General features: G+C 42.8%; 38 protein-coding genes and 6 pseudogenes (2 of these 44 cut by a window edge). 32 read left to right on the forward strand and 12 right to left on the reverse strand.

Annotated elements, in window-relative coordinates; genetic code table 11:
- The 10 genes and pseudogenes from OCW38_RS22650 to OCW38_RS22695 form a co-directional block, all read left to right on the forward strand.
- Positions 1-989: the 3' portion of an AraC family transcriptional regulator gene (locus OCW38_RS22650; RefSeq protein WP_046209670.1), read on the forward strand. The gene continues 109 nt to the left of window position 1, outside the view; 989 of the gene's 1,098 nt are visible here — the last part of the coding sequence; its start codon lies beyond the left edge, outside the window; its stop codon occupies positions 987-989.
- A gap of 205 nt (positions 990-1,194) precedes the next feature.
- Positions 1,195-2,805: an endo-1,4-beta-xylanase gene (locus tag OCW38_RS22655; protein WP_261896638.1), complete on the forward strand. Its 1,611-nt coding sequence runs from the start codon at positions 1,195-1,197 to the stop codon at positions 2,803-2,805.
- Positions 2,806-2,965: 160 nt separating this feature from the next.
- The gene (locus tag OCW38_RS22660; RefSeq protein ID WP_046209671.1) at positions 2,966-4,252 is read left to right on the forward strand and encodes a carbohydrate porin; all 1,287 of its coding nucleotides are present in this window, start codon (positions 2,966-2,968) and stop codon (positions 4,250-4,252) included.
- 230 nt (positions 4,253-4,482) lie between these two features.
- Entirely contained in the window at positions 4,483-5,529 is a 1,047-nt protein-coding gene (locus OCW38_RS22665) for an ABC transporter ATP-binding protein (protein WP_046209672.1), read from the forward strand.
- 13 nt (positions 5,530-5,542) lie between these two features.
- Positions 5,543-6,796, forward strand: a complete 1,254-nt coding sequence (locus OCW38_RS22670) for an extracellular solute-binding protein (RefSeq protein WP_046209673.1) — start codon at positions 5,543-5,545, stop codon at positions 6,794-6,796.
- Between the two features lie 61 nt (positions 6,797-6,857).
- Positions 6,858-7,835, forward strand: a complete 978-nt coding sequence (locus tag OCW38_RS22675) for a carbohydrate ABC transporter permease (protein WP_046209674.1) — start codon at positions 6,858-6,860, stop codon at positions 7,833-7,835.
- 62 nt (positions 7,836-7,897) lie between these two features.
- Positions 7,898-8,665, forward strand: a complete 768-nt coding sequence (locus tag OCW38_RS22680; protein WP_231576292.1) for a carbohydrate ABC transporter permease — start codon at positions 7,898-7,900, stop codon at positions 8,663-8,665.
- A 75-nt stretch (positions 8,666-8,740) separates the two neighbouring features.
- Positions 8,741-11,026, forward strand: a complete 2,286-nt coding sequence (locus OCW38_RS22685) for an endo-1,4-beta-xylanase (protein ID WP_052714406.1) — start codon at positions 8,741-8,743, stop codon at positions 11,024-11,026.
- Between the two features lie 323 nt (positions 11,027-11,349).
- A pseudogene (locus OCW38_RS22690) lies at positions 11,350-11,436 on the forward strand (methyl-accepting chemotaxis protein); the annotation flags it as partial.
- A 222-nt stretch (positions 11,437-11,658) separates the two neighbouring features.
- The gene (locus tag OCW38_RS22695; RefSeq protein WP_261896559.1) at positions 11,659-12,813 is read left to right on the forward strand and encodes a glycoside hydrolase family 5 protein; all 1,155 of its coding nucleotides are present in this window, start codon (positions 11,659-11,661) and stop codon (positions 12,811-12,813) included.
- A 246-nt stretch (positions 12,814-13,059) separates the two neighbouring features.
- Here OCW38_RS22695 and OCW38_RS22700 read toward each other — a convergent pair whose 3' ends face one another.
- The 3 genes from OCW38_RS22700 to xylA form a co-directional block, all read right to left on the reverse strand.
- Entirely contained in the window at positions 13,060-14,112 is a 1,053-nt protein-coding gene (locus OCW38_RS22700; protein WP_046209676.1) for a glycoside hydrolase family 43 protein, read from the reverse strand.
- A 261-nt stretch (positions 14,113-14,373) separates the two neighbouring features.
- The gene (locus tag OCW38_RS22705; RefSeq protein ID WP_046209677.1) at positions 14,374-15,996 is read right to left on the reverse strand and encodes a glycoside hydrolase family 43 protein; all 1,623 of its coding nucleotides are present in this window, start codon (positions 15,994-15,996) and stop codon (positions 14,374-14,376) included.
- Positions 15,997-16,082: 86 nt separating this feature from the next.
- On the reverse strand, positions 16,083-17,402 hold the full coding sequence (xylA, locus tag OCW38_RS22710) for a xylose isomerase (RefSeq protein ID WP_261896563.1): 1,320 nt from the start codon (positions 17,400-17,402) through the stop codon (positions 16,083-16,085).
- A gap of 342 nt (positions 17,403-17,744) precedes the next feature.
- Here xylA and OCW38_RS22715 point away from each other — a divergent pair, with 342 nt between their 5' ends.
- The 6 genes from OCW38_RS22715 to OCW38_RS22740 all read left to right on the forward strand — a co-directional run bounded on the left by OCW38_RS22715 (position 17,745) and on the right by OCW38_RS22740 (position 27,213).
- Positions 17,745-19,133 carry a glycoside-pentoside-hexuronide (GPH):cation symporter gene (locus OCW38_RS22715; protein ID WP_046209654.1) on the forward strand — a complete coding sequence of 463 codons (1,389 nt, stop codon included), beginning with the start codon at positions 17,745-17,747 and terminating at the stop codon, positions 19,131-19,133.
- A 151-nt stretch (positions 19,134-19,284) separates the two neighbouring features.
- The gene (locus OCW38_RS22720; protein WP_046209655.1) at positions 19,285-20,385 is read left to right on the forward strand and encodes a substrate-binding domain-containing protein; all 1,101 of its coding nucleotides are present in this window, start codon (positions 19,285-19,287) and stop codon (positions 20,383-20,385) included.
- A gap of 123 nt (positions 20,386-20,508) precedes the next feature.
- Positions 20,509-22,872, forward strand: coding sequence for a glycoside hydrolase family 3 N-terminal domain-containing protein (locus OCW38_RS22725; RefSeq protein WP_046209656.1), 2,364 nt, complete (start codon positions 20,509-20,511; stop codon positions 22,870-22,872).
- A gap of 575 nt (positions 22,873-23,447) precedes the next feature.
- Positions 23,448-24,443, forward strand: coding sequence for a D-xylose ABC transporter substrate-binding protein (xylF, locus tag OCW38_RS22730; protein ID WP_261896566.1), 996 nt, complete (start codon positions 23,448-23,450; stop codon positions 24,441-24,443).
- A gap of 63 nt (positions 24,444-24,506) precedes the next feature.
- A complete protein-coding gene (locus OCW38_RS22735) occupies positions 24,507-26,036 on the forward strand; it encodes a xylose ABC transporter ATP-binding protein (protein ID WP_046209658.1) in 1,530 nt (509 codons plus the stop codon).
- A gap of 4 nt (positions 26,037-26,040) precedes the next feature.
- Positions 26,041-27,213 carry a sugar ABC transporter permease gene (locus OCW38_RS22740; RefSeq protein WP_046209659.1) on the forward strand — a complete coding sequence of 391 codons (1,173 nt, stop codon included), beginning with the start codon at positions 26,041-26,043 and terminating at the stop codon, positions 27,211-27,213.
- A 147-nt stretch (positions 27,214-27,360) separates the two neighbouring features.
- Here the strand turns inward: OCW38_RS22740 and OCW38_RS22745 are convergent, their stop codons facing one another.
- Positions 27,361-28,578: a XylR family transcriptional regulator gene (locus OCW38_RS22745; protein ID WP_146493422.1), complete on the reverse strand. Its 1,218-nt coding sequence runs from the start codon at positions 28,576-28,578 to the stop codon at positions 27,361-27,363.
- Positions 28,579-28,812: 234 nt separating this feature from the next.
- On the opposite strand from OCW38_RS22745, the gene xylB reads away from it, so the two are divergent.
- The 3 genes and pseudogenes from xylB (at position 28,813) to OCW38_RS22760 (ending at position 32,229) form a co-directional block, all read left to right on the forward strand.
- Positions 28,813-30,264 carry a xylulokinase gene (xylB, locus tag OCW38_RS22750; protein ID WP_046209661.1) on the forward strand — a complete coding sequence of 484 codons (1,452 nt, stop codon included), beginning with the start codon at positions 28,813-28,815 and terminating at the stop codon, positions 30,262-30,264.
- 79 nt (positions 30,265-30,343) lie between these two features.
- Positions 30,344-31,136 (forward strand): annotated as a pseudogene (locus OCW38_RS22755) (IS5 family transposase).
- Between the two features lie 91 nt (positions 31,137-31,227).
- Entirely contained in the window at positions 31,228-32,229 is a 1,002-nt protein-coding gene (locus OCW38_RS22760; RefSeq protein WP_052714404.1) for a Gfo/Idh/MocA family protein, read from the forward strand.
- Positions 32,230-32,549: 320 nt separating this feature from the next.
- Here the strand turns inward: OCW38_RS22760 and OCW38_RS22765 are convergent, their stop codons facing one another.
- Positions 32,550-33,236 (reverse strand): Shedu immune nuclease family protein, encoded by a 687-nt coding sequence (locus OCW38_RS22765; protein WP_197080433.1) that lies wholly within the window; start codon positions 33,234-33,236, stop codon positions 32,550-32,552.
- A gap of 1,093 nt (positions 33,237-34,329) precedes the next feature.
- On the opposite strand from OCW38_RS22765, the gene ltrA reads away from it, so the two are divergent.
- The gene (gene ltrA, locus OCW38_RS22770; RefSeq protein ID WP_146493342.1) at positions 34,330-35,802 is read left to right on the forward strand and encodes a group II intron reverse transcriptase/maturase; all 1,473 of its coding nucleotides are present in this window, start codon (positions 34,330-34,332) and stop codon (positions 35,800-35,802) included.
- Positions 35,803-36,264: 462 nt separating this feature from the next.
- Positions 36,265-37,176, forward strand: a complete 912-nt coding sequence (locus tag OCW38_RS22775; RefSeq protein ID WP_046209699.1) for an alpha/beta fold hydrolase — start codon at positions 36,265-36,267, stop codon at positions 37,174-37,176.
- Here OCW38_RS22775 and OCW38_RS22780 read toward each other — a convergent pair.
- Positions 37,154-38,197, reverse strand: a complete 1,044-nt coding sequence (locus OCW38_RS22780; protein ID WP_046209700.1) for an AraC family transcriptional regulator — start codon at positions 38,195-38,197, stop codon at positions 37,154-37,156. The genes OCW38_RS22775 and OCW38_RS22780 overlap by 23 nt on opposite strands.
- A 601-nt stretch (positions 38,198-38,798) precedes the next feature.
- Between OCW38_RS22780 and OCW38_RS22785 the strand changes: the two genes are divergently transcribed.
- The gene (locus tag OCW38_RS22785) at positions 38,799-39,035 is read left to right on the forward strand and encodes a hypothetical protein (protein WP_156155704.1); all 237 of its coding nucleotides are present in this window, start codon (positions 38,799-38,801) and stop codon (positions 39,033-39,035) included.
- Between the two features lie 257 nt (positions 39,036-39,292).
- On the opposite strand, the gene OCW38_RS22790 is transcribed toward OCW38_RS22785, so the two are convergent.
- Together OCW38_RS22790 and OCW38_RS22795 are read right to left on the reverse strand one after the other, a co-directional pair.
- Positions 39,293-40,827, reverse strand: a protein-coding gene (locus tag OCW38_RS22790; RefSeq protein WP_391852436.1) for an IS3 family transposase whose coding sequence is annotated in 2 segments (ribosomal slippage) — positions 39,293-40,374 and positions 40,374-40,827 — 1,536 coding nt in all. Because the reading frame shifts where the segments join, the coding sequence is not laid out codon by codon here.
- A gap of 106 nt (positions 40,828-40,933) precedes the next feature.
- A pseudogene (locus tag OCW38_RS22795) lies at positions 40,934-41,951 on the reverse strand (IS110 family RNA-guided transposase).
- A gap of 369 nt (positions 41,952-42,320) precedes the next feature.
- On the opposite strand from OCW38_RS22795, the gene OCW38_RS22800 reads away from it, so the two are divergent.
- The 7 genes and pseudogenes from OCW38_RS22800 (at position 42,321) to OCW38_RS22830 (ending at position 49,779) form a co-directional block, all read left to right on the forward strand.
- A complete protein-coding gene (locus OCW38_RS22800) occupies positions 42,321-43,019 on the forward strand; it encodes a hypothetical protein (protein WP_046209697.1) in 699 nt (232 codons plus the stop codon).
- Positions 43,020-43,121: 102 nt separating this feature from the next.
- Positions 43,122-44,299, forward strand: a protein-coding gene (locus OCW38_RS22805; protein ID WP_261896576.1) for an IS3 family transposase whose coding sequence is annotated in 2 segments (ribosomal slippage) — positions 43,122-43,380 and positions 43,380-44,299 — 1,179 coding nt in all. Because the reading frame shifts where the segments join, the coding sequence is not laid out codon by codon here.
- 265 nt (positions 44,300-44,564) lie between these two features.
- Positions 44,565-45,590, forward strand: coding sequence for a sensor histidine kinase (locus tag OCW38_RS22810; protein ID WP_261896645.1), 1,026 nt, complete (start codon positions 44,565-44,567; stop codon positions 45,588-45,590).
- Positions 45,590-46,288 (forward strand): response regulator, encoded by a 699-nt coding sequence (locus OCW38_RS22815; RefSeq protein ID WP_046209540.1) that lies wholly within the window; start codon positions 45,590-45,592, stop codon positions 46,286-46,288. Before OCW38_RS22810 ends, OCW38_RS22815 begins: the two co-directional genes overlap by 1 nt.
- Positions 46,281-47,746 (forward strand): annotated as a pseudogene (locus tag OCW38_RS22820) (TrkH family potassium uptake protein). The gene OCW38_RS22815 and the pseudogene OCW38_RS22820 overlap by 8 nt, the downstream one beginning before the upstream one ends.
- A 13-nt stretch (positions 47,747-47,759) precedes the next feature.
- Complete coding sequence (locus OCW38_RS22825) at positions 47,760-48,413, forward strand: potassium channel family protein (protein ID WP_046209541.1); 654 nt, start codon at positions 47,760-47,762, stop codon at positions 48,411-48,413.
- Between the two features lies 1 nt (position 48,414).
- Positions 48,415-49,779: a TrkH family potassium uptake protein gene (locus OCW38_RS22830; protein WP_046209542.1), complete on the forward strand. Its 1,365-nt coding sequence runs from the start codon at positions 48,415-48,417 to the stop codon at positions 49,777-49,779.
- A gap of 600 nt (positions 49,780-50,379) precedes the next feature.
- On the opposite strand, the gene OCW38_RS22835 is transcribed toward OCW38_RS22830, so the two are convergent.
- Complete coding sequence (locus OCW38_RS22835; RefSeq protein ID WP_186731579.1) at positions 50,380-50,523, reverse strand: hypothetical protein; 144 nt, start codon at positions 50,521-50,523, stop codon at positions 50,380-50,382.
- A gap of 217 nt (positions 50,524-50,740) precedes the next feature.
- A pseudogene (locus tag OCW38_RS22840) lies at positions 50,741-51,042 on the reverse strand (type II toxin-antitoxin system RelE/ParE family toxin).
- 213 nt (positions 51,043-51,255) lie between these two features.
- Here OCW38_RS22840 and OCW38_RS22845 point away from each other — a divergent pair.
- Complete coding sequence (locus tag OCW38_RS22845; protein WP_046209545.1) at positions 51,256-52,401, forward strand: tyrosine-type recombinase/integrase; 1,146 nt, start codon at positions 51,256-51,258, stop codon at positions 52,399-52,401.
- A 72-nt stretch (positions 52,402-52,473) separates the two neighbouring features.
- On the opposite strand, the gene OCW38_RS22850 is transcribed toward OCW38_RS22845, so the two are convergent.
- Both OCW38_RS22850 and OCW38_RS22855 read right to left on the reverse strand, forming a co-directional pair.
- Positions 52,474-54,237, reverse strand: a complete 1,764-nt coding sequence (locus OCW38_RS22850; protein ID WP_261896583.1) for a sensor domain-containing protein — start codon at positions 54,235-54,237, stop codon at positions 52,474-52,476.
- Between the two features lie 14 nt (positions 54,238-54,251).
- Entirely contained in the window at positions 54,252-55,310 is a 1,059-nt protein-coding gene (locus tag OCW38_RS22855; protein WP_261896585.1) for an ABC transporter substrate-binding protein, read from the reverse strand.
- A 420-nt stretch (positions 55,311-55,730) separates the two neighbouring features.
- Here OCW38_RS22855 and OCW38_RS22860 point away from each other — a divergent pair.
- Both OCW38_RS22860 and OCW38_RS22865 read left to right on the forward strand, forming a co-directional pair.
- Positions 55,731-56,875 (forward strand): annotated as a pseudogene (locus tag OCW38_RS22860) (IS3 family transposase).
- A 346-nt stretch (positions 56,876-57,221) separates the two neighbouring features.
- Positions 57,222-57,671: the 5' portion of a hypothetical protein gene (locus OCW38_RS22865; RefSeq protein ID WP_261896587.1), read on the forward strand. The gene runs 309 nt beyond the window's last position; only the first 450 of its 759 coding nucleotides appear in the window; the start codon lies at positions 57,222-57,224; its stop codon lies beyond the right edge, outside the window.

The raw sequence follows: 57,671 nt of genomic DNA on the forward strand, positions 1-57,671 counted from the left end.
TTAGTTCTGAAGAGCACATTGATAAGTTGAAAGAAGATTGCTGGGATTACATCATTGCTGATGGGGATAAGTTGGTTGATACCCCTTCAGTGATGAGAGTGGCGCGCAAAGGGTTAATTTATTCGAGCTACCAACTCGATTCCATACCTGCCGGCATTTCTACGTTAGTGGTTGATAATCAGCAAATTGCGATTACCGCACTAGGTAAGTTCACCGAGCTTGGCATTCAACGTGTTGGCTTTTACAGCAACGAATTTGACCGTCAATACAAGTGGAGTAAAGAAAGGGAACAAGGCTTTAAAGCGACCGCAGACAAGATCGGCCTAGAAATGTGCCTTGTCGACCCACCTCATTTGGTGGTTAGTAATGAAAAAGTAGGGGTGTTGTGCAGCACAGATCGCTCGGCGAGAACATTAATACAAGCGCTTACTGACGAAAAAATCATGGTGCCAAAGCAAGTTAACGTGATTGGTGTCGATTGTGATCCTATTGAAAGTGAAATTTCTCCTGTCGCAATTACTTCTGTCGATATCAGCCCTTTTGATATTGGTAAGCAAGCTGTATCACTGGTGCTTAAAGAAGAGAAAGCTCAGGCGTATTTTTACACACCAAGCCAATTAGTGGAAAAGGCATCTTGTAGCAGTGAAGACTTATCTGACGGAATAGTGAGTCGTGCCAGTTTTTATATTTACAATAATTACCACAATAGTATTAAGGTTTCTGATGTGGCTAACTATTGTCGTGTTTCAAGGAAAACGCTAGACAGTCGATTTTTTAATGCAAAGAATATAACCGTCCATCAATATATTCATGAAAGACGCTTAGAAAAATGTATGCGATTATTATCTGAAACCGATGAAAGTATTGAAGATATAGCATTGCAATGTGGTTACCCGCACCAAAGTTATTTGTATCAAGTTTTTAAGAAACACTTGTCTTGTACCCCGCTAGATTTTCGGAAGAAGGAGAATTCGCGTTATCATATTTAATATACGCATTCCAATATCTGATTTTATGTGAGCTCGATAATATTATTGAGTTTTTTTGTGTCTAATGAATAGTTTGCTTTATATCACAATTAATAATTCCATGGAAAATACCTAACTCTATTTACAACATTTGGTAAAGAACTCCAAGCTGGTTTATCTCATAGTGTTGCTGTACTCATACAACACTAATAAAAGGTTAAAACCAATGAAATGGAATTCATTTTTGCTAATAGCGGGCGTCGCTATCGCTTTACCCGGCTGCTTGTCTGAATCTGGGTCTGAAGTTGAGACAGGCTCTCCAGAATTACCTTCAACAGAAGTTGCCAGTTTGTTCCAACTGTCTGAAGGGTATCCAATTGGCGTAGCGCTTCCAGCTGGTGACGCTCAAAACTCAGTGTTCATTAGAAGCGACTTACAAAGTGTTGTAGGTCAGCATTTTAACCAAATAACCGCTGAAAACATTATGAAACCCAGTTACTTGCAACCAGAGCAAGGAACGTTCTTTTTTGATGATGCGGACCTATTGGTTGCATTTGGCCAAGAAATTGGAGCAGGGATCCACGGCCACACGTTAGTCTGGCATCAGCAGTTACCTGAGTGGATGAAAAGCTGTACAACCAATTGCGCCTCGGTGATGGCCGATCATATTACTCAAGTTACCAGTCATTTTGCGGGAAAAGTAGACAGTTGGGACGTAGTCAACGAAGCATTTCATGAAGATGGAACGTATCGAAATGCCGGCGATCAAGGAAGTGTTTGGTTTGCGAATATTGGTAAAGATTATATCGCACAGGCATTTACCGCTGCTGACCTAGCAGATAGCAGTGCCGATTTGTACTACAACGATTACAACATAGAACGTAATGACGCTAAGTTAACCGCGGTGCTTACAATGGTTACCGAGCTGGAAAACGCTAATGTACCCATTGACGGTATTGGGTTTCAGATGCACGTTGGGCTCGATGACCCAAGTATCGAAACGATCTCTGCGTCTTTAACTAAAGCTGCACAAACAGGCCTAAAAGTAAAAATAACGGAACTCGACGTGCGCTTGAACCGGAACGGTGATTTCTCGCATTTATCGCTTGAACTCGCAGATAAACAAAAGAATCGTTTCGAAAATATCGTCACTCAATACTTAGCTATTGTTCCGAAAGAGCAACGTGGTGGGATCTCCGTTTGGGGCGCCTCTGATGCCGACAGTTGGATTATTGATTTATATGGTAATGCCGATTGGCCGTTACTTTTTGACTCGAAACTCGTGGCAAAACCTGCCCTACAAGGCTTTGCTAATGGCTTGATATCCGCAGCCGAACCCGAAGTGCCATCATTGTTTAAAGACAGTTTTGAAGATGGCGTGTACTGGTATGAAGACGGTTCGACAACCGTTGTTGGTGCATACACTCATAATGCCGCCGATAAAACGATGAATGTTGATGTGGACTGGTTAGCCGATGGCGATGAGTATGTTATTGCCACTACGTTCACTGACAACGAAACAATTGATTTCTCCACTGCTAAAACTCTGTCTTTTGATGTTTACGTACCAAGTGAATATGGAACTGATGGGCACTTAGCGATTCAGCCTTTCATCATGGATGGCGCTTATACGCCTGCGTATATTGGATGGCAGTTCGACTATCAATTGGATGAATGGTCGACGATTACTATTCCCAATATTTCACCAGACTTTGCTTTTGGTTACAGCGGAAATCCTGACTTCACCAATATAGACCGTATCGGGCTGCAGTTCATTGCTAACGGTGCTGTTCTCCCTCAAAAAACGATTCAAATCGATAATGTGATTATCCGATAACAGCTGAATATCGCAGCTATTACCTGAAACCGGGAATATGTAAAGCCTAAATATACAGAGCCTGCGGCGTGAAGTCTCAGGTTCCAATATCGCTAACTTTAAATTTGAGTGGGTATCCACTCGGAATAACTATACCAACAATAAATAAAGGACCAATAATATGGAACAGTTGAAACTCTTACCTCTTGCTGCTGCAGTGGCTACCACAATGATGGCGCTACCCGCTATGGCTAACGATGCAGACATTGAAGCGTTAACAAAACGCATTCAAGAACTTGAAGCAAAAGTGGTAAAAATTGACTACGTGGATGACCAACAACCTTCGGTGTTAACGCCAGAAACGAAAGCTCCTGTCGGTGTGGTTTTTTCTGGTTACGCTCGTTACGGCGCGCATTATACCGATGGCGACCGACGTTATGTTGAGGTCGGCACCACTGGCCGTTCATTGGGTCGTTTAGGTAACGAAGGGAATGGCGGAGAATTTCAGTTAGGACGCATCTTTGAAACGAATAATGGCCCAATTTGGAATGTGGGAGTCATGGTTGATCACTGGGCAAATGATCAGTGGGGATCGCCTGGTGGTGTTGATTTGAAGAAAGCTTTTGCTGGTGTGACAAATGTATTTGAAAGTCAGCCTGAAATGTATTTTTGGGGTGGTCGAGATTTCCACCAAAGACCACAACAGGGCATCAATGATTACTTCTGGATGTCGCACGATGGTCAAGGTGGTGGTTTCAAAAACTATAACTTTGGTGGCGCAAAACTCGACTTTGCAGTGATCACAAAAGTTGATTTCGGTGACGGTGGTTCGTTAGGCAATGATTCAGGGCGCTACGCGTTTACCAGTAAATTGCACAGCATTGATGCAGGTGTGGGTACTCTCGATTTTTATGCTAACTACGGTTTTGCCTCTGATGAAGCCGGAAATGAATTAAAAAATGAAACATCGTGGCAAGTTGGCGCGCAATTAGGGCTCGGCGAATCAAACCAAGTGATCGTTCGTTACTCTGATGGTGCTGATGATTCTTCCTTTGATCTTGCGGGTGATGTACAGGCGCTCTACATGAGCTTTGAAGGCAGCTACAACTATGGCAACCCATGGTCTGTTGATTATCTTATCTCATATAAAGACGTAGTGGGTAAGGATGCCGCGGCGTTAAATGGCAAAGGTGAGCGCAGTGAATATGCCGCAATTGTTCGACCAATGTATAGCTGGAACGAAGTTCACTCAACATGGTTTGAAGCGGGTTATGCAATGGAAGACCGTGAAAATGATGACGAAGTGAAAGGTTGGAAAGTCACAGCGTCGCAAAACATTTCCATGGGTGGCATGCCGTGGAGCCGTCCAATGCTTCGATTGTACGCGACCGTTGGCGATGTAGAAGACACAGACAATATTAAATACGACACACTGAGCCTAGGCGCAATGTTTGAAGCGTGGTGGTAAATAATAGTAAAAATTCAACAAATTAATAAATTTCAAGCTGTTCAATTCAAAATTTAATAAAAGAAATTGGCCATTTTTCATATATGTGAGCAATGGCTAGTTCTTATCTTAAAGTCCACGAAACAAGAAATAGAGTAAATTAGAAAACAAAAAATATAATTGTTCCAACTGGTGTTTTTACACACTATTTAAACAAGCGGTTTAACTAGATAAATAATTAGGTGATGTAAATGGCATCAGTAACTTTTAAGAATTTGATTAAGAACTATGGAGAAACTCAAGTCGTTAAAGATATTGACTTAGAGGTTAATCATGGGGAATTTATCGTATTACTTGGGCCTTCTGGCTGTGGTAAATCTACAACGTTAAGAATGCTCGCAGGGCTAGAAGAAATATCAGGCGGCGAGATTTATATTGACGATCTTATGGTGAATGAGCTTCACCCTATAGAACGAAATATAGCCATGGTATTTCAAAGCTACGCATTATACCCACACATGACGGTTGGCGAAAATATCGGTTTCAGTTTAGAAAACATGAAAATTGATAGAGCCACACGTAAAGAAATGGTGGCTGATGTTGCTAAGGTTCTTGAACTAACTCCGCTTCTAGATCGTAAGCCGAAAGAACTTTCTGGTGGCCAAAGACAACGTGTCGCAATGGGGCGAGCCATGGTTCGCACACCAGAAGTGTTTTTGTTTGATGAGCCTTTATCAAACCTAGACGCAAAACTTCGTGGCCAAATGCGCAAAGAGATTCGCGCGCTGCATGAAAAAGTTAAAACCACCGTCATTTACGTTACGCATGACCAAGTTGAAGCCATGACTCTGGCTGACCGAATTGTGATTTTGAACAATGGCATTATCGAACAAGTTGGTACGCCGAAGGAAATCTTCGAGCAGCCTAAATCCCAATTTGTTGCACGTTTCATTGGTAGCCCGGAAATCAACGTATTTGATACCAATACCACCGAAATCAACTTGAGCTTACCTGATGTCGACCTTTCTGCAGATATCGAGTCCATTGGTATTCGACCACAAGATTTTTCTCTTTATCAAGATGAGATCGAACCTGAGTTTTGTCGTTCATTAAACGTTACGGTGATTGGCTCTGAAGTTCTGGGTTCAGTTATTCACCTTGATTGTTTGTTTAACGGCAAAAAAGTGGTGGTTGAAACTCATTACGTAGAAGAACTCATTGAAGGCGACATGACGATCTACTTCGATAAACGTAAAGCACATTATTTCGATAACAACAAAATTACCACTCTACAATAACAAAGGACTGAACATGAAGAAGTCGAACATCAACTTTTTATCATTATCTATTGCGACATTGCTTGCGTCCAATGCCTATGCAGCACCGACCGAAATTACGGTAGCTTCGTTCCCTAATTTTAATCAAGTCGCTGAAGTGGCGATTCCAAAATTTGAAGCGAAATATCCAGACATTAAAATAAACCTAGTCACATTGGCGTATGGCGATCACCACAACGCAATGACAACGGCTTTGGCAACGGGTGCAAACTTACCAGATGTCATGGGTATCGAATATGCTTACATCGGTCGTTTTGTAGAATCTGGTGGCCTAGAAGATTTAAATGCGCCGCAGTACAACGCCGCTAAATTTACAGAGCAGCTTGTGCCTTATTCTGTGTCGCAAGCGACGAGTTCAAAAGGCATGTTGTCGGGCATTCCTGCCGACATCGGCCCAGGTGCGACTTTCTATCGTGCTGACATTTTGGAAGCCGCAGGTGTAACAGAAGAAGAACTGTTAAAAGATTGGGACTCGTTTATTCAAGCGGGTGTCAAAATCAAAGAGAAAACGGGCAACTACATGCTCGCTAACGCTGTCGATATCACGGATATCTATATTCGTTCAAATCTAAAGGATGGCGATGGTATCTACTTTGATAAAGACCATAACGTACTCGTGAATTCTCCTCGTTTTAAAGAAGCGTTCCGTTTAGCGAAAAAAGCCCGCGATGCTGGGATTGACGCTGAAATTGGTGCTTGGTCTAACGAATGGACAGAAGGTCTGCGTCGCGGAACTATTTCCGTTCAATTGATGGGTGCATGGCTAGGTGGGCATTTACAAGATTGGATTGCTCCAGAAGCAAAAGGTAAGTGGAGAACCTCTCAGCTTCCGAATGGTTCTTACGCAAGTTGGGGCGGCTCATTCTACAGCATCCCTAAAAAAGCTGAGCACAAAGAAGAAGCATGGAAATTTATCGAGTTCATGGCGACAAGCCCTGAAATTCAAAAACTTGGCTTTACTGAAATCAACGCTTTCCCTGCGTTAGTCGCAACACATACCGACCCGTTCTTTGACGAAGAAGTGGCTTACTTGGGTGACCAGAAAGCACGCTTGATTTGGCGTGAAGCGGCGTCTCACATTCCTGCGGTTACGGTTGACCGTTACGACGAAGTGGCGCGTCAAGTTGTGAACGATTCGCTAGAAAAAGTGCTTGAGAACGATGCTGATATCGACGAAGTACTGGCCAATGCAGAGAAACAAATTAAACGTCGCGCTCGTCGTCGTTAATGCAGTAATGAGTTAGGGCAATCGCCCTAACTCGAATGATTTTCAAGTCGGGATGAGATATATGAGTTCTTCATTAGCTACCAATTTAACGGCAACGCAAAAGGGAAACTTTTGGTTGCGTAAGGGCAATAAAATCGCCCCTTACTTATTTGTGAGTCCATTCTTCGTGATATTCGGAGTTTTCGGACTGTTTCCATTAATTTTTTCACTCTATCTTTCATTTCACTACTGGGAGCCAGCGGCTGGCTTAGCTGCGATGGAGTGGGTTGGGATAGAAAACTATGTTTTCGCACTGGAAGATGAATGGTTCCAGAAGTCGATCTACAACACCGTTGTGATCGCTCTGAAATCCGGCATTCCTCAACACGCAGTCGCATTGCCACTCGCGTACTTTATTCACACCAGCTTTAGCAAAATGCGTAACACAGTAATTGGTGTGTATTTTGTGCCATACATTACTTCGACGGTTGCGATTTCTCTGGTTTTCACCACTTTGTTTTCTCGTGACTTTGGTATGGTTAACCAAATTTTGACCTCGCTAGGCAACTTCTCAATTGCGGATATCAAAGTGTTCTCGTGGATCTTCCCAACGGAGAATATTGACTGGAGCAAACCCGCGTATACCAAAGACATGATTTCCTTCGTCGTATTCTGGCGATTCGTGGGTTGGAACACCGTGCTTTACTTATCGGCGCTACAAACCATTCCAAAAGATATTTACGAAGCGGCCACTATCGATGGGGCGAGCCGTTATCAACAATTCTGGAACATCACGCTACCAATGCTAAAACCAATGGCGTTCTTCGCTGTGACATTAACTATTATCGGTAACCTGCAGTTATTTGAAGAACCGTTCATTATCACTGGTGGTACTGGTGGTATCGACCAAGCAGGTAAAACAGCGGCAATGCACATGTATATTACTGCATTCGTAGAAAGTGACTTTGGTACTGCATCTGCAATTTCATGGATTCTATTTATGCTGATAGCCGGTTTGACGCTCGTGAATAACAAACTTCTAGGTGGTAACAACCAATGATCATGAAAATAGAAAAAGACAGGCTCATTGCCTACATTATTGTCGCCTTAGGAGCATTAATAATGCTCGCGCCATTTTACTTCATGTTTATTTTTTCATCGCATTCGAATACCGGTATCTTGTCGGTGCCACCGCCCATCTTTTTTGGTGAGTATTTGGTTGAGAACTTCAATACCTTGTTGGAATTTCTACCGTACTTTTGGCACAACTTAGGCTTGAGTTTGTATGTTGCGGTTATCGTAACAGCGTTGAACCTACTGTTTTGTTCGTTGGCAGGTTACGCGTTTGCGATGTTCGATTTTAAATTCAAGAATGCTATGTTTGTTGGCATTATGGCGACCATGTTGCTACCGCCATTTTTAGGCATGATTCCAACCGCGATGATCATGTCTACCATTGGCTGGATGAACGATCCTAAAGCTCTGATCGTCCCAGCGGCGTGTGGTGCGATGGGTATCTTTATGATGCGTCAGTTTATTTCGAGCTCAATTCCTAAAGAGTTAGTCGAAGCCGCTCGCATGGATGGTTGTGGTGAATTTAAGATTTACTACCGAGTGATTGTGCCGTTGATTAAGCCAGCATTTGGAACATTGGGTTTGATTACGTTCATCGGAACGTGGAACAACTTCATGGGCCCATTGGTTGTTATGAACGACATGAAAATGTTCACGGTTCCACTGGCGTTACGAGCGCTTCAAGGAACGGGTCAAGTGCCATGGGGCGCGGTGTCTATAGGAGCTGCGATTGCGGTTCTGCCGCTATTGTTCTTGTTCATCATGGCTTCTCGACGCCTAATTGACGGACTCACAGCCGGTGCGGTTAAAGGATAAGTACCATCAGCGTGATGCCCGCTTTATCGAATTGATGAGCGGGCATCGCGCTATAAATTATAAGGATAATTGCTAATGAAGAAGACATTTTTACCGGTGCTGTTACCGACGCTATTTGCTGCCACGTTGTTTGGGTGCAGTAACAATGCCAATAATTCTATATCTGCTAATGAATCTAAATCAGCCAACACAGCAGCTGAAGCAACCCAATCTCGTTCCGAGTTATCACTCAAAGCGTTGGCTGATCAAATCAACCTCGCAGTGGGAACAGCATTTGAAACTCGTCATTTAAACGACCCCATGTTTCGAGACACGGTGATTCGTGAGTATTCTCAAATCACCCCAGAAAACGAAATGAAGTTCAGCTATGTACAACCGCAACGCGGTCAATTTGATTTCTCTAAAGCCGACGAACTGGTTGAATTTGCATTAGAAAATAATATGGCTGTTAAAGGACACGCGTTAGTTTGGCATATCCAAAACCCTAAGTGGTTAGAAGATACGAAATGGACAAAAGAAGAGCTGACTCAGGTACTAGAAAACCACGTTAAAACAGTCGTCGGCCATTACAAAGGTAAAGTCGCCTACTGGGATGTGGTGAACGAAGCGTTTGATGACACTGGTGGCTTTCGCGATACGTTATGGTATCGAACTTTAGGTGAAGACTACATAGAGTTGGCATTTAGATTCGCTCATGAAGCGGATCCTGATGCATTGCTTTTCTACAATGATTACTCAACGGAAGGAATGAACGCCAAATCAAACGCCGTTTACCGTCACGTAGAAAAATTGCTTGAGAAAGGTGTGCCAATCCATGGTATCGGCACGCAACTGCACTTAACGGGTGATAATGCGCTCAGTGATGCGTCTATTGCCCGCAATATTGAACGTATCTCGGAGTTAGGTTTAGATACGCACTTTACCGAAATTGATGTACGTATTCGTGATGGGCAAGACAACTTCGCATTGCAAGACCAAGCGAATCGTTACGAAAAGCTCATGAAGCTCGCGGCGTATTACCCTGAGGTTGATATGTTCACAATGTGGGGGGTCACGGATAAGTATTCGTGGGTTCCTAGTTGGTTTAATGGTTACGGGCGTGCACTAATATTTGATGAAAATTATCAGCCTAAGCCTGCATATTACGCGATCCAAGGCGTCTTGGTTGATGCGGTAACGGGTAACTTTAGTTATGAGCCAGTAACCGATATGAGCAATATGCAACGTTACGTTCAACCGTTTAACGCTAAAGCACTAACGTCTGATCAATTTAATGCCGAAGAAGTGGTGTTTTACCCATTTGGGTACAATCAGCTTGGCGGACGCAATCAAACACTGCCACAACGTGATGTTATTGATGGTAAGTGGGCGGTGGGGTATCACAATAATGCGATCATCGGCCAAGTTCGCCGTGAAGACAGCAGTACCGTAACGAACAATGTTCAGTTGCATGAAAATGACAACGTGGAAGTGTTTGTTCGCATTGGTGAGCAATTCTGGCAATTCCGTTCTGTCGTGGGTCAAGACTTTGCTCCACTCGAGTTCCCGGGCAAAGCGACGGGCGCATGGAATGCTGACGGCACTGTTTTCGACTTCAACATTTCATTTTCAAACTATCAAGATTTAGTGGGCGAAACCTTAGGCTTTAATATCGCGTTGTCGGATAACGACAGTAAAGATAGCTCAGGAAGCCGACATGCTCAGTTGTATCCTCTCACGGGCACTAACATTGGTTGGCAAGGTGAAGAGTTTGGTGAATTGTTTATGAATGGTCAAAATGCTGTGCTGTCTACAGTGCCGGTTTCAACTCCACCAGCTTTTAAAGCGTCTAAGTTGACAAGCAAACCAAGCGGTGCTGATGATGCAGTATGGCAACAAGGTTATCAGTATTCATTTGCGTTTAACCAGTTGAACCAGCGTGATATGTCTGTAGCTAAAGGCGACAATTTTGCCGGAACTTGGACGGTAGGTTATCACCAAAACTGGCTATATGGGGTGGTTAATCGAGTGGATGACATTACCGTGACGTCAATGGAACAAACCTACGAAAATGATAACGTTGAAGTATTTTTGCAGCGTGGCGATAAAGGCTTTACCCAGTTCCGAACTGTCGTAGGGCAAGATTTTGAGGATGTGGGCTACCAAGGTGAATACAATGCACAATGGAATGCAGATGGTACTCAACTGTTCTTTGCGATTGAGCTTGAAGCACCGATGAAATCTGGAGAGGGTGTAATGTGGAACATAGCACTTTCAGATAACGATGGTGATGAAGAGGGGCGTAAATATCAATTGTATCCAGTGCCAGGAAGCAACATTGCTTACCTTGGTGAGGAGCTTACAAAACTCATTGCAGATTAAGCTCTGCTAACAAAGGGTGACGCACAGCGTCACCCTTTTTCGTTGCTGTTAATTTGCCGACTTAGCTTATCAACTTAACGAATCGATTTAGGTGGCTGTTCTAGTTTACCGACTAACGTTGTCGACTTGGCTTATCGGTTATAGCTGACGATTTTAAACCTACTGATTTTAAAAAATGATCATCAACTCATAAAAGAGCAAGGTAACCATGAGCTCACGTCTAACCTACCATGGTTAATGGATGCGTTAAGCCAACTAGATACAGAAGTGCAGCTTAATAAGGCGTTATTTGTAATTGATAAAGCGTCGCACAGTCGCGCGTTATTTGCAGTATTTTAGACGTGATCACCGTCATTACAGGGCAAGCCAACTTGTTGGCATTGAACGCGGCGATTGAAGCGGCGCGTGCTAGGACGTCGCGAAAGATCAAACCGACATTATTGCCGAGTTTCGTCATTAACCCCTTGTGTGATAGGCACCTCGCTTGCACATATAAACCATGAATTCTCGTGTCATGAAAGCATGATTGAATTCTTATTTATTCAAAATTATCAGTGTGCTGTGATAACTGCCACAAAGGAATAAAGGGCGGTGTGCTCCACTGGTAACAGAATAGTAATGGAGTAAGAACAGTGAAAATACGCAGCTTAATATCGTTGAGTGCAGTATTGGTAGAATTGTTATTCAATTCTGGGTGTGGTTCTTCAAGTGGAAGCTCTGAAGAAGCGCACGTGGTATTAAATGAAGCGTACTACAGCGACTTGTATGATTGGAATGAGACGAATGGATTAGCGCACAGCTTTTTAGGTCGTGGCATCAATATGGGAAACTACTTAGAGTCGCCTAATTACGAAGGTGAGTGGAATGCAAATCGACTGATTCAACCGAGTGACTTTGATAACATTCACAATGCAGGTTTTGCGAGTGTGAGAGTGCCAATTCGTTGGAGTGCGCATGCAATGGAAGGTGCACCTTATACGATAGAGCCAGTATTTTTAGCGCGAGTACAGCAAGTGGTTGATGAAGCTATTCAACAAGGGTTAAGAGTTATCATCAATACTCACCATTACGAAGAGCTGTTCTACAACCAAGGTGAATTTGAACTGCACCTAGCGCGTTTAAAAGCAATTTGGGCGCAATTAGCCGACCAATTTCCTCTTAGCCGTTACCCGCAAGATCAACTGGTGTTTGAGCTGTTGAATGAACCTCATGAAGTGGTTGGTGTTGATGAATGGAATATTCTGATTGATGACTTAGTCAGCGTGCTTTGGACTGATAAGGCGAGAGAGCAGAATAACGGCCTCGAACAACGTAAAATTATGGTAGGTACAGCCGATTGGGGAGGGCCATTTAAGTTGCCTGATTTGAATTTACCGGCTGCATGTAATGCCAGTAATACTATTATTACGGTTCATTTCTACGAACCCTTTAAGTTCACTCATCAAGGCGCCGATTGGACAGAAGGAGCCAGTGACTGGATAGGAACTCGATGGTTAGGCAGTGATGCTGAGCAACAAACCTTGTTTATGTACCTTGATGCTGTCGCGCAATGGAACGATCAACCAGGGCGTGAGTTCGAAGTGAATATTGGTGAATTTGGCGTATACAGCCAGTTTTCTAAAGCGGAAGATCAACGCGCTTGGACAGCGTTTATCGCGAGAGAATCAGAAAAACGTGGTTTTAGTTGGCACTACTGGGAATACAGTGCAGGATTTGGAGCATACGATGCGGAAGCAATGCAATGGCGCACGTCGCTCATTGAAGGATTGATTCCAACCGATCGTTAGTCATTGTGTTTTATCGATATCTTGATGAACAAAAGCGCCGAGTATAAGGAGATTTCTCTTAATACCCGGCGTTGTTTTATGTGTAGCTTATGTTGTGTGCGTTAACGCTGCATGACTTAACTGAACTTTCGTTGAAGGTACTCAAGTTAAAGGTACGTTCTCTACAAGTGCTTAGGTTAATTGAACTAGCGTTAACTGTAATCGCGGCAACTGTACTTATTCGCAAACCACTTATAAATAAGCCCGTTAGTCGAAGTAGGGTTTGATGGTTTGAATGGAACCATCGGCATTGTGTGTTAATTCGGTCATTTTTATACTACGTAAGTGAGTTTGCCCACCAGACAGTGAACTGTCGTGGTAAAACAAGAACCACTTTCCTTGGTATTGTGCAATGGAGTGATGAGTCGTCCAGCCCAATACGGGTTCTAAGATCACGCCTTGGTAGATAAAAGGGCCATATGGAGATTGGCTTGTGGCATACACGATATTGTGCGTATCGCCAGTCGAATACGAGAAGTAATAAGTACCTTCATGTTTATGTAACCACGGCCCTTCAAAATAACGGCGGTCAATATCACCAGCAGTGAGCAGTTTTCCGTGTTCATCTAAAATTTGAATTTCTTGAGCAGGCTCGGCTAAATTGAGCATGTCTTCACTCAGTTTAGCGACCAAAGGTAACAATGCTGGCTCATCGTCTGCTGGGTAAATCTCTTCACCGTATTCGCCATTTCGCCAGTTTTGTAACTGACCACCCCATAAGCCACCAAAATACATGTAGTACTGTTGGTCATCATCTGCGAACACGGCAGGGTCAATACTAAATGATCCATCAATGTGTGTGTCTTGTGGTTCAAATGGGCCTTCAGGACGATTGCTTACGGCAACGCCAATATGAAAGATGCCGTCGTAATTTTTGGCAGGAAAATACAGATAGTACTTGCCATCTTTTTCTGCGGCATCAGGTGCCCACATTTGACGTTCCGCCCATTTTACATCGTTAACGTCGAGTGCATTGCCATGATCGGTGGTTTTGCCAAACGGGCGATCAAGTGAAATAACATGGTAGTCACGCATGTCAAAATGGTCGCCATCATCATTTAATGGCTGTCCGGTCTCAACATCATGAGACGGGTAGATATAAATCTTGCCGTCAAATACATGAGCAGAAGGATCGGCAGTATACATGTGGGTGACGAGTGGTGAAGAAATAGGGTTAAGTTGGCTTGCGCGTTCTAAATCGCGAGCGGTGACAGCTTCAGCGTCACTCAATGGCGTAGCTTCAATGGTAGTTTCAGTCATGATGTTTACTCACTAAGTTTATAATTTAGTTAACGAATGTTTAAACCAGTATATCGGAGCTAACTCGCCACAAAATGGCGTTTATTTTCACGCGAATTACGTTTTTTCACTATTGTGATAAGCACTAGATCTCCGGTTTGACACCCAAATTACACGCTTATTGATATCGGGTTTGGCACTCAAAAAAGTGAGTGCTAAAGGGGGTAGTAATAGAAAATAAGTTGATGTAAGTCGGTGATTACTGGCTTTTGGAATGAATGTCTATAAAGGTTCTGTGTTTTCGCGGTACTCAAAGTAATCGAAGTCGGCGTGTTTGCCTTGCCCGGTAATATCGGCAGCGTAAAGAGCCGCGAATGTTCCCGTAAATCGGAAGATATCAGGGCCACCCTCATCTGACAGTGGTGTGCTGTTCAGTGCTGGGCCGATGTTGTGCCATGTGTCACCATTGAGTGAATAGCTAAACTGATACCACTGTTTATTAAGAGTGAGCCTCATCCATACAACGGAAGCATCGCCGATGGTCACTTCTGAGCCATATTCTTCATACTGATCGTTAATATTACCCACGATTTTCAACACACGTTGACCGCTGTTATTCGCGGTCATCTTCAAGAAATAGTGACCGTTTCGGGCGTAATAGGCGCACAATCCTGCCATTTCGTAGGGAGTGTTTGGAGCAAACTCCATTTTGGTTTCGGCGCTAGCATAGAAGGATTGGAATCGACGGGCGATCAAGCTCTGTTCATAACGAGAGCTAAGATAATGGCGACCCTTTAAACGTAGGTATCCAGGACGTTCAGTTAACGAACCCCATTGTTCGGTGAAAGGTTCGCGCAAGGTTTGATATTCAAGCCTTAAAGTGCTGTCATCAAATTCATCTCTTGCGTCTAACACTGGCCAAGGACAAGCAGCAAGATCGGGTGCTTGCACTTGAACCGCTGGGGTTTTCCCAGTAGACACGTAAGGCCATCCATTGTGCCAATGTGCTTTTTGAATTGCACTTTCTCGGCCAAGAATACAAAAGTTGTTGTCATATTTAGGAATGAACTGGTATCCCTCAGGGTTGGGTATACCGCGACCACACAGGTGCGTTAAATACCATTCACCTTGTTGTGTTTCTACTAAAAACCCATGGCCAGCTCGGCTAAGTTCTGCTTGCTCTTGAAAGCGGCTAGTGAGAATAGGGTTTTCGGGGTGGATTTCATAAGGCCCCAAAAGATTATTTGAACGGCAAACGGTGACAGCGTGATCGCGAGACGTACCGCCTTCAGCCGTGATCAAGTAGTAGTAACCTTCTTTTTTGAGCATCTGCGGGCCTTCAGTGCAACCTAACTGAGTTCCTTTGAAGATGTTCTGTGGCTTGCCAATTAGCGTGTTTTTGGCTGGGTCAAATTGCTGCATAACGATACCGCCGAAAAAGTTCTCGTTGGCACGTCCGTCCCATACCATATTCAGCATGTATTTCTTACCGTCATCATCGTGGAACATTGATGGATCAAAACCGTAGTTGCCAATTGATACAGGTTCGCTCCAAGGGCCTTCAATATTTTCTGCGGTAACAACAAAGCTTGGTGTTGCCATCCAGTTACCACCACGACACGAATGAACGTTGGAAAAGCAGACCCAAAATTTTCCATCTGAATAAGACAGTGCCGGGGCATAAACGCCTTCTGAATTATCCATTCCTTTCATATCTAATTGAGATGAACGAGTGAGCACGTGACCAATTAGCCGCCAATTCACCAAATCTTTAGAATGGTGGATTTGTATGCCGGGAAACCATTCGAAGGTAGAAGTAGCGATGTAATAATCATCGCCTACACGAACAATAGATGGGTCAGGGTTAAAGCCTTTTAGTACGGGGTTTTGAATGGTCAGTGTCATGATGATCTCGTTATCGTAGATATAAAAAAGTCCAAGTGATACTCCCCCTGAGAACACTTGGACTTGGTCTAAACAACGCCCAACAATTACTTGTAGATGAAGCCGTTGACAATATTTTCTAGATGTTCTTGTTGGCCAGATGCTTTAACCGGAGAAATGTTGCTGTCTACAGTATGCTTAGCTAGCGTTTCAAGGTTAAGGTCACCGTTTAGGATCTTCTTACCTAGGTCTTCGTTCCAACCCGCATAACGTTGAGCAATTTTCTTAGACAACACATCGTTTTCAATCATGTCGGCAGCGCGCTCTAAAGACAGTGCCATGGTGTCCATGCCGCCAATGTGGCCGTGGAACAAGTCTTCGCCATCAATAGAAGGGCGACGAACGCGAGCATCAAAGTTGAAGCCACCTGTGGTGAAACCACCTGCTTTAAGAATTTCGTACATCACTAACGTGTTTTCTTCCACGCTGTTCGGGAATTGGTCGGTATCCCAACCCAGTTGAGGGTCGCCACGGTTGGCATCAATAGAACCAAACAAGCCTAAAGACGTTGCGGTCGCAACTTCATGATGGAAACTGTGACCCGCAAGCGTGGCATGGTTCGCTTCAATGTTCACCTTGATTTCGTTCTCTAGGCCGAACTGTTTCAAGAAACCGTAAACCGTTGCGGTATCGTAATCGTATTGATGTTTGGTTGGCTCTTGTGGTTTAGGTTCAATTAAAATCGCACCCTTAAAGCCAATCTTATGTTTATGCTCAACCACCATCTGCATTAGGCGGCCTAACTGCTCGCGTTCTTGGCGTAAGTCCGTGTTTAGTAGAGTTTCGTAGCCTTCACGACCACCCCATAAAACGTAGTTTTCGCCACCCAGGCGCTGAGTTGCGCCCATCGCGTTGAAAATTTGTGTTGCCGCGTAAGCGAATACTTTCGGATCAGGGTTAGTTCCCGCACCCGACATATAACGTGGGTTGGAGAAAGCGTTCGCCGTACCCCAAAGCAGTTTAAGGCCGGTTTCCGATTGCTTTTGTTCAAGCACATCGACCATTGCTTGGAAGTTGTTCACGTATTCCTTGATGGAGTTGCCTTCTGGTGCCACATCGGTGTCGTGGAAGCAGTAATAAGGAACATCGAGTTTAGAGAAGAAGTCGAACGCGGTATCGGCTTTCATTTTGGCCATTTCCATGGCGTCGCCATTTTTGTGCCAAGGGCGGTCGAACGTGCCAGCACCGAAAACATCAGAGCCCGGCCAGCAGAAGTTGTGCCAGTAGCAAGCTGCAAAACGAAGGTGGTCTTTCATGCTTTTGCCAAGGATCATTTTGTCGGCATCGTAATGACGGAAAGCAAGTGGATTTGAAGATTCAGTGCCTTCAAATTGTATTTTATTAATGTGTTTAAAGAAATCAGTCATAGCTAAAGTTCCAGTTAGTCGTTTAATCGTTGTGGACGTATTTCGTTAGCTATATTTTATTTTTTTCGTGGCCTCATCAATTATGTTTTTTGATACCAAATTTCTTGAATTTATTAAATGTGCTCAACCTCTCAAAAAACACTATTATCTATATTGATTAATCTTGGTTGTTTTTTTAACGCATTGATTTTTATGGTTCCAGTCGATTTCATTTGTTGGATTACCTGCGTTGAATCACACATAATAAATATCGTAATTACGTTACGATATTGAGCAAGTTGATAATTTTTTCCAAAGCTAGAAAAATAATAACCAGATAAATATTGTTCCTTGGAGAAAATAATGAATACGATAAAGTTATCGGTGAGAGAAAAGGTAGCTTACGGCTTAGGTGATACTGGTTGTAACTTTGTATGGCAAACCGTGATGCTCTTTCTTGCCTATTTTTATACCGATATTTACGGCCTATCGCCTGCGCATATGGGCACTATGTTTCTTCTTGTTCGTTTTATTGATGCGGTAACCGACCCTATTATGGGATCAATTGTGGACCGAACTCGTACCAAGCATGGTCGTTATCGCCCATATCTTCTATGGATGGCGGTTCCTTTCGGTGCGGCTTGTATGTTTGCATTTTATACGCCTGATGTCGGCGAAACTGGTAAAATTGCTTATGCGTACGCGTCGTATATTTTCCTCACCATTATGTATACCGCCATCAATGTACCTTATTGCGCAATGGCAAATGCTATGACCAATGATTCTAACGAGCGAACTTCACTGCAATCTTATCGATTCGCTTTAAGTACTGCTGGTGGATTGGTCGTGGCAATGGTGGCGCTTCCACTCGTGGATGTTATTGGTCAAGGTGATGTTCAAAAAGGTTACGTTGGCGCGATGGCTGTTATGGGCTTGGGTGCGATTGGTTTGTTTTTCATTTGCTTTGCCAACACAAAAGAACGATGTGTTCCTGAAGATGAAGCCAAACAATCTGTGGTTGAAGATCTAAAGCTGTTGATGAAAAACAATCAGTGGCGAGTGTTATTCATTGTGAATGTGGTTTTGCTTACCGGAGTCGTACTTAAAGGTGCTTCAACCATGTATTACGTGAATACCGTAATGGGAAGAGCGGATCTTGCCACCACATTCATGGTCGCAGGTATGTTGGCAAATATTGTGGGTGCAATGGCTTCTGCACCGTTACTCGGCAAATTTGATAAGCCTAAAATCTATCGCGTCTTAATTGTTGTTTCTAGCTTTTTGTCGGCACTATTGTTTTTAGTTGATCCAACGAATATTTATATGGTGTTTGCTCTAGTTATCATGTTGGGAGTGATTCAAATGAGTACTACGCCTATCTTGTGGAGCATGATGTCGGATGTGGTTGACTACGAGAAGACGCGCAGTAATCGCTCTTTGAGTGGCATGGTGTTTTCTACCAATTTGTTTGCGATTAAATTAGGTATTGCGATTGGTGGCGCTTCGGTGGGTTGGGTTTTAGCGGGTGCAGGTTATGTCGGCGGATCGGAAACCCAATCTGACCAAGTGGTCACTGCAATTAATCTGTTGTTTACGGTAATACCTGGCGTCATATTCGCTTCTTTGGCGATATTCATGATGTTCTATCGACTTGATAACAAGAAGCTTGATCAAATTAAAGCGCTTCTATTGCTTGATGCAAAAAAGAAGCAAGAACAAAAAGCGAGCGTGCATAACGCTGAGCTAGGATAAAACTCGCCTTGTGCCATCGAGCACAGAGCGGAACGACCTAACCCCCAGAGTTTATCGCTCCTGATGAACTCTTGTTGCCCCACTTAGTTGTGGGGCACTTTTGCTATCTGAAGGGAGCGATATTCCCCAGAGCATCATTGGAGAAAAAAGAGTGAAGACGTTGTTGTTGCTGTTAGACAGTATGATCTATTACGATCGCGAAATATTGAAAGGCATCAAGGCTAAAGTCGATGAGTCGAGCATCAAGGTAGAGCTTCATCTAGAGTGCTCATCAAATTTAGAATACATCTTGTCGCGCGACTGGGATTACGTTATCGCGGATTACGACAAACCGCATATTAATCACATCGTTGATTCATTGTCGGCAAAAGCCGTAGTGTACAGCAATCACCAAATTGAGGTGATTCCTTCTCGTTTATCTTCTGTGATTTTAGATAACAGAGGGTTAGCGATTACCGCATTGCAAGGGCTTGAAGCCACAGGGATTACAAGTGTCGGTTATTTTGCTAACCAACAAGATTGTGTGTTCCCGTGGAGTAAAGAGCGCCATGTTTCATTCAAACAAACTGCGCAAGCCGCGGGGCTTGCGGTTGTCGATGACGTAGAAAAAGCAATACACAACAAAGCGTTTCCGATGGGCGTGTATTGTTCATCTGATCGCTCAGCGCGCCGTCTTGCAAATTTGTGTCACACATTAGGTGTGAGCGTGCCCGAAGAGGTGTCGATCATCGGCACAGATTATGATGACACTGAGCGAATGTTATCGCCGATGCCTCTCAGTTCGGTTGAGCTCAACCCCGTCGAATTGGGCAAATTATGTGTAGAAACCTTACAGAAAACGCTGCGCTTCAAAAAACCGCACCATACCAAGTTCTCGTCGTATAAATTGATTCAAGGGCACACTACCATTTCGCAAGACAATGCTGACCAGATAGTCATTAAAGCGGAAGGGTATATTCGAAATCATTACCATCTCAATATCAAAATCAAACAGGTGACGGATCATTGTCGAGTGTCTCGTAAAACCTTGGATACGAGATTTTTGATCGCACATGGTGTGACGGCGCACCATTATGTAACGCGCCTTCGATTAGAAAAGGTAAAACAACTATTGTCTACAACATCTGAAAAACTGGACGTTATCGCCAAGCAGGTGGGTTACCCAAGTCAGTCTTATTTATCTCAAGTTTTCATTAAGCAATTTGGGCTCACTCCTATAGCATTTAGGAAAAATAACAACCGTTTTACTTAATTTCCCCCTCAACTGTTATGAATCTGGCAAGCGTCGTGTTGGATTTCGTAAGTGAGTTTTACCTTAACGTATTGAATATGAATTTCGGAGATAGTAACGCCATACATCATATAGAGGTGAACAATGGTGATTTACAAACAACCGGAATATTCAGTGGCACAGCGAGTGGAAGACTTATTGGCTCGCATGACGTTAGAAGAAAAAATAGCTCAACTCGGCGCGCAGTGGCTGCTGTTAGATGAAAATGGCGATCATAAAGAACGCGGTTTGGAAATGGTTTCTGGTACTGACTCGCGCAGTCTTGATGACAAAATCAAGCATGGCTTGGGCCAAATTACACGCGCACTTGGTACCCATACTGTTGATGCACAAGCGGGCGTTAAAGCGCTCAATAAGTTTCAGCAATATTTGGTTGAGCAAACGCGCTTAGGCATTCCTGCGATTCCTCACGAGGAATGTTTAGTGGGTTTAATGGCGCAAGGTGCAACGTTATATCCATCGTCACTAAACTATGGGCATACATGGAACCCGGCTTTGATTGAAGCTGCGGCAGCCGATATTGGCCGACAAGTTAAAATGGTTGGGGCAAAGCAAGGTTTAGCTCCCGTTCTTGATGTATCGCGTGATGTGCGGTGGGGAAGAACAGAAGAAACGTTAGGCGAAGACCCTTATCTCGCTGGTGTAATGGCAAGTCATTATGTGAGCGGCTTGCAAGGGCCAAACCGAGATGTGTTTGCCACACTCAAGCATTACGTTGGTCACTCAGCCAGTGAAGGCGCGCGTAATCACGCGCCTGTAAACCTTGGCTTTAAAGAACTCAACGATACGTTCATGTTGCCATTCGAAATGGCGGTCAAACTCGCTAATGCGGGTTCGGTAATGCCTGCGTACCATGATATTGACGGCGAACCTTGCCACGCTTCTCATCATTTATTGACGCAAGTGTTAAGAGAAGAGTGGGGCTTTGATGGGCTTGTTGTTGCGGATTATGGTGGCGTCGAATTGCTTGCATCGCACCATGCAATTGCAGAAAACAACGCACAAGCGGCGGCGCTTGCATTCAATGCGGGTTTAGACATCGAACTTCCTGACGATGCCTGCGCGGAACGCCTCACTAACGCCATTGATCAAGGCCTTATTTCAATTGAAAAAATCGACGAAATTGTGGCTAGGATCTTAAGCGTTAAATTCGAAATGGGTTTGTTCGAAAATCCCTATTGCGAAGTTCCTACTACGCCTTTACACACGGAATCTAGCCGTGAACTCGCTTATCAAATCGCGAGTGAATCCATAGTGCTGCTCAAAAATGACGGTACCTTGCCTCTTAATACCCAAACGACACTCGGTTTGGTAGGCGCGACGGTTGACGATCAACTAGCGTTGTTAGGAGGCTACAGTTTCCCAGTACATCTAATTTTGAGCGAATCTGATAGCGATGAACAAGTGTCTAAAACCTTGTTGAACATCTTCCAACAACAGTTTGAATCGGTGAATTATCATAAAGGCTGCGATATATTAACTGAGCGTCACGCCAATGCGCCTGTTTTCCCAGGAGATGTTGACCTTGCGATTGGTCAAGCGATGACATCACCAATTAGCCAAGATACCTCTCATATCGCGGGTGCGGTTGATGTCGCGATAAACAGCGATGTGGTCGTAGCTTGTGTTGGCGACCTTGCTGGGTTGTTCCAAACTGGAACTGTAGGTGAAGGTTCTGATACCGACTCGCTAATGTTGCCAGGTGTGCAGCAACAGATGCTCGACGAGCTACTGGACACGGGCAAACCGATTGTTGTGCTCGTTACCGGAGGTCGACCATATCAACTAGGAAGAGCAGAAGAGGAAGCCGCTGCAATCGTGTATGGCTGGGCTCCGGGGCAAGAGGGCGCAAGCGCTATATGCGATGTCATTTCGGGTAAAGTGAACCCAAGTGGTCGCTTAACCTTATCCATTCCAAAGAACGTTGGAGCTGTGCCATACTTCTATAATCACAAGCTAAAGAGTGCGGGTACCCCGATTGCTTACCACTTTGGTTCGGCATACAACTTTGGCTATGGCCTCAGTTACACCCAGTTTGATTACGCCAATGTATCGCTCAATTGTGATGAGGTGACATTCGACGATATGATCGAAATGAGCGTTGAGGTGACTAACAGTGGTAGCCGCGATGGTGCAGAAGTCGTGCAGTTGTATGTGCGCGATAAAATTTGCTCAGTGGTTCGCCCTGTCAAGGAACTAAAAGGGTTCAACAAAGTATCGATTCAAGCTGGTCAAACAAAATCAGTGATGTTCCGTTTACCGGTCGATATGCTTAACTTTACTGATGGTCAGCACCGCCGTGTGGTTGAAGGCGGTGAGTTTGAACTGATGATAGGGCGTTCGTCGAGTCAAATAGAACATCGTGCTACCGTAAAAGTTCAAGGTGGCAAGCACGTGCTTCCTAAAAACTGGAAGATGGTCTGTGAGGTAGAAGAGTTGTTGCTGTAATTTCAGTCGCAGTCAAATTTGATAGCGATATTGATACTGAAATCGATGTTGAGATTGTGACTGCGATTAGCACCAATTAGATGAGCGATAAAAGGTGAATGATCTATTGGTTTCACCTTTTTTAAACAAATAAGCTAAATGAGAAAATAAACTTTAATTAGTTTTTAGGTCGGTAAAAATGACGACTAATTGCGAGTTTTTACCATTTATTCATTTATATTTTGCGTATTTCACTTATTATTTTTCAAGGCTATGTGAACCTGTTCATTGACAACTCAATTATATTAAACCTAGTTCCGTGACTACATTTCACACTCACCCCCGATAATGTGCTGTCATTCACAGTTATCTTCCTAAATCCCCCTTGAATCTCTCCTATATGCACGATTTCGATTAATTGCAGACTGTAATCATGCTGCTTTTATAACCACCATCACACCTTGGTAGAAAAACAAAATAACGTAAAAAGAGTAATAGAAAAGCGAAAGGCAAGAATCTGAATTTGACGCTAGTTTAATTGTGCTCGCTATTAATTGGGCTTAATTAAGTCGTAGTGAAAAAAAAAGGAAAATATAATGAAAAAGGTAATTTCTCTACTCTGTACTGCAGTAATTGCATTTGCTGCCACTCCTGCATTAGCTGACTCAGTAAAAATCGGAATGGCGATTGACGATCTTCGCTTAGAACGTTGGCAAAAAGACCGAGATATCTTTGTTGATAAAGCGGAAGAGCTTGGCGCGAAAGTGTATGTTCAGTCGGCAAACGGTAATGAACAAACTCAAATAGCACAGATTGAAAACATGATATCGCGTGGCGTTGACGTGTTGGTGATCATTCCTTACAACGGAGAAGTACTAAGTAATGTTATTGCAGAAGCAAAACGAGACGGTATTCAAGTCTTGGCTTACGACCGCCTAATTAACAACGCTGACATTGATTTTTACTTGTCGTTCGACAACGAAAAAGTCGGTGAAATGCAAGCGACTGCAATGTTAGAAAACAAACCAAACGGTAACTACTTTTTGATGGGTGGTGCGCCAACAGATAACAACGCGAAATTGTTCAGAAAAGGACAAATGAATGTACTGCAATCAAAAATCGATTCCGGAGACATTAAGGTTGTTGGCGATCAATGGGTTGATTCATGGTTAGCTGAAAACGCGCTTAAAATCATGGAGAACGCTCTAACAGCCAATAACAACAATATCGATGTTGTGGTTGCATCAAACGACTCAACAGCAGGCGGCGCAATCCAAGCTCTAGATGCGCAAGGACTGGCTGGCAAAGTGTCTATTTCTGGCCAAGATGCCGACCTTGCAGCAATTCGCCGAATTGTAAATGGTACTCAAACCATGACGGTTTACAAACCAATTAGCATTCTAGCGGATCGCGCGGCTGAAATTGCGGTTGAATTGGGAAGCGACGAAGCGCCTAAATCAAACGCTGTGCTAAATAACGGAACAAAAGACGTACCTGCTTGGTTGCTCAAACCAATTGCGGTCAATAAGAACAACATCAAGAAAACGGTCGTCGCAGACAAGTTCCATTCTGAAGACTCTATCTATCAATAAGCGTGTCCATTTAGAACTAGGGCAAGGTGCTCTAGTTCTTGTTTTATTGCAAAGGAGCGGGCTATGGAAGCGTTACTAGACATGCGCAATATTGTAAAACGGTTTGGTGAGGTCAAAGCGTTAGATGGAGTCAGCATTACGTTGGGACGTGGTGAAGTGTTGTCGCTATGTGGCGAAAATGGTTCAGGCAAATCAACGTTAATGAAAGTGTTGTGTGGGATTTATCCTCTCGGAGATTTCGACGGTGAAATCATCTTCGAAGGCCAACAAGTTAAAGCGCGTCACATTGCCGATACCGAAGCGTTAGGCATCGCCATTATTCACCAAGAGTTAACGTTAGTTAAAGAGCTCTCTGTGCTAGAGAACCTATTTTTAGGCGCAGAAATTCAATCATACGGTGTGCTCGATTTTGACCGAATGCACGCCAAGTCGGTAAAACTGCTACAAAAAGTTAGATTAAATGTGTCACCAGAAACGCGAGTAGGCGATCTCGGCGTTGGGCAGCAGCAGCTCATTGAAATTGCCAAAGCGCTGTCGAAAGACGCCAAAATATTAGTGCTTGATGAGCCAACAGCACCACTGACTGAATCGGAAACTGAGATTTTACTGGATCTGGTTACGGATCTGAGAAGACAAGGCGTAAGCTGTATTTATATCTCACACAAACTCAATGAAGTGAAAGCCATTTCTGACCGTATTTGCGTGATCAGAGACGGCACTCACATTGGTACAAAAGCGACGAGTACCATCACCACCGACGACATCATTACTATGATGGTTGGCCGAGAAATGAAACAACTGTTTCCACGAGAAGATCATGCAATTGGCGACGTGGTGTTAGAAGCTAATAACATTCAAGCGTGGGACAAATTGAACACCCATATCGCGAAAGTGAGTGATGTGAGCTTTGTACTTCGAGAAGGCGAAATTCTTGGCGTTGCTGGGCTAGTCGGTGCGGGAAGAACCGAACTAATGGAATGCCTATATGGTTGCTATCAGGGTAAAAACAGCGGACGTGTTTCGTTACATGGTCGTGAACTGAAACTGCACAGTAGCCAAGATGCATTGCACGCTGGAATTGCCATGGTGCCGGAAGACAGAAAACGTCATGGCATTATTCCCATTATGGGCGTGGGTGAAAACATTACGTTGGCTGGGTTAGATTCTTTTGCATCAAGTGGTGTGCTAGACGACGTTAAAGAAGCGGCAGAGATAAAACAGTCAATCCAATCACTGACCGTTAAAACACCGAATGCTGAACTGCCAATCAGAAACTTATCAGGTGGCAATCAACAAAAAGCCATTCTAGCTCGATTTTTGATGGTTAACCCTAAAGTGCTCATTCTTGATGAACCGACACGTGGAATTGATGTTGGAGCCAAGTATGAGATCTATAAGTTGATGTTTAAACTCGTAAAGCAAGGAATAAGCATCATTATGGTTTCGTCAGAACTGCCTGAGGTGTTAGGGATTAGTGACCGTGTATTAGTGATGCACGAGGGGAAACTAAAGGGTGATTTGGTCAACAAAGATCTTACCCAGGAAATAATTATGGACTGCGCACTCTCAGACAAGATCGCAGAAGAGGTATGATGTCATGGAACAAATAAAATCTGTATCAACGAACTCTGGATTCAAATGGCGCGACTGGTTAGAAGGCGCAAAATTTCAACTGCTTGTTATGGCAACCGCAATCATTCTTATCATGCTGTTTTTTAGTGTGATGACTGAGTGGGCGTATCTTTCTCCAAGAAATATCTCCAACTTATTTAGACAAACGTCCATTACCGGAATTTTGGCGATTGGTATGGTGTTCGTGATCATCAGTGGCGAAATAGACCTTTCCGTTGGTTCAATGATGGGTTTGTTAGGCGGCGCTGCGGCCATTTTGGATGTTTGGTTTGGGCTGCCTTTACCTGTCACGATTGTGATTACGTTAGGTGCGGGTTTTCTACTTGGTTTATGGAACGGCTGGTGGGTTGCGTATCGAAAAGTACCATCGTTTATTGTGACGCTAGCGGGGATGTTAGCATTCCGAGGCATTTTGATTGGGATTACCGACGGAACGACGGTTGCGCCTACCTCAAGTGAAATGGGTATTATCGGCCAAAGCTATCTACCAAATATGGTTAGCTTGGTGATGGGTGTGGTTGGACTGTCGCTGTATTTTGGTTGGCAGAAGAAACGCAGAGTCACTCGTAACCATTATCAATTGCCTGTTGAAGCTGCACGTACTGCAATGCTCAAGCACAGTTTACTTGGGGTTGCGGTACTCAGTATTATTCTTATTTTGAATGATTATCGTGGAGTTCCTACTCCTGTACTTTTACTAGCGGTATTCCTTATCTTAGGTACGTTTATAGCCAATAAAACGCAGTTTGGTCGACGAATTTATGCCATTGGCGGCAACATTGAAGCGAGCCGGCTATCAGGCATTAACGTAGAAAAAACTAAACTGTCAGTTTACGCGATGAATGGCTTCTTGGTGGGAGCGGCAGCGTTAGTATTGAGCAGTCGATTAGGCGCAGGGTCACCTTCTGCAGGGAACATTGCCGAACTTGATGCCATTGCCGCTTGTGTAATTGGCGGCGCCAGTATGGCTGGTGGTGTGGGTACGGTTATTGGCGCTGTTATTGGGGCATTTATTATGGCGTCGCTCGATAACGGAATGAGCATGATGGACGTTCCGACCTTTTGGCAATACGTGGTGAAAGGTGCAATATTACTGCTTGCGGTGTGGATGGATAGTGCAACTAAAGCGAAGCGTTAATTAATAACGAGGCGAAGCGAAGTAGCGAAACGCGAGTTAATAAGCCAAACGAGTATCAAATAAAAAGCCCTTATTATTCAGTAATAAGGGCTTTTGCTTGTGCGATGTTTTTCAAAACTCAGATCAAGAACAAAGTACTAACCGCTGTTAAGAAAGCCCCATCAAAGATTCAGCTAAAGCGGCTTCCCGATAATCTTTAGGCGTTTGGTCTAGGTTCTTTTTAAATACGGTGTACATGTATTGTAAAGATGGGTAACCACAAAGTTCTGATATTTCGATGATGGGTAATGATGTACCTTGAAGTAATGTACACGCGCGTTTTAGTTTTGAGTTGTGGATCTCTTGGTGAATGGAATGACCACGCTCTTCTTTAAAACGAGCTTCCATGTTTGAACGTGAAATCCCAACATAGCTTAATACTTGATCCACCTTAATACCTTTGTACGCATTGTGACGAATAAAGTGCATCGCCTGAATGACGTAAGTGTCTTTTAGTGCTTGGAAGTCAGTACTTTGTCTTTCGAACACTTTGGTTGGTGGAATCAATATTCGAGGCTGTTTATTATCGGCATTAGGTTGTCCCGCTTCAATATCGCGGTTTTTCACCAATTTGTGCAGCATTTTTGCCGCGCGATAGCCCATGTCTTTACAACCTTGGCCAACCGAGCTTAGAGACACGCGAGTTAAGTAGCGCGCTAGCTCTTCGTTGTCGATACCAATTACAGATACTTTGTCAGGTACCATGACATTTAGGTGCTCGCACATTTGCAGTAAGTGTCTGGCTCGTGAGTCGGTGACGGCGATGATCCCCGTAGGTGTCGGTAGGCGTTGCAACCAGTCGGCTAGGCGGTTCATATCGTACTGCCAAGTTTGAGGACTGGTTTCGTTGCCACGATATACCGCGCCTGAATAACCCTCACGTTCGACAATCTTTTTAAACGCTAACTCGCGCTCCGTAGCCCAACGTTTGGCTGGGTCTTGTGGAATACCATAAAAGGCGAAGTTCTCCAGTCCTTTTTCTTTTAGGTGCTGAAAACCTAACTCAATCAATGCTTCGTTGTCGGTAGCGACATAGGGCACGTTGGGGTAATCATCGGCATTGGTGTAAGATCCACCAACGCCCACGACGGGTACGTCAGAATCAGCCAACAGTTCTTGAATTTTAGGGTTATCGAAATCAGCAATTACACCATCGCCGCGCCACTCCTTAAAATTATCTAAGTGAGTAACGAAGTCTTCTTCCAAGAAAATATCCCACTCACATTGAGATGCCTGCAAATATTCCCCGATGCCTTCTATAACCTGACGGTCGTAGACTTTGTTGGCGTTGAAAAGCAAAGTAATACGGTAGCGTTTATCCATGATGTCCTAACTGTTAAGTTTGTCAGTTTTTGTTTTTTTTGATTGTATCAGCGAGCAGTTGAGCAAGGTGTGATCTTTCGCCCAGTCGTTAAATCAGTGAATATCACTGTTAAATAACGTAATTGTGCAACGCAATAGGTTGATGAATAGTGTAGGTAACTTGAATCGTAACTACGGCACATATAAGACCAATTCCGGTTTGTGTGGTGTCGAATCGCAATCAATTGAGGTTTACGTATGTATATTGGAATCGACTTGGGCACATCGGGTGTTAAATCCATCGCAATGTCACGCAGTGGCGATATTTTAGCGACGCATTCTGCAGAGTTATCGGTATCGCGTTTGAAGCCATTGTGGTCAGAGCAAAACCCACTCGATTGGTGGGAAGCAACATGTGAAACAATCAAAGGTCTTGGAGATAAAGTAGACTTGTCACAGGTTGTCGCGATTGGGTTGTCTGGTCAAATGCACGGAGCAACACTTTTAGATAACAAAGGAGATATCCTTCGTCCAGCCATTTTGTGGAACGATGGGCGTTGTGAAGAAGAGTGTAAAGAGCTGGAGCAAAAAGTACTGAATAGCCGAGACATTACCGGCAATATCATGATGCCAGGCTTTACTGCGCCTAAACTCAAATGGGTCGCAAACTATGAACCAGCGCTATTCGCAAAAATAGACAAGGTGTTGCTACCTAAAGATTACTTGCGCTTCAAAATGACGGGCGATTTCGCATCGGATATGTCTGATTCCGCGGGAACGTGTTGGCTTGATGTGAATGCGCGAGATTGGAGCGATACTTTGTTGCAAGCGACAGGGTTAACACGTGCACAAATGCCGAAGTTGTTTGAAGGCATTGACGTAACGGGAAGCTTGTCTAGCGAAATTGCAACCTTGTGGGGAATGCCATGTGTTCCCGTCATCGCTGGTGGCGGTGATAATGCGGCAGGAGCTGTAGGCGTTGGTATCACTGAACCGGGACAAGCGATGCTGTCTTTGGGAACATCTGGCGTATATTTCGCTGTAAGCGAGGGTTTTATTTCAAATCCTGAATCAGCATTACACAGTTTCTGTCATGCACTTCCAAATACTTGGCATACCATGTCGGTGACATTAAGTGCTGCTTCATGTCTTAAATGGGTGGCTGATCTAACTGGCTTTGATGATGTTGGCAACATGATATCCGAAGTGCAGGAAAACGCTGATAAAGACTCTCAAGTAGTCTTCCTGCCTTACTTATCCGGTGAAAGAACGCCTCATAATGATCCTAATGCGAAAGGCGTGTTCTTTGGCATGACACATTCAACTACGCGCTTTGAGCTTGTTCAGGCGGTATTGGAAGGCGTAGGTTTTGCTTTTGCCGATGGTTTTGACGCCTTGCATGTCACGAAAATGATCCCTGAAGAGGTGTCATTGATCGGTGGCGGTGCGCGCAGTGAATATTGGCGTCAAATGCTAGCCGATATTGTGGGCTTACCTTTGGTTTATCGCAAAGGTGGCGATGTTGGCCCTGCTCTTGGTGCCGCTCGTTTAGCGATTCTTGGGATAGAGAAAGAGGCTACGCTTGAAGACGTTTGTCCAGTTCCTAAATTGGTTCAGCGTCATGACCCAGATGAGAGTAAATATCATTATTATAAAATAAAGCGTGAAATTTTTCAGGAACTCTACAAAAAAGTTAACACGTTATTTTAAAGGCGTTGTTGCCTTAATCAGTTGAACCTTTTTCGAGCCTTGTAATCTGCTCATTAATGGTGGTTAGAACTGTGGTGATATGGGTAAGGCAAAAACGGATATAACTAACAGGGCGGAGTACAATAAGTCTCTGTGCAAATGGGGCTCGGTTACGTTCTAGATAGATGATTTAGGTGTAGCAAATGATGCAAAACTCATCATGGTAAGCGTGGTAGGGGCTTCCAGTACTCTGATACAGCGATTGAAACTGTATTTATGATTAAGGGGATATGAACTCTACCATTGCGTGATCTTCAAGGTTTTATCGACTTTATCTTTGAGCTATTGGAGGTTCCACTGACGTCCCTGACTACATGTGTATCAGCAAACGCTCGAAGACAGTTCAGGTCAAATATCGTAACAAATCCAGAGGAGCTATTGACTCGACTGGTCTCAAAGTCTTTGGTGAAGGTGAGTGGAAGGTGAAAAAGCGCGGCATCGAAAAACGCAGAACTTGGCGTAAACTTTACTTAGTCGTTGATGTCGACACTCATCAGGCTACCAGTGCAGAAGTCAGTTTTGTAAGTGTTGGCGATAGCGAAGTTCTGCCAACATACTCAACCCTTTACGTAGAAAGATAGATACCGTATCTGGTATTACACAAAAAGTTACTATGAGACTCTGAAAAACGGAACAATAGCGGAGTGGAAATCTGAGTCGGGTTATCACTATCGCTCAATATCTGAGACCGCAATGTCTCGATATAAATGACTAACCAGCTGTAAATGAAGTTTAAGATTTTATAACGCTCAAGTGGGAGAAATCATGGTGAATGTCAAAGCTATAAACAAAGTATAGGACTAGGTATGCCTGAAACTTGTCGTATTGACTAACAAATACACGAAACGGGGTAGATCTATATCTAAATGTAATTATGCAACAAAGCCGTGTAAAAATGGTGATTTATTTATACAAGGATTGTTTATGGAAGATAAGATATTTAACTGGGGGGTTATTGCTCCGGGAAGAATTTCTCACTCATTTGCAAAAGCAATGAGGGTTGTTTCGGATGCTCGTTTATTTTCGGTAGCCAGTTCCCAATTAGATCGTGCTCAGAGTTTTGCTGCGGAGTATGGATGCAAATATGCTTATGACGATTATCAAACTTTAATCGAAGATCCAAATGTAGATGTCGTGTATATTGCCAATCCTCATCGCTTTCATTTTGAATGTATCAAAAAATGTTTGATAGCTGGTAAACCTGTTTTATGTGAAAAACCTATTACGGTAAATGAAGCACAATGCCAAGAGTTGATTGAGCTCGCGAATAAACATCAAGTATTTCTAATGGAGGCCGTATGGACTCGTTTTTTGCCAATATGGCAACAGGTTCAAGTCTGGATTGAAAAACAGAGCATTGGTCAACTACAATCTATGTCATCATCATTTGGCTTTAATCTTCCGAAAGATGAAAGTGATCGATTATTTAATAATTCTCTTGCTGGAGGTGCGTTATTAGATATGGGGATTTACAGCCTAACTATGTCACAGTTTGTAATGCAGAAAGAGCCTACTTCAGTCGTTGCTAACGGGGTGATTGGTTCAACATATGTTGATGAGCATACAAGTGGCACCCTTAGTTATGAAGGAGTACAGAGTTTTTTTACTTGTAGCTTTAATAAACCATTGGACAATAATTTTATCTTGTCTGGTAGTAAAGGTCGTATTGTCATCCCCTCTATGTTCTGGGCTGCTACTTGTGGAATTTTGGATATTGATGGTCAAGAACCAGTGATGGTTGAATTACCATTTAGAGCTACAGGTTTTGAGTATCAAATCGAAGAAGTAATACGTTGTCTTAGTCATGGTAAGTTACAAAGTGATGTTATGAGCTGGCAAGATAGTGTTGCGACTATGCGTATTATGGACTTAATACGAGAACAAATTGGGATTAAGTATCCATTTTTAAATATGTCTGACCATTAATGTATATCATACTTCCAAAATCGCTTAAGTGTACTGTTATTAAGGCAAAGATTTTATATTATCTGCGATAAACTTAATATTGTTCACGCAGAATTTTTTTGTTAAGTAAATAATCTATGTATTGTTGATTGCTAAGTCGATAAAAGGGTCTGGTGAGTTAGAGACGGTAACCTATACTACGGCGTTTCATGAATTTATGGCAGCATACATCAAGGTAGATAAATCTCTGGACGGTTTATTAAAGGAAATCATCGAGAACCAATAAAGATGAGCAGTCGCTACAGTAGGTGATTTTATGTCAGAGGATATAGCCCGCGTTGCTAGCGTTGGTTGTGCTGTACAATGAACTTCGCACGTTCATATAGCTCATCAAATGTGATCACTTCTGGGTTAGTGATATTTTTGCGAAGCAACTCAAATGACCTCAACTTACCTTTGTTCACACCATGCTCTGATACAAACTCTCCCATACAGCCTATTACTAAGCAGGATTTAGGTTGGTAATTATAAATTTCTTCGCCAGTTGGGTTTCCTTCGCTATCGCTGGGGGTAATTCGGCTAGATAAATTCTCCACGGCGGAAGCGACAGTACCTTGGACTTGTGCGATAGCTCCTGCCAGTTCTCTTGAAGGTGCCCAGCAACCTGATCGATAAGGCTTGGTTTCTAATAAAGCTGTGGTATGGGTTTTGATTTCAACAAAGCACAAATTGGAGATGATACCTTTGCTTTTCATAAGCGCATCAACTCGCTTACCATGTGAATCAACACTATGCCCTTGAACTACTTGTTCCAGTTTTCGGTCATCTAGATTGGATAAGAATATGTAACCTAGGCCATAACCAAATACCCAAGAGTTCTTTTCAAAGTACTTTTGCCACAAAGCCTCATTAGAGCAATTCTTCTTATTTTTTAATGTGTCAAAGTAACTTTGATCAGTAAGTAGACTGCCATAAATACCTAATTGCTTCTTTCGAAAGCCTACTGCAACAAGATCTTCTGTGGTCACCTCAGATTTTAATACTTCAGCAAAAAGCTCTTGATTTTCGGTAAGGAAAGATCTCGCCTGATGTGAAGTTAAAGCTATTTTTCTTAACTCTTCATCAGAAATATTTACTTTAGCCTTGTTCTTAAAATCTACAGATTGGATATTTGCCAGAAACTCACAAAATCGGCCTATTTCTTCACCTACAAATGAAAACTCAGCCCCATAAGGCTTTCCTGTTTCTTTCTGATATAAACTTTTGGATGATTAAAACAAAAGTTTGCCTATTATCCTCTAAGAACTTTGCTGTTATATAAGTTTTTGCGTCTGGCTTCTTTCTTAAAACTAACTCGTCACGTTCTTTGGCATACTCGTATCCATCTTGAGAGGATAGAATTTTAGATGCAATACGAACACTTCTCTCCTTGTCCCCAAAAGCTGGAAGTGAAGTACGGTTCTTAGAGGGGCGGCACTTGGTAACAAGTGTCGTCTACTCGACAAAGACGTGCTGACGCCGATCTAGGCAAACACGTCTTTGCCCGTGCGACCTGAAGTCGTATGAAGCGTTGTTCACCGCTTTATGAGTGAACCATCTGTATCACCAGATGAACCTATGAGCCTGAATAAAGTAGCGGCTCAGACAATGTAACGAAGAGCGGGAATATCCCGTTCGGGATTTGAATCGTGAGAAGAAGATCCTCCTGATAACCACAAATCGGGTGAGTGCTAGGTAGTCAGTATGATGAACGTAAGTGAATCCACGTAAGGTGCGTTATACGTTGAAACAGCGGAAGTGGTTATTACGCTGTAGCCAAAAGGCAACGGGAGCTGGAAAGGGATTGGGCAATGCTCTTTCGTGATCGATATGCTCCCCGCACTAGAGTGGGCATCTAACCTGATATTCTACGTGACATACGGAACAGGGTAAGCCCGTATTACTCCCTATGGGAAAGCCTTTGTGGCCGATAGTGATGCGGGTAAAGGAGGTTGGAAAAAGCGAAAGCTGCATTGTAATGATGCAGATACAGGTTAATGCCTGATCACGAAAGTGAGCCCACTTCCGACTGGTCTCCCATTGCGAGAGAATTTGAAGAACTTTATTTAAGGAGAAAAGCAAATGATGATCTCGACAGAGATTAGTGCATCTTCTGACGGTGCTCAGTGGCAGTCTATCGACTGGAAATCCGCTGAAGCACACGTATTAAAGCTCCAAATGCGTATCGCAAAAGCAACAAGAGAAAAGAAATACGGCAAGGTAAAATCCTTACAGTGGCTCTTAACTCATTCTCGCTCAGCAAAACTTCTTGCTGTTAGGCGAGTCTCTCAAAACAAAGGCAGTAAAACGCCTGGAATAGATGGTGTTATCTGGAACACAGATACGCGCCGTATGAAAGCGGTTAACCAACTTAGTCGCAAGACTTACAAAGCAAAACCACTCAAACGTATCTACATTCCCAAAAAGAATGGCAAACTCAGACCTCTCGGTATTCCATGTATGATAGACCGAGCGCAACAAGCTCTCCACCTACTTTCACTTGAGCCTGTTTCTGAAACACTTGCCGACCTTAACAGCTATGGATTCAGACCAAACCGCAGCACCGCTGACGCCATCAGTCAGTGCTTCATATGTTTGGCACAAAAGAAATCAGCAAAATGGGTTCTTGAGGGCGATATCAAAGCTTGCTTCGATAAAATCGGGCATCAATGGCTTATGGACAATATCACCGTAGATAAACGAATGTTGGAGCAATGGCTGAAATCTGGCTTTGTGGATAAAGGCCTGTTCTACGACACTGATGAGGGTACGCCACAAGGAGGGATAATATCCCCAACCTTGATGCTAATGACCCTCGCAGGGCTAGAGCAACGCATAAAATCCACAGCACTTAGAAAAGGAGCTAGGGCTAACTTCATTGGTTACGCTGACGATTTCGTGGTCACTTGTTCTTCAAAGGAAGTGCTAGTGAGCGATATCAAACCGTTGATTGCTGGCTTTTTGGCTGAAAGAGGGTTAACCCTATCCGAAGAGAAAACGAAGATTACTCATATTGATGATGGTTTTGACTTTCTGGGCTTCAACCATAGGAAGTACAAAGGGAAATTGCTCATTAAACCGAGCAAATCCAACACACTGTTATTCTTGAGAAATCTACGTGAACTTATCAAAAAGCATGCAACTATCCCCGTTAATGATCTTATCAAACTGATAAATCCAAAACTCAGAGGATGGGCGAATTACTACCGCCACTGCGTGGCTAAACAAGTATTCGGTTATGTAAGCCACAAACTATTCCAAGCGCTATGGCACTGGGCAGTTAGACGTCATCCAACCAAGTCTAAAGACTGGGTTGTTCATAAGTATTTTCTCAATCGAAAAGGCCAATGGCAATTTCATGGCTGGCAGAAAATTATGAACATGGATTGTCGTTTCAATCTGTTCCAAATTGCGAAAGTGCCAATAGAACGACACGTGAAAATCCGAAGTGCCGCAATCCCTTATGACCCCGACTATCAAGAATACTTGGCTAAGCGGAAGTCAAAAAGACAAGCACGCAATTCTTGGGTTGAACCTGTTCCAACTGCTTTATGAGTTGCTGGGTATCAAACGATGCCTTAGCGGAGGCTTGAGCCCAGTGCAGTGAAAGTTGCACGCTGGGTTCTTAGGGAGACGGCACTTGGTAACAAGTGTCGTCCACCCGACCATTATTTGGTAGGCCTTTCACTCATTCATATCCTGCTCACAGACTTTTTCCATACTAAATCTAATACGATGAAATAGGGTAGGATCATGCTCAATTTTAAGTGTGAACAGGCAAAACATTATCAGATGCTTCAAAGGTCAGCTAACTAGACGAGAACAGACCAAGCCGGCATGGCTTGGTCTGTGTGCTAAATCACTCTTTCCTTTCACCTCCTTCGTTCTTGTTCCCTCACTAAAGTCAAATAAGCCCTAAAAACACTATATTGCAACCTTAAGACCTATTTCTCACCACCATAGCCTCTACACTCAAGTTTCTAGAATGGAAAACGCAGTAAATAGGGAGAGGAAAGTATGAATTGGAATGTGGCACCAATAATGGCTTTGGTCATTTTGCTACAAGGGTGTGGCGCACAAAATATCTCACAAGCTATTGAACAGAAATACACAAATCACGCTTCTAAATTTGCCACTATTGAAGGTAAACGTGTGCATTACCGAGATGAAGGACAGGGTGAGGTGGTGATTTTATTGCATGGCACTTCGTCGTCACTTCACGCGTGGGAGCAATGGACGCAAATCCTCAAACAAGACTACCGCGTCGTACGTATGGACTTGCCGGGTTTTGGCTTGACTGGGCATCAGCCTCAAAACCAGTACGAAATCGCTGACGATATTGCCTTTTTGAACGCATTTACGAGAGAGCTCGACATCGAACAGGCACATTTTGTAGGTAGCTCTTTAGGAGGACGCATAGTGTGGGAGTACGGTTTGCAACATCCAGAGCAGGTTATAACCCTTACGTTGATAAATGCGTTAGGTTATCCGCAAGAATCGTGGCCGCCAGGCATTGAGATGGCCCAGTGGCCCGTCATCGATAAAATAATGGAACATGTCACTCCAAGGTTTATATTCGAAGATGGGCTTAAAGAAGTTTACTTCGACCCGCAACTTGTGGGTGCGGTGTTGATTGATCGTTACTACGAACTGACTACCTACCAACAAAACCGACAGGGATTCACACGTCGCGTCAAGGCATCGCTGGATGAGGACTCGGAAAAGATAACACAAATTGCTAAGCCGACGCTTATTCTTTGGGGGAAGGAAGACCGTTATTTTCCAGCTGAAAATGCGAGAAGATTTGAGCGTGATATTCGGGGCTCTTATGCTGTTGTGTATGACGATGTTGGACACTTACCGATGGAAGAGGTCCCTGAGCGATCAGCAGAGGCATTTAAACAGTTTATCTCGAGAGGTAAGCCTTAGGAGTAACCTGGTGCCAGCGCTTGAACGCTTTGTAGAAGCTGCTGGTATCTTTAAAACCAAGACGATAGCTCAACTCGGTAAGGCTTGGAGGCGGGGTTTGAGTTAGCCAACGGACTGCTAGCTGTTTTCTAGTATCATCAAGAAGACTCTGGAAGGAGGTATGCTCTTTTACCAGTTTGCGGTAGAGCGTTTGTCGGCTGAAGTGTAATTGCTGCGCAACTTTGTCTACGCTGAGCAGTTCTCCATTTTCTAGTGCGTTTGCTACTATGGTCCTGACTTGCTGCTGGAGAGGTTGGGTTTTCGTTAGTGTCTCAAGATGACTTTGTGCGGTTTTTGCCATCATCGTTTTCAGATACTCACTACTTGTCGCAATGGGAAGGTTGAGCCATTTCGACTCAAATATCAACTGGTGATAAGCACTGTTAAATTCAATGATTTCTCCAAAGGCGGGTTGATATTTATCCACATAGTGCGGAGTTAAATACCCAAACTTAGCTTTGGTTAGTGGGAAAGGCTGGGCACTCAGCATTCTTGCCCATGCCACCATCGCACTCATGCTGCGTTCAATGGCGGCTCTAGGGTAATCATGGCGTGATTCAATGGAGAGGGTTAAGCGGCACTGCTGTCCATCGTCATCCACTTGCCAACACTCCGAAGCATTCATCAGAAAAATATTACTTTGGAAGGTGTTAAATGCATCTCTTAACGTCGCGCATTGGCTTACCCAACTTGCGAGTACACCTTTTGATTTAGGAGATATAGTTTGCCCAATGATGAGTCCAATTTCGGGCGATGGATGGTGCTGTTCGAGTAGTGACCATAAGGCAACCATTTGGCTTTCTGGAAGTCGAGCCGACAACGTTAGCTTAGCGCTGTTTTGAATAGCCTTCAGCATTATACCATCAAAGTGATTAGATGCTTCTACCTGTTCACGCAAAGCGGCAGGCAACAGTGAATAGGCATTTACTAATTCAATGACAGAGGCGAATGAAACGGATTTATCGATAGAGTTATCTGCCATGAGTGTTACCAAAATTTTAAGTCATAGCTAACTAATATCGCAATATTCCTCGTCTATCAATCTAGAGTGCTTCTAAAAAATGGTAAGTTCACAATATGTTAGCTGATTGAGATTATAAAGTAATCTCTCAAAAATCGGACTATGTCCTCTATTCAATTAGGGTTAGGGACTGCGTTTGTCTGGGGGGACCAACGAATAAGGGTTAAGCGTTGCGTAGCTAACGTTAAATCCCAAGTGTTGAACAAGCCCGAGCCTCTATTTAAGTAAATTGTGCGATCTGCTCTAGAACGGTCGCAGCCTTGATGATTTTCTCAAAGCGAGGGCGGACTTCGAAAGGCAGAGGTTTCTACATGTAATCTGGTACGACCGACACGTCAGTTTTGCTATTTGCCATACCTTTAGTTATTCATGATACGCTAATGTTCAATTTCCCGAAAATGATTTTTGTCCAGAACCTTGCTGATGGAGGCTCTGGCACGTTTTTGCCCCATTCAAAGTTAGCCCACTTATCAGTCACTTTTTATTACTGAGGGCATTGACCTACTTTTTCTAATCAGTGTAGTGTCTAGTCGATTGAGTCTCTTTAAGTAGGATTATTATTTTGAACACGGAACCAACGGTGAACACTGATGAATTTCTCAAGAACCTTTCGACAGAATTGAAGTCCCTCCCGACACAAGACCTAGAACTATGCGACCTATCGAATGAGATAGGGCTTATCGTTGCAAAGTTGGCTGGCACAGAACAGGCTCTCGAAAATGAATTTAATAGTGGAATCGCACATGGATTTGATTTAGTGCGACGTAAGGTAAAGAAAGCACGTTCAATACCCAGCTAGCTAATTTGGGTGGCTCAGATCTACCCCAATATATGGTACGTCCCGTTATTGCAAGTAGAGTTAAAAACAACGAGCTGATTTGCGCTAATATATTCAGAGTCTATTAGAGACTGCCATTAGTCTCAGCTCTATGATGAGGTGTGCGCCAGACTGTCCTCACAAAGCGAAAAGCATTTTAAGTTGCTGTTTGGGGCAACAGGTCTTCAGTCTGGTGGTCTCGGTGTTTTTCAAGGTAGTTGTCATCATTTGCTTGCTTATTAAGCAGCTTCTCTTTCTGGATTCAGATGAACGTCACCAACAGGCGCACAGTTCCTGATATCACCAGACCACCGCTCAGGCTTTCGCTGTTTTGCAGCGAACAATACCTCTACACGACGCTTCAAGATCTCTTTATCTTTTCCATTGTGACGCTCTGAAGGCGTGACGTAATTTAGCTTACTGTGCTTGTGCTCGGTGTTGTACCAGAGTACGAAGGCTTCAACCCAACTTCGGCTACTATCGAGACTTTCAAAGCCCTTTGTTGGCCAGTTTGGCATGTACTTAACTGTACGGAACAATGACTCGACATAAGGGTTATCATCACTGACTCTTGGGCGACTATATGACGAGGTAATACCTAACTCTTCCATTTTAGCTTTGAACGTCAACGACTTCATTGGCGCACCATTATCCGAGTGAAGAACCAGCGCTTGATTAAAGCACTGCTCTCGCATCAACGTCCTTTGCAGAAGTTGTGACGCCAGCTCACCGCATTCATGCTCATACACTTCATAACCAACAATTTTTCGACTGTAGATGTCCTCAATGACATACAGGTAATAATGTTGACCTCGAACCTTTGAGGGTAAGTAAGTGATATCCCAAGTATAGACTTGGTTCGAGTCCGTCGCTGTGTAACTGGTTGGCTTCGCTTGCTTCTGTCTGCTCCGCTGACGACCTCGCTTGTGAAGTTGCCCCTGCGTACTCAACACTCGGTAGTAGCTCGACTCAGAGGCGATGTACTCACCTCTATCAAGCAATGTCGGGACGATTTGAGTTGGAGGCAAGCTTGCGAACTCTGAGCGGTTACACACCTCGATTATCGCATCACGCTCTTCCTGCGACAGCTTATTAGCAGGCTCAGGCCTGAGGCATATTGGCCTTTTGTCAGCTTGTACTTCTCCTTGCTGATACCAGCGACGATATGTTCTCAAGTCGATTTGAACTTCATGGCAAGCTGGCTCTAAACGACATCCACATTGCTTCGCTTCAAGGATAAGAGTCACTATGGTCTGCCTTTCATCGGTTGAGGTTAGTCGTCCTCTGGCTCTTCCCCGTAAAAGGCTCTCAGCTTTTTTCTTAGTACCAAGAGGGCGGCCGTTTCAGCGAGTGCTTTTTCTTTGAGTCGTAAATCTTTCTTCAACTCTTTGATTTCAAGTTTGTCAGCTTTAGCCTGCTTCTTTGCTTCAGCTTCGTGCTCTTTACTCGACTTAAACCCTTGCATACATTCGCTGCGCCAGCTTTGGATTTGTTCTGGGAAAAGGCCTTTTTCACGACAATATTGGCTGAGTTCACTTTCTGTCATTGAGTAGGTTTCAGCGACAATGGCTAGTTTAGTTTGAGCAGACCACTGCTCTGATGAAGTGTTACTATTTGGCACGGCGGCTCCTGAACGTCTGAGTTGCTGGCGCCAATGATACAGGGTCGCAGTACTGATTCCTTCCTCTTCCGACACTTCTTTAACTGACATCGAATAGGGAGGTAATAGCTTCTTCAATATAGCTTCTTTTCTTTCTATTGAGATACGAGACACAATTACTCTTTATCGCCCAGACTGGTTAAATTTTAACAGTGACAACTACCCTGCCAGATAGGGGTCTAACCGTTGTGTCATCTTTTTCTCTCATTGCAAATTCTGATTATGTTCTTATTTCAAAGGACTTTTTACTGACTAAGACTGCCCGTGCTATACGGGCTATTTTGTTGGCTAGTGCTACCACTGCCACGTTAAAAGGTTTTCGTTTCTTAAGCTCTACAAGCCACGAGCCAAAGTATTTTTCAACCGATTTGTCTCTCCATAAAATGGACCTCGCAGCATGGATGAATAGCGTCCTTAGTTCTTTATTTCCTCGTTTCGATATTCCAAGTAGCGTTGATTTACCACCAGTTGAGTATTGAATGGGGACTAGTCCGATCCATGCCGCCAAAATTTCTCCCGTTTTTGAAGTCATTGGGGTTACCAACTGATGATAAACAAGCACTAGCGATGACTGGGCCAATACCTGGAACACTTTGCAGTTGTTTCATCTGCTCGTTATCTGCAAGGATTCTCTCGACCTTATCTGCTTGTGAATCTATGCGTTCATTAAGGTTTTGATAGTGTTCATGTAACTCACTTAATTCAAAAATGATTAGAGGAGGAAGGTTTTGATTCTTATCCACTAGCCACTGAAATAAACCTTTCATACTAGCGTGGCCTTTTGGCAAACTGATCCCAAACTCAAGAAGGATTGAGCCAATTCGGTTCATACAGGCGGTGCGCTCTCTAATATACCCGCTACGAATTTTTCGAATCGTTGAGATAACCTGAGCTGACTCAGTCTTTGCTGAAGAGAACCTCATTGTTGGCCGTGAAGCTGCTTCTGCAATAGCGTCTGCATCGATAAAATCATTTTTGTTGGTTTTAACGTAAGGTTTTACATATTGAGGTGGAATTAGCTTGGCTGTATGACCAAATTCAGTACACTTTCGAGCAAGCCAATGAGACCCGCCGCATGACTCCATGGCTATAATGACAGGCTCATGACACGATAAGAACTCTAGTAATTTTTGGCGAGTAAGCTTTTTCTTAAATAACTGATTCCCAGCATGGTCATGACCAACTAAATGAAAAGAGTTCTTACCTAAATCGATTCCGATAATGTGTGAGTTATTCATTTGGTACTTTCCTTTTAAGACTAAACCATTTCAAGTTTAGCTGTAGGGAGGGACGTACCATCTCATTAAGCTTGTATCAACTGACCTACGAATCAATTCACTAAACCATAATTTGACTTATTTTTCATAATATCAAGTGTATGACTGATGTTGACAATCTAATTAATAACTTAAAAGTGAACAACTTACCTAGCGATTTTGGTATTATAATCTTGATAATTAGAAAAAATTCTTCAATACCGACGCTGGGAATAACTAAGAAGAGCAAAGCCTATTTTTCAAGCTTGGAGCTTACCTTACGATTTACTCAGATGATGGCTGCAAATTTAACTTTAATGAATACCAAAATTGTTTAAAAAGGAACTAAAGATGGCAAGACATAGTGCTAATCGGGGAATACTGGTGCTGGAAAGTCCATGGGAGTTGGATGATGGTGACTCTAACCGTTCAAGTGTTGTGCCTTTTATTGAAGGTGTTGCAAAATTAGCAGGGGATACAGAAGTTTACCATGCTAATTTTTATGACAAAAAGAGCTTTGAATATGCCTTAGAATGCCTTTGTAAGGTCAGGTTTTCTAACACTATTGTTTATATTGCAGCTCATGGGTACAAGCAGAAAATAGGTAATATGAAGTTAGAAGATATTCTTTTCGCTATTGGCATGAAATCAAAACAGTACAACATAACAGGGGTCATGTTCGGTTCATGTTTTGTCGGGGGGAATACTGAGTTGATCGAAGTCTTCACCACTTCTAATAATTTACGTTGGTGTGCAGGTTATGCTTCGACATCTAACTGGCTAAGTGGCACTTTCATCGATAGTGCAATCATTGCGCAGATGATCAATTTAGAAGAAAGTGATTTCTCAAATCGAGATACACTTGTTGAGCATCTTGCTTATGCAATATCCCCTTTCTCAGACCAAATGTATATTGGTGACGATTATAAAGATAACCCTGTAGCTTTGTCGGACTCATTACAGTTTATCGTGCAACCTAAGGGGCAGGGTTACCATCCAAAAACGGTTTCGTCGGAAATCTTCACTGCTAAGAAACAGTACGATGTATAAGATATCCGCCACATGGCGGATTAACACGAATGTAGTGGCATAGTGAATTTGGTCACTTAGTTAGAGGTGATATCATCACCTCATAAGTTAACAGGTGACACTATGACAAAACGTACAAGACGACTATTTAGCGCAGAATTTAAGTTAGAAGCAGCTCAGTTAGTCCTAGACCAAAATTACTCAGTGACTGAAGCAGCCCAAGCCATGAATGTGGGCAAGTCCACGATGGATAAGTGGGTTCGCCAGCTTAGAGAAGAGCGCCAAGGAAAAACACCGAAAGCTTCACCGATGACCCCTGAACAAATAGAAATTCGGGAATTAAAAAAGAAGTTGGCTCGCCTTGAAGAGCATAATGAAATATTAAAAAAAGCCACGGCTCTGTTGATGTCGGACTCACTGAACAATTCTTGATAATCAAGAAACTTAAGCAGAGCTACAGCGTAAAAACATTATGCGAAGTCTTCAATGTTCATCGAAGTAGTTATCACTATTGGCTTAAACGCCCAACGATAATTAACGCTGAAACAGTAAAATTGCGCAGCTTGGTCAGTGAGGCTCACGCTGCAAGCAATGGCTCTGCGGGAGCGAGAACCATTGCAGATATAGTCACAAATCAGGGTGTAAAGCTGAGCCGATACCGAGCAACAAAACTTATGAGAACGCTTGGTTTAGTGAGTTGCCAAGTGCCAAAACATCGTTACCGCAAGGCTTCACAAAAACATATTGACGTTCCAAATCACTTAGGTCGTCAGTTTGCGGTTACCGCCCCAAATGAGGTCTGGGCTGGGGATGTGACGTATATTTGGACAGGTAATCGGTGGATGTATTTAGCCGTTGTTATCGATCTTTTTGCCCGAAAAGTGATTGGTTGGTCGATGTCTCTATCACCTGATTCTAAACTAACAGGCAAAGCTCTTTCGATGGCTTATGAGTCACGTGGTAAGCCTAAAGGTGTTATGTTCCATAGCGATCAAGGCAGTCATTATACTAGCCGTAAATACCGTCAATTGCTGTGGCGTTTTCAAATAAAACAGAGTTTATCTCGCCGAGGAAATTGTTGGGATAATGCGCCGATGGAGCGTTTCTTTAGAAGTCTGAAAACGGAATGGGTGCCAACTGTGGGTTATCGTAGCTTCGCTGAGGCTCAACAAGAGATTACCCGTTACATTATCGGATACTACTGCCAACTCAGACCACATCAGTATAACGGTGGTCTAACTCCCAATGAATCAGAACGATTATATTGGGAAAACTCTAAAACCGTGGCCAATTTTAGTTGACCACTACATGGAAACTTTCCGCAGTTCTATCCCGAAATTTTCTTTTGATTCATACAATAGATTGATATTGGTTGTAGTTGATTAAGTTTAGGCTAAGCCTTAACCAATACATAAGTCGAGGAAGTTACGATGCTGTTTGTGGCTTCCTCTGATTGGATATAACATCTCTAGAATTCGCCATTTTTTACGCTTTTTTTACGCGAACCCTGACTGCGTATCTGATAGAGTCGCTGTTAAGATTTTCTTTCAAATGACTTATATGGCAATGAGTTGGCTACAGAAGCGTTATATTTTATCAGCGTCGGTGTTTGTTCTTGCACTTGTCGTCTCTTTAGGACTTGATCACTGGTTAGGCTCAACCATCGCGGTGTTGCTGATACTCCAGCTTTCTATCGTTGTGATTGCCCTTCAATGTCACTCACGAATAGCTTATGTGGCTGGGGTTGCCGAAGCGGTCAGTTTCAACTTCCTCTTTACCACGCCTCGGTATTCGCTTCAGATGTTCCACCTAGATGACATCATTAACTTACTTGTTTTTATTGTGGTTGCCTTTACCACTAGCCAGCTCGCTGAACGATATCGACGCCAACAAAATGCGCTAGAACAAGTGCAACTACGCCACCAAATTTTGCTCTCCGTATCTCATGATTTGAGAACCCCGCTCGCGGGGATTATAGGCAATCTCACCACTTTCAAAGAATATCAGACGCAACTTCAAGCCAAAGAAAAGGATGAACTGCTCGACAGTGCCATCAAAGAAAGCCATCGCTTACACCAATACATAGAGAACCTTTTGCAAGCGACGAAATTGCAGCACGGCGTGGTTCGCATCCAGAAGCAACAAGAATCCATTGTACATATTGTAAAAAGCGTCATTGGCCGTTTCTCTTCATCCATCACAAGTATTGAGGTTGTCGTCAATGGGGCGGTTTCATTGGTTGATGTCAGTCGGGCTTTGCTAGAGCAGGCGTTATTTAATGTATTAGACAATGCGCTGCGCTATTCCCCCAAAGATAAACAGGTCAGTGTGACAATTTATCAGAGTCAGCAGAATGTGATGATTGATGTCTACAACCAAGGCCAATCACTGCAACCTGATGAAGCAGGACGAATGTTCGAGTTGTTTTATTCGGGCAAGGAAAAAAGAAGTGACGATTCTGGCTCAGGCCTTGGGTTGAGTGTGGCAAAAGGCGTGGTCTCAGCCCATCAAGGTCATATCGAATGTGTAGAACTGCAACAAGGTTGTCTGATTAGGATTTCGCTACCAAGCAGTCAACAAGGAGAGCAGTAGTGAACTACAAAATACTGGTGGTGGATGATGAGCCTCAAATCCAAACGTTTATGCGCATTTCATTAGCGTCTGAAGGCTTTGATTACGTGGGAGCAGACTCGTTAGCCACGGCAAAAGTGCAATTTGAGCGTGTTCAGCCGCATGTGGTGGTGCTCGATTTGGGATTGCCTGATGGTGATGGTATCGAGTTCCTCTCGATGATCCGTCAGTCAAGTAAAACACCCGTGCTCATTCTAACGGCACGCGATCAAGAAGAAGAGAAGATCCGCTTGCTTGAAGCAGGAGCTAACGACTATCTCAGTAAGCCGTTTGGCATTAAAGAACTTATTGTACGGATTAAGGTATTACTGCGAGACTTGGTCAGTGACCATTTTAGCGAGGATATCGTTACTTTTAGTGGGATCAAGTTACAAAAAAGTACCCATCAATGCTGGCTGTACGATACCGAAGTCATTCTGACCAAAAAGGAGTTTGCGTTTCTTGAAATGCTCATGATTACACCAGGGCAACTTGTGAAACAGACAGACTTGTTGAGAGAGGTGTGGGGCGAAAGTCATACCGACGATACCCATTATCTGCGCGTACTGGTTAGCCAGTTGCGCAAAAAACTCAACGACAGTGCAGACGAACAACAGCTCATTAAAACCGAATCAGGGATTGGTTACCGTCTAGTTTCGATGGAGCCACCTCGTGATTAATCTCAAGAACACCGTTCGACTCTTTGTCATGCCCATGCTTTGGATGGGGATTGTGCAAGGTTCATTTGGCTTATTGTCGCTGTTTGTATTTCAAGATCATATTTCAGGTGACTTTTTTCTCCTTCGGCGGTAATGATGCTCTCTGCTTTTTTGTTATCTGTTCTATTGCGAAAAAGTGATCTGCATAAAGTCACGTTTCGAGATGCGTTAATGTTTGCCAGTTTAACTTGGGCATTAACAGGCTTCTTAGGTGCATTGTCGATCCATTTCGTTACCAAAGTCAGTATGACTGACGCAATATTTGAGTCCATCAGTGCCTTAACCACCACAGGTGCCACCATCCTGGCTGGCTTGGACGATATGCCAAAATCTTTTCTCTTGTATCGTCAATTTCTTCAGTGGATGGGTGGGTTAGGCGTGGTGATTTTTGTCGTTGCGGTATTGCCCATGCTCAATGTTGGAGGAATGCGACTGCTTAAAGCAGATACGCCTGGACCAATTAAAGATGACAAGCTTTCGCCCCGTATCAATAAGACGGCGCACTATCTATGGGGTGTCTATTTGGCGATTACCGTTGCGTGTGCGTTGGCTTACTATCTTGCAGGGATGTCGGCTTACGATGCTATTGCGCACAGTTTTACCACGGTTTCAACGGGCAGGTTCTCGACGCATGACGCCAGTATGTGGCATTTTGAAAGTCACCTTATCCTTATGCTATCTAACATTTTCATGATGTTGGGCGCGATCAGTTTTGGTCTTCATTTTCGAGTATTTCGAAGTGGTTTTGCAGGGCTACGTCTGTATGTCTCTGATGAAGAGTCAAGAGTATTTATTCTTACAGCGATTGCTCTCTCCTTTGTTTTTGGCTGGTATATTTTTAGCCATTCTGCCTATGACGATTTTCTTACCTCACTAAGTTTTGCCATGTTCAGTGTCGTCTCATTTATGACCAGCACAGGATTTGGGGCGGCGAATTTGGGCAGTTGGCTTGCGGCAAGCGCTCTCTTTTTGGTGTTTTGTGACTATCTTGGTGGTTGCTCAGGTTCAACCGCAGGGGGCAATAAATTTGTGCGCGATATCATCACGTTTAAAGTGATTCGCCGAGAAATTCGTCAGCTTACCCACCCCAGAGCCATTTTGCCGATCCGTTATCAAGGGCGTGTTGTAACCTCTGATGTGACCAGTGCCGTGATGGCTTTTATGTCTCTGGCAGCGCTGACCACCGTGGTGTTCACTTTGCTGATGATGGCAATAGGACTGGACTTTTGGTCGTCTTTTACCGCAGTGGTGGCGTGTATCAATGTGCTTGGCCCTGGTTTTGGCGTGGTAGCAAGCAATTTTCAACCTGTTTCTGATACAGGCATCTGGATATTAAATCTGGCAATGATCCTTGGCCGACTGGAATACTTCACGGTGTTAGCCATAGCCATGTTATTGCCCCACTTTTGGAAAAAATAATAAAGGTATTGTTATGGCACATTTTACTGTCATTGGACTTGGGCGTTTTGGTATCGCGGCCAGTCTTGAATTGATCCATCTAGGACACACAGTGACGGGCGTTGATCGCGACCCAAAAATTGTTGAGAAATATGTCGAGGAGTTAACGCAAGCCATTATTTGTGACTCTACCGATGAGAATGCGCTGCGTGAATTAGATCTTGGCAACAGTGAAGCGGTATTGATCGCGATTGGGGAAGATATGCAGTCAAGTTTGCTTTGCACTTTGGCATTGAAAAATCTCGGTGTTAAAGAGATTTGGGTTAAGGCCAGTACCAAAGCACATCACACCATAGTGTCGAAACTTGGCGTTCGACGTATTATCCATCCAGAAGAGGAAATGGGCGTGCGTGTCGCTCAGGCACTAAACTACCCTATGGTGAATAACTACTTGTCCTTAGGTCATGGCTTGTATGTGGTTGAAATTCATATCAGAGCGTCATTACACGACACACCGATTGGACAAATTCTTGGTGATGCCAAAGGCAGTGTGCAAACGGTTCTCATCAAACGTGAACAAGACGTGCTCAATCAAATTGGTCATGATTTTGTCTTGAAAGCGAATGATATCATTCTGTTGTGCGGCACTCGCGCTGAGCTAAAATACCTCGCTCCAAGGTTGGTGTGATATGGTTCAGTGGCATCCCTCTATCACGCCGATAGAACGTAAACCCAAGTCAGGAAAAAAAATAGTGGGTGCGCCGCCACTAATTTTAAGTGGCAGCTTTTTACTGCTCATCTTGCTGGGTACGGCATTACTCAAACTGCCTATCGCGGTTCATGAGCCTATCACTTGGATACAGAGTTTGTTCACGGCTACCTCAGCCGTAACGGTGACAGGGCTAGTGGTGGTTGATACAGGCACTCAGTTCACCTTATTTGGGCAAGTTGTCATCGCTTTACTCATTCAGTGTGGTGGCCTCGGACTCATGACCTTTGCTATTGTGACCTTGATTGCTTTGGGAGGGAAAATCGGCTTTTTAGAGCGTACCGTCGCAAGAGAAGCATTTAATCAAACCGACTCCTCAACGCTTGTTGCGACCGCTAAATCCGTGCTTATGTTTGCTCTGACCGTCGAACTGGTTGGGATGACCATACTGACCTGGTATTGGAGCGATGAGCTTGGCTGGGCAACCAGTCTATTTCACGGTTTTTTCTATACCATCAGTGCATTTAATAATGCAGGGTTTGCCTTAAGTGCTGATAGCTTAATGCCTTATGTGGATGACCCCGTCGTTAACCTGACGATTACAGGATTATTTATCATTGGCGGGTTAGGCTTTTCGGTTTGGATGGATTTAAAGCGAAACCGTCGCTGGTCAAAGCTGACGGTTTATAGCCGCATGATGATAACGGGAACCGTGCTTATCAATGCCGTGGCATTGATAGCTATCTACCTAATCGAGCGTGATAACCCCAACACCTTAGCGCCACTCAGCGAACTCGGTAAGTGGCTGGCTTCTTGGTTTCAGGCCGTGACTCCACGAACCGCAGGCTTTAATACACTTGCGATTGACCAACTCGAAGATGCAACAACGGCAATTATTCTAGTGCTGATGTTCATTGGTGGTGGTTCGTTAAGTACCGCAAGTGGCATCAAAGTTGTCACCTTTATGGTATTGATTTTATCGACGTACGCTTACTTACGTCGTGATGAGCAAATCCATGTGTTTAAACGTGAAATCGCGAAAGATACGATCAGCAAAGCTCTTGCACTGACGATGATTTCGGTTGTGGTGACGTGGTTAGCCATCTTTGCATTACTGTTGACGGAAAATGCCCCGATGATAGATGTCGTGTTTGAAGCGGTTTCAGCATTAGGTACGGTGGGTTTATCTCGTGGTTTAACAGGTCAGCTTTCCGCATCGGGTGAACTCATTATCATCTTTATGATGTATATGGGAAGATTGGGACCATTAACCTTTGCGTACTTTTTAGCCAGCCCACGCCAGAAAAAACTGCGTTTTGCGGAGACAAAATTAGCCATTGGATGAGTTTTCAAGGCTAACACAAGGAAGTGCTCAAATGCTTAATGAATTAACATTTATTGCAATCTCACAACCGTAAACAGCTTTAATTGCCAGTAGTGCGAATTACTGCGGGTGTCTTCTTATAAAAACTCTCGTGGTGAAAATTAGCTGTGAAGTAGATAAGAAGATTTACGCGTTGTAGACATACAAACTTCATTGCAGGACTACTTGAAATAATCTGAAATATTAGCGTACTCCAGAGATCGTAACTCAGAAATGACCAGAACCTTCACAGATGGCACTTCTCAATTCAGAAGTGCCCTATTATTGGCGAGACCTTTTACTCATTCACACCCTGTTCATGGGCTTTTACCGCACTAAAACTTATCCATTCTTCTCATGTTGTTAATCCCCGAGGTGTTTCAAGGGGTGTAGATTCCACCTTTCCTTCAGCGTTAGCTAACCTTAAGTTCTTTTTCGATCAGTTTGTAGGTGTTGAGGTAGTTTTTGATTTCTTCAGAACTCGCTTTCTGTCGGTTAGGCCAATCAAGCTCACTAATCATTACAGAACCTAGCCCATAAAAGCCGATTCAATAAAGGCAGCTTTCTGCTCAACTGTCGAGACTAAGTCGCGCTGCCAAACAGGTAGAAGCCAATAAATCGGTTTGTCCAAGGAGCATCACTTGGTTCTTTGCCACCACAAATGAGTATTTCTAATGGGCGTGATTCAGAGTTAAATCTAATAATTGATTTTGGTAATCTACTCATCTTATTTCCCTAAAGCACTTTAATAATCAAGCCTTCAGCGATGAAATTAACACTTCACTGCCGACAGGCAGCTTAGCCTTGGGTAAGCATGCTGATAGACTTAAGGTTACATATCAACGCTGTACGTAAAAAATATGTAGTATAATTAGACATATACCTCATTCGTTCCACACAAAGTACCAGGCACAAAAAAGCCTCGTGCTTGGCGAGGCTTTAGTCATCTAAATGTTCTGGATACATCTCGATAAAAGTTTCCTGACTGCCCAACGCCATTAGGGTCAAGACTAACGTCCCGTCTTCATTGTAGTTGTACCCGAGCAAGGTGAGCTGTTTGTTTATCTTAAACTTGTGCACCCTAAGAAAAGACAAATTACCTTTCTTCATCACGCCAATAAAAGGGTTTTCTGTAACCTCTTTCACTGCTTTATCTAGCTCTTGTTTCTGGTTTTTGTGTAGCTTTTTTACAGCCTTGGCAAATGTCGTAGTTTGCTCAATCTTTGTTACTTTCGCTAAATTCATAAGAGGTCGTATTCCCGCGCTCTAATTCGGCATGAGCGATTATTGCCTGTAGTACGAACTCATAGGTTAAGTCAGGGTTATCTTCCATGAGCTTGCCTAGATTTAACAACACAAGAAAAAGATAGCTTCTTGGTTTGAGGGATACCAAGTTACCTAAAGCATAATAGTGTGATATAATTACATTTATATCACACTATGGATGTGGAATTTATTATGGATAGCAAAAAGCTAGTTATCAAACAAAACCAAGTGACGCTGTCACACTTAAAATCTCAAAAAGAAACACAAGAACAGTGGTCAACGCAAAAAGAAACACTCAAACGATTTAAGGTTCAGTTGCCCGACTTAACTGACAGTTTTGCACCTGATTGGCATGAGTTGCCTAAAGTTCTAAAACAACTGCAGGTGTTTGATGACAATCGCGGCGGTCTCAGCACAAACACATTAAAGATGTTGTCCTTCGTACTGCGAAAGTGGGACTATTATTGTAAAGCCGAAGCAATATATAGTTTCCCTATTAATGAACACATCTTATTAAATTGGTTCCGAGCATTAAAAATCGAAGGTGTGAAAATTAATACCCTTCGACAATATCGAGCCCAGTTAAGTTTGTTCCATAAAATAATGGAAATTGAAGACATAACAAAAAAGCTCTCTGTGAAAACCTTCTTCACTTCGCTTCCGAAAGATGAAATGGAAATTACAGGAGAACAACTTATTGATTTACAAGCAAAACCGTTCAAGAAGGTTCATTTAAATAAACTAATGGATACCTGGGGTAACCACAAGTACCCGATGAGGTTCAGAGACTTAACTGTCCTTACTGTTGCTTATGGAACTTTACTACGTGAATCAGAAATTGGGGCTATACGCAAAAAACATATAACGATATTGGATAATCGGGATGTTAACATTGATCGTGTCTCGTCGAAAACTAGTATTAGCCCTGAGCCTAAGCGATTAACAGGTCGCTTTGCGTCCATTCTTCGCACGTATTTAATAGAGTATTGTGACAATCTAGAAGACAATGAATATATCTTCAGTTGGCTTACATCAAAAGGACAGAGGCCAGCGGCGTACAGAGAAACACCAATGTCTGGCATGACCGTTGATAGAATTTACCAACGTGCACATCGATGTTTAGAACAATCAGGTGACGTTGTAACTAGCAAGCGTCATCATCGAGACATCTGGAGTGGCCACTCTAGCCGTGTTGGTGCGCTGCAAGATGGTTATGCCACCGGGTTAAGCCTAACCCAATTAATACAGTTAGGAGACTGGAAAAGTGACAGTATGGTCCTTAGATATTTAAGAGGATTAGATAATGAAAAAAGTCCCAACCTTTTGTTGCAGGATTAACCCACTAAATCATTTCAATATTCACGAAGTGCGAATTTTTATATTGAACCGATATTTAGATAAAGCTCGTGGCTATATTAAGAGTGGCTTAAAAGTTGAGTTACTCTCTCTCGGACCAACGATATTATTACCACGAGCAGGTGTTTTTTTAGAAAGCCATTTTAAGTAATCGACTTCGTTTAAAGGTTTAGATATAAAGTATCCTTGGAAAGTATCATAACCCAGTTCTTGTAGAACTTTAAGTTGTTCTAAGGTTTCAACACCTTCGACGATAGGCTGTAGATTTAATACCTCACAGAAAACCAAAATCCCTTTTAGAATACCACGCTCTGTTTCTCTAATTGTATGCCTTATAAACCTCTGATCTACTTTTAGTGTGTTAATTGGTAATTTCTGCAAATATGTTAATGTAGAATAACCAGTACCGAAATCGTCGATAGAAAACGAAACCCCAAACTCTTTACATTTCTTTATTGATTCTGCTGCCGTCTCTATATTGTCGACAGCATGCGTTTCCAATATTTCAACTTCGAGTAATAATAAATTCTTTTCATTTCCCTGTAACACTTTCTCTTTGAGTATAAGAGCAAGTTCTTTAGCTATAAAAGAGTGTGATATATTAATACTTAAAGGGCAGTGATAACCAATTGAACGCCAATGTTGAATTGTATCGAGGGCTTTATTGATAACCCAATTATCAAGGGTGTCTGACAAACCAAGCTTATAGATCTCAGGTAAGAATTGTCCAGGTCCAAGAAGTCCCTTAATTGGGTGATTCCATCTGATAAGAGCCTCACAACCGACTAATGAATTATCCCTAGTACAGACTTTAGGTTGGAAGTGAAAGATAAACTGATTGTCATGTAGACCTCGAAGTATTTCATTCTTAATATTGTGTTCATTTAATTCAATTCTGTCACCGTCATGCAAAAAGTAAACTTGGTTTTGGCCTTGTTGTTTCGCCTCATAAAGGGCAAATTCAGACTGTCTTATTAGTTGTTCAGGTTTTGCATATGTTTCGTTTGGAAAAGTACTTATACCAGCACAAACGGTAAGTTCGCATTGAGAACCTTTATGCGAAAGATTTAGCGGGAGTTGATTCTTAAAATAAGAAAAGTCATTGTAGACATCATCACTTAGTTTTTCGATAATGATGTAAAACTCATCCCCACTCAAACGAATCACAGCTCCGTTTTCTTTTATTAAATTGCTGATTTTAAAGTGAAAATCATTAAGAAATTCATCTCCAAATGTATGTCCAAACTTTGAGTTCACATGTTTAAAATTATCAATATCTATAATAGCGAGAAGGAGTGTTGAAGAAGTATTGACTGCTCGAGACATTGCATTAGACAATTGTGTGTATAAGTCTACTCGATTAATTAGGCCATGTGTAGGGTCAAGGTAAGCGATTTGCTCAATGATTTTTTCTTGTTGTTTAAGCTGTGTAATATCAGTCGATGCACCACATAGAGCATACACATTACCACTTTTATCGAATAACGGCACTTTTCGTGTATTTACTGTTTGTTGTTGTCCAGAATCTCTTCGCCAGTAAGTTTCTATTTCACAATATTCAACACCAGTATCCATAACACTGTTGTCGATAGTATTAATTTCATTAGCTATCTCAGGAGGGAAAAAATCAGTGTCTTTCTTTCCAGATACAGTATCTACATATTGGTTAAACTGCTCACGCATCTTTTTATTAGCATAAATATATTTTCCCTGTCGATTTTTAAGATATATGTAATCATCTACCGTATCTAAAATTGATTTAAGTTTTAGTTGTTCGTTATTAATTATTTTTTGTCTGATGAATACGTATGACAACAATGCAAAGAGTACTGTTACAGCCAACAACAATAATATTGAAATAATATCTTGATTTTTTTGTAGAAAGATTGAGGTTCATTAATATAAATACTATTAACAGGTAGTCTTTTAATGTCTATGTTATTTTTTTTCAACTGTATAAAATCAAAATATGCAATAGTAGGAGCCTTTGTTATAATATCAGGCAGTTCAATATTATCGATGTTAAGAGTTTTTAAAATCAACTCCCCAGCGATAAAAGCTTGTACCTCATGACTCAAAATAATACCGCCAGTAGCTCCTTGACCAATACCATGTTTATATGGATGATATATCGAGGCTTCTGTATTATTAGTAATAAAGGTAAGTGACTCATCAAAACTCAAGTGGCTGCTATTGGAGTCTTGATATGCAGATAAAAGTATGATTGGATTTTTTTCCCTGTCTAATAAAGAAAGTTTCCCCGACAATTCTTCCCATGTTAAATATGATAAGTCTAAAACTCTCAGGAATTCGCTTGAGTTATTTATCTTATTTTTTAGCTCCACCAAGTCAGCTTGGCCAGAAGTTGAAGAGTCTACAATAACTGTTAATGTACTAATTCTAGGATGAATAGATTGAATTAATTTGACGTTTTCTTCTAAAGGAGTGTGCTCCATAACGCCTTTGATATCTGAATCGTGAGATAAACTAATCGATTTTTTTTGATCGTTTACTCCCATAAACACTATAGGAAGGCTTTTAAATAACCCTTCCCTGTTATTGATCACAAAGTTTAGCGCGTTGTCATCCGTACTTAGAACTAAGTCATAACTTGTTTTTGATACTTTAAGCTTGTGTGATAAAGAAGCTTTAAAGTTATCTATGTTCATTTTCCCGGGAAATCTTTTTGAATCCATGTAGTGGACGTCTAGTTCAATATTTTGTCCTTTTAAAGCGTTACTCAACCCTATTTCAATAGATTTATACGAAGGGAAATTTGTGTGATACGAATGTACGACCAAAACTTTCCATTGCTCTTTAGCGTAAAGCGAGTGGCTTAAAATGATGCTTATGATCGTAAGGCATAGCTTAAAATAGCTATTTAATTTCAATGTCAAATCCTTATTCCTGAGCATAGTTAATTAAGAACTTTTTTCTTAATCAAAGTAAACTTTTAACGCGATTGTTCCAACTAAGACATTATTCCGGTCACATTTTTCTCATTAAGTTACATAACTTTAGTTAATTGCTTCTCATAAGAGTATAGTTGCATTTAAATGCAACTGCTATTACAGCACATAATATACCACCTATTGATAGTCGAAATCTTGCCAGTATGAATTATCGTTATCGGTGGGATTGATTTATAAAGCCTATCAATGCTTAAAAATTCGATACCAGGGGTCTCCGGTGAAATTGTTGAAGTTGGCGCTAAAGTCTCAAACTGGGAAGTTGGAGATCAAGTACTTTTGATCCGCACCAGAAGTTTTGGACACTGAGTTAAGTGAGTACAATCACTAACGAGGTGAACAATGACAACTAAGAAAACACGAATTAAACATGCTCCTGAATTTAAAGCCGAAGCGCTTAAGTTAGCAGAGAAAGTCGGTGTCGCTGCACGACAGCTTTCGCTATATGAATCTCAAATTTATGGGTGGCGTAAAGCCGTCAAAAAAGATGCGAAAATCAGCGATAGAGAAAAGGAACTAGCCACTGAAAATGCCAAACTCAAACGATTATTGGCAGAGCAAGCTGAAGAGCTAGATATCGTAAAAAAGGCCGCCACCTACTTCGCGAAAAATCTAAAGTAGATTGCTATGAGTTTATGCTCGAACACCTGATGCAGTATAAGGTTGTACGTATGGCTAAGGTGTTTGGGGTTTCTCGAAGTGGGTTTTATTATTGGATTGATAATCGGCATAAAGTCACCCAACGCAACGAACACCGAAAGCAGCTTGATAGCAAAGTTCGTGAAGTCTTTGATGATAAAAAGGAGCGTGATGGTGCAAGGCGCATTCAAAAAGAACTTGAAGAAAATGGTAATAAACACGATGTAAAAACCATCGCCGCGAGCATGAGGCGTCAGGGGTTAGTTGCGAAGGCCGCCCGTAAATTCAAATGTACGACAGATAGTAAGCATAGACTTCCTGTAGCCCCGAATTTGCTTGAGCAAGACTTTAATGTGACAGCACCAAACCAAAAATGGGCTGGAGATATCACTTATCTAGCGACAAGCGAAAGCTGGATATATTTAGCCGTTGTTATCGACTTGTACTCACGGCAAGTAGTTGGTTGGTCAATGAGTACCAGAATGACCGCAACTCTGGTCTGTGATGCGCTATCAATGGCATTGTTCCGCAGAGGCATGCCAGAAGAAGTGATTATCCATAGTGATAGAGGTAGCCAATATTGTTCAAAAGACTACCGCGACTTAATCGCAGCTCATAATCTAAAGCAAAGTATGAGTAGGAAGGGGAAATTGCTGGGACAACGCTTGTGTTGAAAGCTTTTTCCACTCAATGAAAGTAGAAGCCGTCCAATACTAGTCGATAATGACCCGAGAAGAGATGCGTCAGCACTCTTTGAATACATCGAAGTTGATTATAATCGAACAAGAAGGCACAGTGCTCTTGGGTATCTAAGCCCAGTTAACTTTGAAAAACAATATGTCGCTTAATGCGGTGTCCAGTCTTACTGGAGCAGATCACCAGGGCCAAAATGTATTTCTTAAACACCTTAATCGTTAACATCATTTAAAAATATAAACTTATTCAATTACAGTCACCAAAAGTACTGATTATTTTAATTGCTTTTTCCTGCCATTTATTCTGAACTTACCTCAAAACCTAAGTCGACAACCCTTTGATTTAGAATAATTAAGTTGCCATCACTCTCTTGATTATTCCAAAGAATAAAAAAACATACGTCGTTGCATGATGAGTTTAGTCCATCAAATGCGAGTAAACCGATTGAAGCCTTCCTCATACAATAGCCGCAGACAAACAACATGCGGACTTAACAAAATGACTAAATTTAACAAAGCACTATTAACAACACTCATCGGTAGCACACTAATCTCTGGAGCCTACGCGGCTGACAGCACAAAAAATGAAGAATTGGACGCTTCTGATATGACTCGCGCGTACTCGACTTTTTATGTCGGCGCGAGCAGCAACGGTGATGTTAAAGCGTCGGGTTCATTATCATATCAATACGATAATGGTATGGAATCCATGGTCTCTCTTGAAGGTACCATGGATAACAGCGGTCACTATACTGATAGCCGAATGCAATATTTCCACGTATTCAGTCTTGACAGCGCAACAACACCACGCGTTGCGGTTTCTCTTGATGTTATCGATAACGATGTGGCGACAACCGCGGCTTTAGGAGCAATTGCGATCTTCCGTACACCCGCCGATTCACTCAGTATTTTTGGTCGTGTTGGTGCTCTAACTGGTGAATATTCTGAC

This window comes from Vibrio cyclitrophicus, from assembly GCF_024347435.1.
GTDB classification, from domain to species: domain Bacteria; phylum Pseudomonadota; class Gammaproteobacteria; order Enterobacterales; family Vibrionaceae; genus Vibrio; species Vibrio cyclitrophicus.

Bases quoted from the DNA above. Each gene is read 5' to 3' on its own strand.
- OCW38_RS22685 (WP_052714406.1), top strand. From the start codon at position 8,741: ATGAAGAAGACATTTTTACCGGTGCTGTTACCGACGCTATTTGCTGCC.
- OCW38_RS22735 (WP_046209658.1), top strand. From the start codon at position 24,507: ATGGAAGCGTTACTAGACATGCGCAATATTGTAAAACGGTTTGGTGAG.
- OCW38_RS22825 (WP_046209541.1), top strand. From the start codon at position 47,760: ATGGCACATTTTACTGTCATTGGACTTGGGCGTTTTGGTATCGCGGCC.
- OCW38_RS22655 (WP_261896638.1), top strand. From the start codon at position 1,195: ATGAAATGGAATTCATTTTTGCTAATAGCGGGCGTCGCTATCGCTTTA.
- OCW38_RS22705 (WP_046209677.1), bottom strand. From the start codon at position 15,996: ATGACACTGACCATTCAAAACCCCGTACTAAAAGGCTTTAACCCTGAC.
- OCW38_RS22660 (WP_046209671.1), top strand. From the start codon at position 2,966: ATGGAACAGTTGAAACTCTTACCTCTTGCTGCTGCAGTGGCTACCACA.
- OCW38_RS22665 (WP_046209672.1), top strand. From the start codon at position 4,483: ATGGCATCAGTAACTTTTAAGAATTTGATTAAGAACTATGGAGAAACT.
- xylF (WP_261896566.1), top strand. From the start codon at position 23,448: ATGAAAAAGGTAATTTCTCTACTCTGTACTGCAGTAATTGCATTTGCT.
- OCW38_RS22675 (WP_046209674.1), top strand. From the start codon at position 6,858: ATGAGTTCTTCATTAGCTACCAATTTAACGGCAACGCAAAAGGGAAAC.
- xylA (WP_261896563.1), bottom strand. From the start codon at position 17,402: ATGACTGATTTCTTTAAACACATTAATAAAATACAATTTGAAGGCACT.
- OCW38_RS22700 (WP_046209676.1), bottom strand. From the start codon at position 14,112: ATGACTGAAACTACCATTGAAGCTACGCCATTGAGTGACGCTGAAGCT.
- xylB (WP_046209661.1), top strand. From the start codon at position 28,813: ATGTATATTGGAATCGACTTGGGCACATCGGGTGTTAAATCCATCGCA.
- OCW38_RS22830 (WP_046209542.1), top strand. From the start codon at position 48,415: ATGGTTCAGTGGCATCCCTCTATCACGCCGATAGAACGTAAACCCAAG.
- OCW38_RS22810 (WP_261896645.1), top strand. From the start codon at position 44,565: ATGAGTTGGCTACAGAAGCGTTATATTTTATCAGCGTCGGTGTTTGTT.
- OCW38_RS22780 (WP_046209700.1), bottom strand. From the start codon at position 38,197: ATGGCAGATAACTCTATCGATAAATCCGTTTCATTCGCCTCTGTCATT.
- OCW38_RS22670 (WP_046209673.1), top strand. From the start codon at position 5,543: ATGAAGAAGTCGAACATCAACTTTTTATCATTATCTATTGCGACATTG.
- OCW38_RS22715 (WP_046209654.1), top strand. From the start codon at position 17,745: ATGAATACGATAAAGTTATCGGTGAGAGAAAAGGTAGCTTACGGCTTA.
- OCW38_RS22760 (WP_052714404.1), top strand. From the start codon at position 31,228: ATGGAAGATAAGATATTTAACTGGGGGGTTATTGCTCCGGGAAGAATT.
- OCW38_RS22680 (WP_231576292.1), top strand. From the start codon at position 7,898: ATGCTCGCGCCATTTTACTTCATGTTTATTTTTTCATCGCATTCGAAT.
- OCW38_RS22845 (WP_046209545.1), top strand. From the start codon at position 51,256: ATGGATAGCAAAAAGCTAGTTATCAAACAAAACCAAGTGACGCTGTCA.
- OCW38_RS22800 (WP_046209697.1), top strand. From the start codon at position 42,321: ATGGCAAGACATAGTGCTAATCGGGGAATACTGGTGCTGGAAAGTCCA.
- OCW38_RS22725 (WP_046209656.1), top strand. From the start codon at position 20,509: ATGGTGATTTACAAACAACCGGAATATTCAGTGGCACAGCGAGTGGAA.
- OCW38_RS22835 (WP_186731579.1), bottom strand. From the start codon at position 50,523: ATGAGTAGATTACCAAAATCAATTATTAGATTTAACTCTGAATCACGC.
- ltrA (WP_146493342.1), top strand. From the start codon at position 34,330: ATGATGATCTCGACAGAGATTAGTGCATCTTCTGACGGTGCTCAGTGG.
- OCW38_RS22740 (WP_046209659.1), top strand. From the start codon at position 26,041: ATGGAACAAATAAAATCTGTATCAACGAACTCTGGATTCAAATGGCGC.
- OCW38_RS22775 (WP_046209699.1), top strand. From the start codon at position 36,265: ATGAATTGGAATGTGGCACCAATAATGGCTTTGGTCATTTTGCTACAA.